Consider the following 57182-nt stretch of genomic DNA (forward strand, 5'->3'; position numbering starts at 1 on the left):
ATCATGACGCTGATCTTCGCCTTCGGCATCTGCTTCCAGCTGCCGGTCATTCTCACCCTTCTGGCGCAGATCGGGGTGGTGACGTCTGACCAGCTGAAGAAGGCGCGGCGCTACGCCATTGTCGGCGTGTTCGTCGCTGCGGCGGTGCTGACCCCGCCCGACGTGGTTAGCCAGTTCGCCCTCGCCATCCCGACGCTGCTTCTCTACGAGGTCTCGGTCCTGCTGGTGCGCATGGTCGAGAAGAAGAAGCGCGCGGCGGAAGCCGCCGCCGACGCCGCCGTCTGAGGCGGCGGAGGCGTCATCCCGGAGCGGCCGGCAGGCCGTATCCGGGATCGTGTGACATACAGGCGGACGATCCCGGCTCTCGCTTTGCTCGGCCGGGATGACATCCGTGTGTGATGGCCAATCGTCCGCACGCGCTTTAACAGGCGCCGCACTTGTCCCCGCCTTCCTGATTGGCTACGTCCCTGCAGTCCCGGCGCGAGGCCGGGAGCGGCGCGTTTGAAGGCGAGACTGCCATGCACGACATCAAGTGGATCCGCGAGGAGCCCAATGGGCTCATCAACGCGCTGGTGCGGCGCGGGACGTCCTCGGAGGAGGCGACGGCGCTGGTCGACGGGCTGATCGCCCTCGACGAGACCCGCCGCGCCGGCATCGCCGAGCTGGAAGTGTTGCAAGCCCGCCGCAACGCCGCCTCGAAGGAGATCGGCGCCGCCAAGAAAGCGGGCGAGAACGACCGGGCCGAGGCGCTGATGGCCGAGGTCGGGGCGCTGAAGACGGACATTCCCGCGCTGGAAGAGCAGGTGAAGGCGGCCGAAGGCGAGCTGCACAACCGCCTCGCCGCCATTCCCAACGTGCCGCTGCCCGAGGTGCCGGAAGGCGCCGACGAGCACGGCAATGTTGAGATCGCGCTGGTCGGCCAGAAGATCGGCTTTCCCTTTGTCGCCAAGCAGCATTTCGAGATCGGCGAAGGCCTCGGCCAGATGGATTTCGAGGCCGCCGCCAAGCTGTCCGGCGCCCGCTTCGTGGTGCTGAAGAACAAGCTGGCGCGTCTGGAACGCGCTATCGGCCAGTTCTTCATCGACACCCACACCGAAGAACACGGCTACACGGAAGTCGCGCCGCCCATTCTGGTGAACGACGCCGCCATGTTCGGCACGGCGCAGCTGCCGAAGTTTCGGGATGATCAGTTCACGGCGATACGTCAGACGTCGCTTCAAGAACAGGTCAAGGTGGGCCTAGAGCGCGCTGAAGCTCGGCTCCATGATCAAGGCATTACGGGAGTTGCGTTCCGTCAGGCTTTTGACGGCTACTTCCTTGAGGAGGCGAACAAGGCTCAAACGGATGCGCTCTGGCTCATCCCCACCGCCGAAGTTCCGCTGACCAATCTCGTCGCCCAGTCCATCCTGTCCGAGGAAGAGCTGCCGCTGCGCTTCACCGCGCTCACCCCCTGCTTCCGCGCCGAGGCGGGGTCGGCGGGGCGCGATACGCGCGGTATGATCCGCCAGCACCAGTTCAACAAGGTGGAGATGGTCTCCATCACCACGCCGGAACAGTCGGGCGACGAGCATGAGCGCATGCTCGCCTGCGCGCAGGCGGTGCTGAAGAAGCTCGGCCTGCATTTCCGGGTGGTGACGCTCTGCACCGGCGACATGGGCTTCGCCTCGGCCAAGACCTATGACATCGAGGTCTGGCTGCCGGGGCAGAACGCCTTCCGCGAGATTTCCTCCTGCTCCACCTGCACCGATTTCCAGGCGCGGCGGATGAATGCGCGCTACCGCCCGGCGGGCGCCAAGGCGCCGCGCTACCTGCACACGCTCAACGGTTCGGGCGTCGCGGTCGGCCGCGCGATGGTGGCGATCCTGGAGAACTACCAGAACGCGGACGGCTCGGTCACGGTGCCTGACGTGCTGGTGCCCTATATGGGCGGGCTGACGCGGATCGAGAAGAACTGACGCGGCCCGGTGGCGTCATCCCGGACGCGCCGCCGGCGCGATCCGGGACCGCGTGAAGTCGGAGAGCGATCCCGGCTCTGCGGCTTCGCCTCCGGCCGGGATGACGTTGTATGAAAGGCGAGGGCCGAGATGCGTATTCTGGTGACGAATGACGACGGCATCCACGCGCCGGGGTTGGAGGCCTGCGCCCGCATCGCCCGGGCGCTCTCCGACGATGTGTGGGTGGTGGCCCCGGAAACCGACCAGTCCGGCGTCTCGCATTCGCTCTCGCTGTCCGACCCGCTGCGGCTGCGGCAGGTGGAGGAAAAGCGCTTCGCCCTGAAGGGCACGCCCACCGATTGCGTCATCATGGCGGTGCGGCACATCCTCGCCGACCACAAGCCCGACCTCGTGCTGTCCGGTGTCAATCGCGGCCAGAACGTCGCCGAGGATGTCGGCTATTCCGGCACGGTGGCCGGCGCCATGGAAGGCACGGTGCTCGGCATCCCCTCGGTGGCGCTGTCGCAGGCCTATGGCTTCGAGACCAAGAAGGCCCCGCCCTATGATGTCGCCGAGCACTGGGGCCCGCAGGTGATCCGCACCCTGCTGGAGGAGGGCATTCCGCCCGGCATCGTTGTCAATGTGAACTTCCCCAACCGCCCGGTGCACGAGGTGCGCGGCATCGCCGTGACGGCGCAGGGCCGGCGCGACCAGGACCTCTTGCGCATCGACGGGCGGGCCGACGGGCGCGGAAATCCCTATTACTGGATCGCCTTCGAGAAGCGTATCTTCGAGACGGTGAACGGTTCGGACCTGCATGCGCTCGACGAGGGCTGCATCTCCGTCACGCCGCTGCGTCTCGACATGACCGACGAGCCGATGATGACCCGGCTTGCCCAGGTTTTCGCGAAGCCTGTTGTCGCACACACGCCGCGCTGAGGCATGGGCCCGCCGTTCCGGACAGGGCAGGGAGGTCGCCGGTGAGCGGCGCCGAGAAGAGCGAGGATCTGCAGCGCGCCGAGCTGCTGCTGGCGCTGCGCAAGCGCGGGCTGCGCGAGCGGCAGGTGATGCGCGCCATGGAGCAGGTGCCGCGCGAGCGCTTCGTCGAGCCGGCCTTCCGTCCCATAGCCTGGCAGGATCTCGCTCTGCCGATCGATTGTGGCCAGACCATCAGCCAGCCGACCGTGGTGGCGCTGATGACCGAGGCGCTGGAACTCGGCCCCTCGCACAGCGTACTGGAGGTGGGCACCGGCTCGGGCTACCAGACCGCCATCCTCGCCAATATCGCCGGCCATGTGGTGACTCTGGAGCGCTTCCGCACGCTGGCGGAGTCCGCCGCGCGCCGGCTCGCCTCGCTGGGCATCGCCAATGTCGAGGTGCTGGTCGCCGACGGGCGGGAGGGCGCTCCCCAGCGCGCGCCGTTCGATCGCATCATCCTCACTGCTGCGGTGGAGGAGGTGCCGCCGGCGCTGTTCGAGCAGTTGGCCATGGGCGGCATTCTCGTCGCCCCGGTCGGCCCGCCCGACGGCACGCAGTTTCTCATGCGCTACCGGCGCGGATTGCAGGGGCTGGAGACGCGCGAACTCGGGCTGGTACGGTTCGTGCCGATGCTGCCCGGTGTCGCGGTAGTGCTCTGAGAATGCCGGGAATCCGCCATTTTTCCTGACGTGTCGGGTTCGGCTTAAGCGGCTGTTTACCTGTACGACGCATTAATCTCCCCGAGTCCAGCGTTCGGGTGGGGTGCGATGCGTAAATTTCTGACAGCGTCCGGTAACGGTCCCCTCATGCGGATTTCCTTCGTCGTCCTGACGGCGGGAGGAATGGCCGCGTGCAGTGCTGATTCCGCCCGGTTCAGCAGCAATCCCAACTCAAATCCCTTTGCGTCATCGCCGACCTATACCGGCTCGGTGGCCGCCGCCCCGACGGGCGCGGTGCAGAGCGCGCCGATGGCGGGCTCGTCGACGGGTGGCGTGCCTCTGGCGCCGATCGGCCAGCCGGTGGCCCAGGCCGCGCCCGCCCCCTACGGTGCCCCGGCTCCTTATGGCGCCCCCGCCCCCTATGGCACGCCGGTGGCGAACGCCCCCTATGGCGCCCCGACCCAGCTTTCCGCTGCCCCGACCTATGTGCCGCCGGCGGCCGCGCCGCAGCCGGCCTATGGTGGCACGCAGCCGCTCTATGGCAGCCAGCCGCAGCCGCTGCAGGCGCCGGTGGCCGCCGCCCCGGTACGCACGCCCGCCCCGCAGGTTGCGGCCAGCGGCGGTTCGCATGTGGTTGCGCCGGGCGAGACGCTGAGCTCGATCGCCCGCAATTACGGCCTGACGCGCACCGAGCTGGCCAATGCCAACGGCATCGACTTCAACACCATGGTGCGGATCGGCCAGAAGCTGACCATTCCGGGCGCCTCGGGCGGGGCGGTGATCGCCGCCGCGCCGAAGCCCGCCGCCACGCCGGCAACGCCGAAGCCGACGCCTGTTGTCGCCACCGCGCCCGCGAAGCCCGCTGTCGCGCCGGTCGCCCAGGCGTCGGCCGGGCCGAAGCCGCAGACCATCGCCGCCGTCAAGCCGTCCGAGACGCCGGACGAGATCCGCACCGCCACGGCGGCCGGTCCGCAGTTCCGCTGGCCGGTGCGCGGCCGCGTTATCTCCGGCTTCGGGCCCAAGCCCGGTGGCCAGCAGAATGAGGGTATCAACATCTCGGTGCCGGAAGGCACTGCGGTGAAGGCGGCCGAGGACGGCGTCGTCGCCTATGCCGGCAGCGAGCTGAAGGGCTATGGCAATCTCGTCCTCATCAAGCACGCCGATGGCTGGGTCACGGCCTATGCCAATAACAGCGCGCTGGAAGTGAAGAAGGGCGACACCGTCAAGCGCGGCCAGGTGATCGCCAAGGCCGGCCAGACCGGCAATGTCACCTCGCCGCAGCTGCATTTCGAGATCCGCAAGGGCTCGCAGCCGGTCGACCCCTCGCAATATCTCGCCGGTCTCTGACCGCCGCATTCCCCTCGGGCGGACTCAATGCCCCTGCGGCGGAGCGATGCGCTCCGCCTCATCCATCCGGCGCGACGCTAGGACCTTGGCGCCGGTCAGCGCGGGGCGGCCGGCGGTTCGGACAAGGACACGCCCAGCCGCCCCGCGACATCCTGCACATATTGCCACGCCGTCCGGCCCGAACGCGCCCCGCGCGTGGTCGACCATTCCAGCGCTTCCTGCCGCAGCGTGTCCGGCGCAATGGGGATGGCGAAATGGGCGACGTAGCTGTCGATCATCGCGAGATAATCGTCCTGGCTGCATTTGTGGAAGCCGAGCCACAGGCCGAAGCGGTCGGAGAGCGAGACTTTTTCCTCCACCGCTTCGCCGGGATTGATCGCGGTCGAGCGCTCATTCTCCACCATCTCGCGCGCCAATATGTGGCGCCGGTTGGAGGTGGCGTAGAAGATCACATTCTCCGGGCGCCCCTCGATGCCGCCTTCCAGCACCGCCTTCAGCGATTTGTACGAGGTGTCGTCGGCGTCGAAGGACAGGTCGTCGCAGAAGATGACGAATCGGAACGGCGCCGGCCGCACCAGGCTCATCAGCGCCGGCAATGTCTCGATGTCCTCGCGGTGAATTTCCACCAGCTTGAGCGGCGGCTTGCCCTCGCGCGCCATCTCGGCGTTGACCGCGGCGTGAGCCGCCTTGACCAGCGAGCTCTTGCCCATGCCGCGCGCGCCCCACAGCAGGGCGTTGTTGGCCGGCAGGTCGCGGGCGAAGCGCAGCGTGTTGTCCATCAGCAGGTCGCGGGTGCGCTCGATTCCCTTGAGAAGCTCCATCTCGACCCGGCTGACTCGCGGCACCGCTTCAAGCCGGCGCTCGTCGGCGTGCCAGATGAAGGCGTCGGCCTGGGTGAAGTCGGCGGTGGCGGCGCGGGCGGGGGCAAGGCGTTCGAGCGCCTCGGCGATGCGGGTGAGAACGACGCCGAGATCGGCCGGTGTGTGGGTCATGATGGGCTCCTCCGCCTGCGGGAATAGCCATTGCGCCGGCGCACGACAAGCAGAACCGTAACGTCTGGTACGCCATAGCGCGCCTGTGACCCCGCTGCGGCCGACGGCGTTTGCATTCGGCGGGAGCGTCAGTATAGTCCGCGCCGCTTCGCCGGGCCTTTCGCCCGCCTTCGATCGACGGACAAGGAACCGACATGTTGATTACGCCCGCCTATGCGCAGGCCGCCCCCATGGGCGGCGGTACCGACATGCTGATGTCGCTGCTGCCTTTCGTGCTGATCTTCGTGATCATGTATTTCCTGATTCTGCGCCCGCAGCAGAAGAAGGTGAAGGCGCACCAGGAAATGGTGAAGAGCGTTCGTCGCGGCGACACCGTCGTCACCACGGGCGGGCTGATCGGCAAGGTCTCGCGGGTGATCGACGACAGCGAGATCGAGCTGCAGGTGTCGGAGGGCGTGAAGATCCGCCAGCTGCGCGGCATGATCTCCGAGGTTCGCGCCAAGGGCGAGCCGGCCAAGGAAGATACCGAGTCCTGAGCGCTGACCTCTTGCGGCCGTAACCGCTCGGGCGGCCGGAAGGAACCCCATGCTTTACTTCTCGAAATGGAAGGCGTTCGCGATCCTGGCGGTCTCGGCCATCATCTGCTTGATGGCCGTGCCCAGCCTGCTGTCGCAATCCGCCTATGACAGCCTGCCCAGCTTCCTCCAGCGCAAGATCGTGCTGGGCCTCGACCTTCAGGGCGGGTCCTACATCGTCCTGCAGGTCGACGCCCAGTCGGTGCGCAAGATCCGCCTAGAGCAACTGCGCGACGACGCGCGCCGCGTCCTGCGCGATGCCAAAATCGGCTATACCGGCCTTGCCATCCAGGGCGAGGCGGTCGAGGTGCGGATCCGCGAGGGTCAGGATGTCGAGGCGGCGCTGACCCAGCTGCGCACGCTGGCGCTGCCGATCGGCGGCGCGATGGCGACCGCCGGACAGCTCGACACCGATGTCTCGCGCGATGGCAACACCATCGAGCTGGCACCGACCTCGGCCGGCGTCCAGGCTCGCACCATCCAGGCGGTGTCGCAGTCGATCGAGATCATCCGCAAGCGCATCGATCAGCTCGGCACCACCGAGCCCTCGATCCAGCGCCAGGGCGCCGACCGCATCCAGGTGCAGGTGCCGGGCCTGCAGGACCCCTCGCGGCTGAAGGCCCTGCTCGGCCAGACCGCGCAGCTGACCTTCCGCCTCGTCGACAACACGATGAGCCCGCAGCAGGCGCTGCAGGGCCGCGCCCCGGCCGGGACGGAAGTCCTCACCTCGCAGGACAACCCGCCGGTTCCCTATCTGATCGAGCAGCGCGTGCTGGTCGCCGGCGAGGACCTCACCGACGCGCAGCCGGGTTTCGACCCAACGACGCGCGAGCCGGTCGTCACCTTCCGCTTCAACACCAATGGCGCCCGCCGCTTCGCCGAGGCGACGCAGGCCAATGTCGGGCGGCCCTTCGCCATCATCCTCGACAACCGCGTTATCTCCGCGCCGGTGATCCGCGAGCCGATCCTCGGTGGCTCCGGCCAGATCAGCGGCAATTTCACCGTGCAGGAAGCGAACGACCTCGCCATCCTGCTGCGCGCCGGCGCCCTGCCGGTGCCGCTCCAGGTGGTGGAGGAGCGCACGGTCGGTCCGGGCCTCGGCGCGGATTCGATCCGGGCCGGCCTCATCGCCTCCATCGTCGGTGCGACGCTGGTCGCGCTGTTCATGGTGGCGACCTATGGCCTGTTCGGCGTCATCGCCAACATCGCGGTCGCGATCAATGTCGGTATGATCTTCGGCGTGCTGGCCATGCTCGGGGCGACGCTGACCCTGCCCGGCATTGCCGGCGTGGTGCTCACCGTGGGCATCGCGGTGGATTCCAACGTGCTGATCTATGAGCGCATCCGCGAGGAGGCGAGGGCGGGGCGTTCGGCGATTTCGGCCATTGATGCCGGCTTCTCCCGCGCGCTGGCGACCATCCTCGATTCGAACATCACCACCTTCATCGCGGCGGCGGTGCTGTTCTATGTCGGCTCCGGCCCGGTGCGTGGCTTCGCCATCACCTTCGGCATCGGCATCATGACCACCGTCTTCACCGCCTTCACGCTGACCCGCCTTATGGTGGCGCTGTGGGTGCGCTGGCAGCGCCCCCAGCGCGTGCCGATCTAAGAAAGGCGAGCATTTCCATGCGTCTGCTCCGCATCGTTCCGGACGACACGACTTTCGACTTCATCCGCTTCCGGCGGATCAGTTTCCCGATCTCGGCCCTGCTGTCGATCGTGGCGCTGGTGGCGTTCTTCACCATGGGTCTGAACTTCGGCATCGACTTCAAGGGCGGCACGCTGCTTGAAGTGCGCTACGCCAACAACACGCTGAACATCGCCGATGTCCGCTCGCGCCTGGAGACGCTCGATCTGGGCGAGGTGCAAATCCAGGAGATCGGCGGCGATGGCGAGGTGCTGATCCGCGTCGCCCAGCAGCCGGGCGGCGAGCAGGCGCAGCAGGTGGTGGTCGGCAAGGTGCGGGCCGCTCTCGGCGAGGGGGTCGAGTATCGCCGCATCGAGGTGGTGGGCCCGCGCGTGTCGCAGGAACTGCTCAGCTACGGCATTGTCGGGCTGATGATGGCGGTGTTCTGCATCCTCATCTATCTGTGGTTCCGCTTCGAGTGGCAGTTCGCGCTCGGCGCCTCGATCGCCAATTTCCACGACATCGTGCTCACCATCGGGTTCATGGCGATCTTCCAGATCGACTTCGACCTGACCAGCGTCGCCGCCCTGCTCACCATTCTGGGCTACTCGCTGAACGACACCATCGTCATCTATGACCGCATCCGCGAAATGCTGCGGCGCTACAAGAAGATGCCGACGGAAGAGCTGCTCAACGCCTCGATCAACTCCACCCTGTCGCGCTCGGTCATCACCCATGTGACGGTGACGCTGGCGCTGCTGGCGCTGGTGCTTTTCGGCGGCCGGGCGATCCACTCCTTCTCGGTGACGATGATGTTCGGCGTGGTGCTGGTCGGCACCTACACCTCCATCTTCATCGCCTCGCCGCTGCTGATCTATCTCGGCGTCTCGACCCGGGCGATGGCGGAGAAGGCGGAGAAGGAAGCCAAGAGCGGCCACGCCAAGGCGGAACGCCTCGCGCCGTGAGCGCGGGCGGACCTAAGCGGGGGATGGGCTGATGGCGACGCCCGATGCCCATCTGCCCTACCAGGTGCCGATCGACGGCTATGGCCGGGGCGCGTTCCACTTCGCCGGCATGGCGTCGGCGGGCTCGATCCTGGCGCTGCCGTCCGGCATCCACGCCTGGGCGCCGCGTGTGCCTGATGAGATCGATGCGGACGCGCTGGCGCGCGTTCTCGCCGAGGCCGCCGGCATCGAACTCCTGCTGATCGGCACCGGGGTGGACCCCTGGCCGCTTCCCGATGCCCTGCGCTGGCAACTGCGCGATGCCGGTCTTTCGGTCGATACCCTGCCTACACGCTCGGCCGCCTCGACCTATAATGTGCTTCTGGCGGAAGGCCGTGCGGTTGCCGCCGCGCTCCTCGCGCTGCCCTGAGCCACCGCGCCGTCCCTCGCCAATTTCCGGACCGAAGACATGAGCCGGCCGAGCCTGACCACGGACACGGACTATTGCGCGGCGCTGGTGCGCGATCTCGACCGCGACCGCTATGTCGCCGACCTCTTCGCGCCGGCCGAGCGGCGTGGCGCGCTGTTCGCGCTCCATGCCTTCAATGTCGAGGTCTCGCGGGTGCGCGAGGCGATCACCAACCCGCTGGCCGGGGAGGTGCGCCTGCACTGGTGGCGCGAGGCGCTGGCCGGCGGGGCGCGCGGCGATGTGCAGGCCAACCCGGTGGCGGCGGCGCTGCTCGCGGCGATCGAAACACACCGCCTGCCGCGCGCGAGCCTGGAGGCGCTGCTGGAGGCCCGGCAGTTCGACCTCTATGACGACCCGATGCCGACGGTGAACGATCTCGAAGGCTATGCCGGCGAAACCTCCTCGGCCCTGATCCGCCTTGCCGCGCTGGTGCTGGCGCCGGCGGCAGGCGCGGCCTCCGCCGAGGCGGCCGGCCATGCCGGGGTGGCCTATGCGGTGACGGGGCTGCTGCGGGCCTTTCCGGTGCATGCGCGGCGCGGCCAGTGCTATCTGCCGCTCGATCTGCTGACCGCGCACGGGCTGACGCGCGAGGATGCCGTGTCGGGGCAGGTGAGTCCGGCGCTTCATCAGGTACTGAGCGCGCTGCGGGCGCTGGCGCGCCGGCACCATCAAGCCGCGATGAAGGCGCTGGCCGGCGTCGACCCGGCCGAATTGCCGGCCTTCCTGCCGCTAACGTTGGTGCCGGGCGATCTTGATCGCATGGAACGCCCGCACGATCCGTTCATGGCCGTCCCGGCGGCGCCCGCGCTCTCCCGCCTGTGGCGGCTCTGGCGCGGCGCCGCGGCGCTCAGGAAGGCCGTGAAGGCCCCCTGACGCGGCGTTGGCTCAAGCGGCACGGTCCTTGGCGATGCGGTCGAACGCCTGGAGGCGGGCGACAAGGGCCTCGAACTGGTTCAGCGGCACCATGTTGGGGCCGTCGGACGGCGCCTTGTCCGGATCGGGATGGGTCTCGATGAACACGCCGGCGACGCCGACCGCCACCGCCGCCCGCGCCAGCACCGGCACGAATTCGCGCTGACCGCCGGAGGAGGTGCCCTGCCCGCCGGGCTGCTGCACCGAATGGGTGGCGTCGAAAATGACCGGGGCGCCTGTGGTCTCGGCCATGATCGGCAGCGCCCGCATGTCGGTAACGAGGGTGTTGTAGCCGAAGGACACGCCGCGCTCGGTCACGAGCACGTTCGGATTGCCGCCCTCGATGAGCTTGGCGACGACGTTCTTCATGTCCCAGGGCGCCAGGAACTGCCCCTTCTTCACATTGACCACCCGGCCGGTGGCGGCGGCGGCGATGAGCAGGTCGGTCTGGCGGCAGAGAAAGGCGGGAATCTGCAGGACGTCGACCACTTCGCCGACCGGCGCGCACTGGTCGTTCTCATGCACGTCGGTCAGCACCGGCATGCCGTAGCGCTCGCGAATCTCGGCGAAGACCGGCAGGGCGGCGGAAAGGCCCATGCCGCGCGCGCCCTTGATCGAGGTGCGATTCGCCTTGTCGAACGAGGCCTTGAACACCACGCCGACATTGAGCCGGGTGGCGATCTCCTTGATCGCGGCGGCGCATTCGAGCGCGTGGTCGCGGCTCTCCATCTGGCAGGGGCCGGCGATCAGCGCCAGCGGCAGGTCATTGCCGAAGCGCACATCGCCGATGGAAACCACGGAATTGGCGCCTGAGCCGCTCATGAGATGTTCCTCGGGTAGGGCGCGGGGGTCAGACGACGCCGGCGCGCAGAATGTCGTGAATGTGGAGGATGCCGACCGGCTTGCCCTCCGTCACCGCGAAGACGACGGTGATCGGGACCGGCCGCCGGTTCATCAGGCCAAGCGCGGCGCTGGCGAGTTCCAGCGGATCGACCACGAAGGGCGAGGAAGTCATCACCTTCTCCACCGGCGTCACCAGAAGCTCGCCGCTCATATGGCGGCGCAGGTCGCCATCGGTGACGATGCCGGAAAGGCGGCCGGCGCCATCGACCACGCCGCAGCAGCCGAAGCGCTTGCCGGTGATCTCGATCAGCACCTCGCTCATCGGCGTGCCGAGCCGCACCAGCGGCATTTCCGCCTCCTGATGCATGATGTCGGCGACCTTCAACAGCCGCGCACCGAGCTTGCCGCCGGGGTGGAACACGCGGAAGTCGGAGGCCGAAAAGCCCCGGCGTTCGAGCAGCGCCACGGCGAGCGCATCGCCGATGGCGAGCTGCATCAGGGTGGAAGTGGTGGGGGCGAGCCCGTTCGGGCAGGCTTCCTCGACGCGCGGCAGCACCAGCGCCACATTGGCGGCGCGGCCGAGCGTGCTTTCGGCGCTGGAGGTGATGGCCACCAGCGGTACGGCGAAGCGACGCGCATAATGCACGATGTCGCCGAGCTCGGCGGTCTCGCCCGACCAGGAGATGGCCAACAGCACGTCGTCCGGCGTCACCATGCCGAGGTCGCCATGGCTGGCCTCGGCGGCGTGGAGAAAGAGGGCCGGGGTCCCGGTGGAGGCGAGGGTGGCGGCGAGCTTGCGCCCGATATGGCCGCTCTTGCCCATGCCGGTGACGATGACACGGCCGCGCGCGCCCTCGATCAGTCCGATCGCGGCTTCCACCGCGTCTCCAAGTTCCACCTCGATCGCGGCGCTCAGCGCCGCCAGGCCCTTGGCCTCGATGGTGAGGGTGCGCAGCACCCGCTCGCGCAATCGGTCATCCCGCGCGGGCGCGGCTGCGGCTGAGTGTGTCTGAGGCTGGGCGGTGCCCAAGGTAGGTCTCCCTTGCTCATGGCGACCGGGCACGTTGCGCCCGGACACCCGTCAGCGCCACGCAGCGCGTCAATAAGCGCCAAACGCCCGCGATGCAATGGAGCGACCCGCCGATGGACGAGCGGCGACCTACGGAACCGGCCATACCTCCCGCACGTTGGGGGGCGCGGACGGCCGCGGCGAAAGGTCTGGACAATGAATATGGGGCGCGACGGGGCCAACGGGACGGGGGCTCCCGCGGGGGTGACGCTGACGGAAAAGCGCAGCGAGTGGCTGTGGCGGCGGCTCTCACAGGTTGCCATGATCGCCATCGCCGTGGTGGTGGTCGGGGCGGCCTTGGTTGCGGCGCGCCCGGTGCTGGTTCCCATTGTCGCCGCCGTCATCATCGGCAGCGTCATCGGCCCGGCGATCGAGGGCCTGTCGCGCCGGGGCGTGCCGACCTGGCTCGGTTCCATGCTCATGGTCGTCGGCATTGCCGGGCTGGTCTATGCCCTGGCGGCGGCGCTGGCCGGGCCGCTCGCCGATTGGACGGCGCGGGCGCCGGAGATCGGCGAGACGCTGCGCGAACGTTTCGCCTCGCTCAAGCCCGCCATCCGAACCGTCGCCTCGGTGTTCGAATCGATCCAGTCGATCGGCCGGGTGGCCGCGCCGCCCATGGTGGTGGAGGTGGCCGATTCGCAGATGCTGGGCAGCATGGTGGCGCTGGTGACGCCGGTGATCGGCCAGTTCATCCTCTTTCTCGGCTCGCTGCTGTTCTTCCTTGCCGGCCGGGTGCAGATCAAACGCCGGGTGGTGCAGGTGATGACCCCGCGCAAGACGCGGCTGGCGGCGCTGCGGGTCTTCCGCGAGATCGAGGAAAGGCTCGGCGCCTATCTCCTCACGGCCACCTTCATCAATATCGGCCTCGGCATCGCAACCGGCCTGATGACCTGGGCGCTCGGCCTGCCCAATCCGCCGCTCTGGGGCGTGCTGGCCGGCGTGCTGAACTATGTTCCCTATGTCGGGCCGGCGGTGACGACGCTGATTCTGGCCATGGCAGGCGTCGTCTCCTTTCCCGGCCTGCTGCCGGGCCTGCTGCCGGCGGCGGCGTTTCTGGTCATCACCAGCATCGAGGGACAGTTCCTGACCCCGCTGATCATTGGCCGCCGTGTGTCGCTCAATCCCTTTGCCGTCTTCCTGTCCATGGCCTTGTGGACCTGGCTGTGGGGGCCGGCGGGAACCTTCCTCTCCGTGCCACTGCTCATTGCCACTATGGCGCTTGGCGATAGCCTGCTGTCCAAAAGCCGGCCGCAGCTGCCGGGCTGAGACTATTCACAGGCTGTTCACAGGCCGGGCGCTCCCGCGCTTGACACCTGCGAGAGCGTGCCTTAACACCCGGCCACTCGCTGCGGGGCCCGGTGCTTCCGACCCGCGCAGGGGGGTGTAGCTCAGTTGGTTAGAGCGCCGGCCTGTCACGCCGGAGGTCGCGGGTTCGAGCCCCGTCACTCCCGCCATCCCTTGCGATGGACCTGCCGGACGAGATTGAATTCCCGGCTTTATTTCCTTTTCTTCGAAACTCCGTCGACGCCTGATCTCTGATGATCTTCTGCCGCAGGGCCGCGCCATGCAGGCGTGTTTCGGCGCCGCGCCGGCTTTTATGCGCGCGGATGGCCTGATAGATTCACGCGAGGCGTTGCGAGCGAGGTAGGGCGCATGATGAAAGCATTCCCGTCGGCCAGCCTTCTGGCCTCCGTGCTGCTGTTGGCCGGCGCTGGCGTGCCGGCGTTCGCCCAGGACACCATGACCCCGCCGCCGGGGCAGGCCTCGCCCAGCCCCTTCATCAACAGCGTCGGCCCGGATGCGCCGCAGCCGCAGACCGGCGAGCTGGTGCCGCTGCCCGGTCCGCCGCCCGAGGGCAAGGCGGCCGAGATCAAGCTGCCCGATTGCGCGCCACCTAATTGCGGCACGCCGCAGATCATGGAATAGGCCCGGCAACCTCGCGACATGCCGGCTGACGCCCGGGCGCGGGGAGGGGATCGCGGCCCGGCCCCGCTTGCTTTGCCTGGGCTATCCCGCAGGAGAGCCCGTGCCGGCCGGGCGCGGCCATGCCCTGAGCGGCTCGCTGAATGGCGCTTTCCGGACTCCGTCGCCCATGCGGTGGGGCAAGGCCCCATTGCCGCGTGGAGGTGCGCCAGCGCCGTTGCGAGCCAACGTCCTGCCTAAAAAATCACAGCGTCAGGAGGCGATTGTCTGTGTGACAATGACATGACCGCTCGTGTAGCGTGGTAGCGGCATACTCGGTGCGGATGGTGATTCAAGAGGCGGCCATGGATTCGATCATCGATTTTCTGAACACCATCTTCTGGGGCTATGTGCTGATCTATGGCCTGCTGGCAGTGGGGGTCTATTTCACCATCCGGCTCAAATTCCTGCAGATCGTGCATTTCCCCGAGATGATCCGTTCGGTCCTGGGGTCGAGTGAAACCGATCATGCCGGCATCACGCCGTTCCAGGCGCTCTGCACCAGCCTCGCCTCGCGCGTCGGCACCGGCAATATCGCCGGCGTGGCGGTGGCGCTTTATCTCGGCGGGCCGGGAGCGATCTTCTGGATGTGGGTGGTCGCCTCGCTCGGCATGGCCACGGCCTTCGCCGAAAGCACGCTGGCCCAGCTCTACAAGATCAAGGACGCGGACGGCCATTATCGCGGCGGTCCCGCCTTCTACATGGCCAAGGGCCTCAAGGCGCCGTGGGCCGGGTCGATCTTCTCTGTGTGCCTGATCCTCTCCTTCGGCCTCATTTTCAATGCGGTGCAGGCCAATTCGATCGCCGACGCGATGGAAGGCGCCTTTGGCGCGCCCAAGCTCGCCACCGGGCTGGTCATCGCGGTTCTCACCGGCGCCATCATCTTCGGCGGCATCGCCGCCATCGCCCGGGTGGCCGAGATCGTCGTGCCGTTCATGGCGGCGGGCTATCTCGGCATGGCGCTGTTCGCCGTGGCGATGAACGTCAGCGAAGTGCCGGCCATGTTCTCGCTGATCATCGCCAGCGCCTTCGGCTTCGCGCCGGCGGCCGGCGGCGTTGCCGGCTCGGTCGCGGCGGCGATGCTCAACGGGGTGAAGCGCGGCCTGTTCTCCAACGAGGCGGGCATGGGCTCGGCGCCGAACATCGCCGCCGTCGCCACGCCTGATCCGCATCACCCGGTGAGCCAGGGCTTCGTGCAGGCGCTGGGCGTGTTCATCGACACCATCCTCATCTGCACCGCGACCGCGTTCCTGATCCTGCTGTCGGGCCTGCTGGAGCCGGGCTCCGGCCTCACCGGCACCCAGCTCACCCAGGCGGCGATGACGCATCATATCGGCTGGGCGGGGAGCTATTTCGTCGCCGTGGCGATCTTCTTCTTCGCCTTCACCTCGATCATCGGCAACTACTCCTATGCCGAGGGGGCGCTGGTCTATCTCGGCATTGGCAGCCATGCCGGGCTGGCGGTGCTGCGGCTGGCGGTGATGGTGATGGTGGTGTGGGGCGCGCACGAATCGGTGGCGACGGTGTTCAACGCCGCCGACGCCTCGATGGGGCTGATGGCGACGGTCAACCTCATCGCCATTGTCCTGCTCTCGGGACTCGTGTCGCGGCTGACCCGCGATTATCTGGAGCAGCGGCGGGCCGGCAAGAAGCCGCGCTTCACCGCCGCCTCCATGCCCGAACTCACCGGCCAGATCGACGCCGACATCTGGAACCGACCCTGAGCCGACGGCGCACGCCACAGCGCCTGCCGCAGCGGCTTGCGCCGCCGGCAGGCGCTTGCGCTTATCAAAGTGGGCGAATTGTCCCACCTGCGCCGGCAGAGGGGCGATGACCGGCGCGCCGGACGCCTCGCTTCCGGTCGCCAAGCGCCGGGCGGGGCTCTGTCCGCCCCCGGCCGGCCACTGGCCCTGCAGCCATGCGTATCAAGCTACCGAAGCCCTCCAGGCCTTCCGCCGCGTTGTATCTACGGGCGCCTTCGCGCGGCGCCGCCGATTGAGCGGCAAATCCTGTTGTTTGGCGCTATTTTACGGGCGCTTTCGGGAGGATGCGCTGGCGCGCGGCCGCCGTCCGCGCAAGGTGTGAATTCTGTATACCAGACCTGCGCGATTGCCAGCGGATGCCCTTGCCTCGGTCCGGGCGGTGCGTTAAGCCTGCCGCGTGCTTTGAATATTTCGCAACTGCGATTGCACGACCGATGACCTATCCTGGCCCGGGAGGATCCCATCCATGAGCAACCTGCTTCAGGATTATCTGCCCGTCGTGATCTTTATTGGCGTGTCGGGATTCATCGGCATCGCCCTTCTGGTTGCGCCGTTCCTGGTCGCCTTCAGCCGGCCCGACCCGGAGAAGATGTCGGCCTATGAATGTGGCTTCAATGCGTTCGACGATGCGCGCATGAAGTTCGACGTACGGTTCTACCTGGTCGCCATTCTCTTCATCATCTTCGATCTGGAAGTCGCCTTCCTGTTTCCCTGGGCGATCACATTCGGGGAGCTCGGCAATTTTGGCTTCTGGTCCATGATGGTGTTCCTCTTCGTACTCACCATCGGTTTTGTCTACGAGTGGAAGAAGGGAGCGCTCGAATGGGATTGAGCGCGCATAGCCCTCTCGTCGCCCCGGCGGCCAAGGGTATCATCGACCCCAATACCGGCCGCCCGGTGGGCGCCACCGATCCGTTCTTCGTCGAGGTCAATGCGGAGCTCGCCGACAAGGGCTTCCTCGTGACCGCGACGGATGACCTCATCAACTGGGCCCGTACCGGCTCGCTGATGTGGATGACCTTCGGCCTCGCCTGCTGCGCGGTCGAGATGATGCAGACCTCGATGCCGCGCTACGACGTGGAGCGGTTCGGCTTCGCGCCGCGCGCCTCGCCGCGCCAGTCCGACGTCATGATCGTCGCCGGCACGCTGACCAACAAGATGGCGCCGGCGCTGCGCAAGGTCTACGACCAGATGCCGGAGCCGCGCTACGTCATCTCCATGGGCTCCTGCGCCAATGGCGGCGGCTACTACCACTATTCCTATTCGGTCGTGCGCGGCTGCGACCGCATCGTGCCGGTGGACATCTACATTCCCGGCTGCCCGCCGACCGCAGAGGCCCTGCTGTACGGCGTGCTGCTGCTGCAGAAGAAGATCCGCCGCACCGGGACGATCGAGCGCTGAGGGTTCGAGGCGATATGGACGAGACGCTGAAAGAGCTGGGCGTGCATGTGAAGGAATCGCTTCCCGACGCGGTCGAGGAAGTGATTGTGTCCTATGGCGAGCTGACGCTGGTGGCGTCGGCTCCCGAGGTCATCAAGGTGCTGACCTTCCTGCGCGACGACCCGTCCTGCCGCTTCGTGAGCTTCATCGACATTTGCGGTGTCGACTGGCCGCAGCGCGAGAAGCGCTTCGACGTGGTCTATCACCTGCTGTCGCCGACGCTGAATGCCCGCATCCGCATCAAGGTCGAGACCGACGAGACGACGCCGGTCGCCTCGGCCACCTCCGTCTTCGCCGGCGCCTTCTGGTTCGAGCGCGAGGCGTTCGACATGTACGGCATCCTGTTCTCCGGCCATCCCGAACTGCGCCGCATCCTCACCGATTACGGCTTTGACGGCTATCCGCTGCGCAAGGACTTCCCGACCACCGGCCTCGTCGAGGTGCGCTATGACGACGAGCGCAAGCGCGTGGTCTATGAGCCGGTGAAGCTGGCGCAGGAATTCCGCAGCTTCGACTTTCTCTCGCCATGGGAGGGGCCGGACTACGTGCTCCCCGGCGACGAGAAGGCAACCACCCCGAAGGCGGGCTGAGGTGAGGTCCGAGCGATGAACGCACCCGGCAAGATCGACCCCAACGTCCGCAACTTCCAGATCAATTTCGGCCCGCAGCACCCTGCGGCGCACGGCGTTCTGCGCCTCATTCTCGAACTCGACGGCGAAATCGTCGAGCGCGTCGACCCGCATATCGGCCTTCTCCATCGCGGCACCGAGAAGCTGATCGAGGCCAAGACCTATCTGCAGGCGGTGCCCTATTTCGACCGGCTCGACTATGTCGCGCCGATGAACCAGGAGCACGCCTTCTGCCTGGCGATCGAGCGCATGCTCGACATCACCGTGCCCAAGCGCGGCCAGCTGATCCGCGTGCTCTATTCCGAGATCGGCCGCATCCTCTCCCACATGCTGAACGTGACCACGCAGGCGCTCGACGTCGGCGCGCTCACCCCGCCGCTGTGGGGCTTCGAGGAACGCGAGAAGCTGATGATGTTCTATGAGCGGGCCTCCGGCTCGCGCATGCACGCGGCCTATTTCCGCCCCGGTGGCGTCCATCAGGACCTGCCGCGCGCGCTGGTCGAGGACATCCTCGCCTGGACCAAGACCTTCCCCGGCTTCATGGACGATCTGGAAGGCCTGCTCACCGACAACCGCATCTTCAAGCAGCGCAATGTCGATATCGGCATTGTCAGCCTGGAAGACGCCTGGGCGTGGGGCTTCTCCGGGGTGATGGTGCGCGGCTCGGGCGCGGCCTGGGATCTGCGCAAGTCGCAGCCCTATGAGTGCTATGACGAGCTGGAATTCGACATTCCGATCGGCAAGAACTGCGACAATTACGATCGCTACTGCATCCGCATGGAAGAGATGCGGCAGTCGGCGCAGATCATGCGCCAGTGCTGCGAGCGCCTGCTGAAGGAAGCCGGCCCGGTCTCGGCGGTCGACAACAAGATCGTGCCGCCCAAGCGCGGCGAGATGAAGCGCTCGATGGAAGCGCTCATCCACCATTTCAAGCTCTACACGGAAGGCTTCCACGTTCCCGCCGGCGAGGTCTACGCCGCAGTGGAAGCCCCCAAGGGTGAGTTCGGCGTCTATCTCGTCGCCGACGGCACCAACAAGCCCTATCGCTGCAAGATCCGCGCACCCGGCTTCGCGCATCTTCAGGCGATGGATTTCCTGTGCCGCGGCTACATGCTCGCGGACATTTCGGCGATCCTTGGATCGCTGGATATCGTGTTCGGTGAAGTGGACCGCTGATCCCTCGGGGACGCGGTTCGATCGGAAGGGTACGGCATGTCTGTCCGTAGGCTTGCTCCAAAAGAGGTTCAGCCCGAGAGCTTCGCGTTCACGGACGAGAATCTCGCCTGGGCCGAGAAGACCATCGCGAAATTTCCGCCCGGCCGGCAGGCCAGCGCGGTGATTCCGCTGCTCATGCGCGCGCAGGAGCAGGCGGGCGGCTGGGTCTCGGAGCCGGCGATGCGCTATGTCGGCGACATGCTCGGCATGGCGCCGATCCGCGTCTATGAGGTCGCCACCTTCTACACCCAGTTCCAGCTGCAGCCGGTCGGCAAGCGGGCCCATATCCAGGTGTGCGGCACCACGCCCTGCATGCTGCGCGGGGCCGGCGACCTGATCAAGGTCTGCAAGAGCCGGATCCATGAGGAGCCGTTCCATCTCTCCGCCAGCGGCGATCTGTCGTGGGAAGAGGTGGAATGCGCCGGCACCTGCGTCAACGCGCCGATGATCCAGGTGTGGAAGGACGTCTATGAAGACCTGACGCCGGAGGATCTGGAGAAGATCCTCGACGCCTTCGAGCGTGGCGAACATCCCGCGCCCGGTCCGCAGAATGGCCGCCACACCTCCGCGCCCGTCACCGGGCTGCGGGTGCTGACGGCGCCGGAACTGTTCGATGGCTCGATGGTCGGGCAGGGTGCCGGCCTTGCGCTCGCCCGCGAGGCGCTCGCCGCCAAGGCCAAGGGCGAGGCGGCTCCCGATGCCCCGCCGCCGGCCGCCGCGGCTGCCGCGCCGCCGCCGCCGCCCAAGAGCGACCCGGCTCCCGCCGCCGCCCCCGCCGCCAAGGCGGTCGAGGCCGCTGGCGAAGCCGACAAGGAGAAGCCGAAGAAGCCTGTTGCCCCGCCGCCCGGCAAGGCGACGGACCCGAAGGCGGAATGAGGAGCGAACCATGCTTGCCGACAAGGATCGCATCTTCACCAATATCTATGGCCACCATGACTGGGGGCTGCAGGGCGCGCTGAAGCGTGGCTCGTGGGACGGCACCAAGCTGTTCCTCGATGCCGGCCGCGATTTCATCATCGAGCATATGAAGGCCTCGGGCCTGCGCGGGCGCGGTGGCGCCGGCTTCCCGACCGGCCTCAAATGGTCGTTCATGCCCAAGAACAATGACGGGCGCCCGCACTATCTCGTCGTCAATGCCGACGAGTCCGAGCCGGGCACCTGCAAGGACCGCGAGATTCTGCGCCACGACCCGCATCATCTGGTCGAGGGCTGCCTGATCGCCGGCTTCGCCATGGGCGCGCACACAGCCTATATCTATGTGCGCGGCGAGTTCATCCAGGAGCGCGAGCACCTGCAGGCGGCGGTCGACCAGGCTTATGAGGCGCGCCTCATCGGCAAGAACAACGTGCATGGCTGGGACATGGACATCTATGTCCACCATGGCGCCGGCGCCTATATCTGCGGCGAGGAAACCGCGCTGCTGGAGAGCCTTGAGGGCAAGAAGGGCCAGCCGCGGCTGAAGCCACCTTTCCCGGCCAATGTCGGCCTCTATGGCTGCCCGACGACGGTGAACAACGTCGAATCCATCGCGGTCGCCCCTACCATCCTGCGGCGCGGCGCGTCGTGGTTCTCCTCCATCGGCCGGCCGAACAATGTCGGCACCAAGCTGTTCGGCATTTCCGGCCATGTGAACACGCCCTGCATCGTCGAAGAGGCGATGAGCATCCCGTTCAAGGAACTGATCGAGAAGCATGGCGGCGGCGTGCGCGGCGGCTGGGACAATCTGCTGGCCATCATCCCCGGCGGCGCGTCGTGCCCGATCATCCCGGCCGACCAGTGCGAAGACCTGATCATGGACTTCGACGGCTGCCGCGCGGTGAAGTCGAGCTTCGGCACCGCCGGCGTGCTGGTGATGGACAAGTCCACCGACGTGGTGAAGGCCATCGCCCGCATCTCCTATTTCTTCCGGCACGAGAGCTGCGGCCAGTGCACCCCCTGCCGCGAGGGCACGGGCTGGATGTGGCGCGTGCTCGACCGCATGGTCGAGGGCCGGGCGCAGAAGCGTGAGATCGACCTGCTGCTGCAGGTCACGACCCAGGTCGAGGGCCACACCATCTGTGCGCTCGGCGACGCGGCGGCGTGGCCGGTGCAGGGCCTGATCCGGCATTTCCGTCCCGAGATCGAAAGGCGGATCGACCAGTATTCGGCGAACCCGCATTCCGACCCGGTGCCGGTGGCGGCGGAGTAAGAGAGCATCATGGCCAAGATCATCGTCGACGACATCGAGCTTGATGTTCCGCCGGAGTTCACGCTGCTCCAGGCTTGCGAGGCGGCGGGCGCGGAAATCCCGCGCTTCTGCTTCCATGAGCGGCTGTCCATCGCCGGCAATTGCCGCATGTGTCTGGTTGAGGTGAAGGGCGGCCCGCCCAAGCCCACCGCCAGCTGCGCGATGAATGTGCGCGACCTGCGCCCCGGCCCCAATGGCGAGCCCCCCGTCGTGCTCACCAAGAGCCCGATGGTGAAGAAGGCGCGCGAGGGGGTGATGGAGTTCCTGCTCATCAACCACCCGCTCGACTGCCCGATCTGCGACCAAGGCGGCGAGTGCGACCTGCAGGACCAGGCCATGGCCTATGGCGTGGACACGTCCCGCTATGCCGAGAACAAGCGCGCGGTCGAAGACAAATATATCGGCCCGCTGATCAAGACCTCGATGACCCGGTGCATCCAGTGCACCCGCTGCGTCCGCTTCACCACCGAAGTCGCGGGTGTGGCCGAGCTTGGCGCCATCGGGCGCGGCGAGGACATGGAGATCACCACCTATCTGGAGGCGGCGCTGTCCTCCGAGCTGCAGGGCAATGTCGCCGATCTCTGCCCGGTCGGCGCGCTGACCCAGCGCCCCTATGCCTATCACGCCCGCCCGTGGGAACTGTCAAAGACCGAATCCATCGACGTGATGGACGCGGTCGGCTCCAATATCCGCGTCGACACGCGCGGTCGCGAGGTCATGCGCGTCCTGCCGCGTCTCAATGAGGACGTGAACGAGGAGTGGATCTCCGACAAGACCCGCTACATCTGGGACGGTCTGAAGACCCAGCGCCTCGACCGCCCCTATGTGCGGGTCGGTGGCAAGCTGAAGGTCGCGAGCTGGCCGGAGGCCTTCGCCGCCATCGCCGCCCAGGTGAAGGGCGTGCCGGGCACCCGCATCGGCGGCCTGGTCGGCGACCTCGCCTCGGTGGAAGAAGCCTTCGCGCTGAAGGCGCTGCTCGCGGCGCTCGGCTCGTCCAGCATCGACTGCCGCCAGGACGGGGCGAAGCTCGACCCCGCGCTCGGCCGCGCCAGCTATCTGTTCAACGCCACCATTGCCGGCATCGAGCAGTCGGATGCGCTGCTGATCATCGGCTCCAACCCGCGCCTTGAGGCGAGCGTGCTCAATGCCCGCATCCGCAAGCGCTGGCTGCAGGGAGGCTTCCCGATCGGCCTGATCGGCGAGCCGGTCGACCTGACCTATCCCTATGACTATCTCGGCGCCGGCTCCGACACGCTGGCCGACCTTCTCGCCAGCGGCAGCTTCGCCGAGACGCTGAAGGGCGCCAAGCGGCCGCTGATCCTGATCGGGCAGGGCGCTCTCGCCCGTGCCGATGGCGCGGCGGTGCTGGCGCTGGCCGCCCGCGTGGCGGAGGCGGTCGGCGCGGTGACGGAAGGCTGGAACGGCTTCTCCGTGCTGCACACGGCGGCCTCCCGCGTCGGCGCGCTCGATATCGGCGCGGTGCCGGGCGAGGGCGGGCTGGACGCGGTGGCGATGACCAATGCCGGCGGGGTCGACGTGCTGTTCGCGCTCGGCGCCGACGAGATCGACATCGCCCCGGGGGCCTTCGTGGTCTATCTCGGCACCCATGGTGATCGCGGCGCCCATCGCGCCGACGTCATCCTGCCAGGCGCCGCCTATACCGAGAAGTCGGGCACCTATGTGAACACGGAAGGGCGGGCGCAGATCGCCAACCGCGCCGCCTTCCCGCCCGGCGAGGCGCGCGAGGACTGGGCTGTGCTGCGCGCCCTGTCCGACGTCGTCGGCCATCGCCTGCCTTTCGACACGCTGGCGCAGCTGCGCGCGGCGCTCTATGCGGCGCATCCGCATCTGGCCCGGATCGACCATGTGACGCCGGCGGACCCGGCGGCCGTGGCCGCGCTGGCCGCGTCCGGCGGCACGCCGGCGAGCGGGCCGTTCCGCGGTGTCGTCACCGATTTCTATCTCACCAATCCGATCGCACGCGCGTCCGCCGTGATGGCCGAATGCTCCGCGCTCGCGTCCAGCCGCCACGCGGCGGCGGCCGAGTGAGGGGAGGGAGCACATGACCGAAACAAGCTGGTTCGACACGCTGATCCAGGTGCTCATCATCGTCGCCCAGAGCCTCGCGCTGCTGGTCGGCCTGCTGATCATCGTCGCCTATGTGCTGCTGGCCGACCGCAAGATCTGGGCGGCGGTGCAGCTGCGTCGCGGCCCCAACGTGGTCGGGCCGTTCGGCCTGTTCCAGTCCTTCGCCGACCTGCTGAAGTTCGTGCTCAAGGAACCGGTGATCCCGGACGGTGCCAATAAGGGCGTGTTCCTGCTGGCGCCCTTCGTCACCTGCCTGCTGGCGCTGGCCGCCTGGGCGGTGGTGCCGATCGATGCCGGCTGGGTGGTGGCCGACATCAATGTCGGCGTGCTCTACATCTTCGCGATTTCCTCGCTCGGCGTGTACGGCACCATCATGGCCGGCTGGGCGTCGAACTCGAAATACCCGTTCCTGTCGGCGCTGCGCGCGGCGGCGCAGATGGTGTCCTACGAGGTCTCGATCGGCTTCGTCATCGTCACCGTGCTGCTCTGCGCCGGCTCGCTGAACCTGACCGCCATCGTCGAGGCGCAGAACACGTCATGGGGCATCCTCGGCTGGTACTGGCTGCCGCTGTTCCCGATGTTCGTGATCTTCTTCATCTCGGCGCTGGCCGAGACCAACCGCCCGCCCTTCGATCTGGGCGAAGCGGAATCGGAGCTGGTGGCCGGCTTCATGGTGGAGTACGGCTCCACCCCGTACATGATGTTCATGCTCGGCGAGTATGTGGCGATCATGACCATGTGCGCGCTGACCACCATCCTGTTCATGGGCGGCTGGCTGCCGCCTGTGCCGGTGGCGCCCTTCACCTGGGTGCCGGGAATCATCTGGTTCCTGCTCAAGGTCCTGCTGGTGTTCTTCATGTTCGCCATGGTGAAGGCGATGGTCCCGCGCTACCGCTATGACCAGCTCATGCGCCTCGGCTGGAAGGTGTTCCTGCCGATCTCGCTGGCGATGGTGGTGATCGTGGCCTCCGTTCTGCACTTCAGCGGCCTGTCGGCTGCGGGGGGATGAGATGGATGAGGGCACGCTCCAGGCCCTGATGGAAGCGTCCGCCGTCGGTTGGGCGGGCGCGGCTGCGGGTGCGGTCTTCGGCGCACTCGAATGGTTCATTCTGCCGGGGGTCGTCGAGACGTCGATCCGCGGTTCCAAAGAGGCCCGCAAGCTGAATCCTGACCAGCTGGCGGGAGTGATTTCGTGGTGGAAGACCGTTATCCGCGTCTTCGCCGTTTCGATGCCGCTGGTGGGCTTCGGCCTTGCCGCGGCCATGGCCGATTGAGGAGAGCGACATGAGATTGGACCTGGCCGCACGCCAGCTGCTGCTCACCGAGTTCGTCTCGGCGTTCTTCCTGGCGATGCGCTATTTCTTCAAGCCGAAGGCGACGATCAACTATCCCTTCGAGAAGAACCCGGTGTCGCCGCGCTTCCGTGGCGAGCATGCGCTGCGCCGCTATCCCAACGGGGAAGAGCGCTGCATCGCCTGCAAGCTGTGCGAGGCGATCTGCCCGGCGCAGGCCATCACCATCGAGGCCGGCCCGCGCCGCAATGACGGCACCCGCCGCACCACCCGTTACGACATCGACATGGTGAAGTGCATCTATTGCGGCTTCTGCCAGGAGGCCTGCCCGGTCGATGCCATCGTCGAGGGGCCGAATTTCGAATTCGCCACCGAGACGCGCGAAGAACTGTACTACGACAAGGCCAAGCTGCTCGCGAATGGCGACCGCTGGGAGCGCGAGATCGCGCGCAACATGGCGCTGGACGCGCCGTACCGTTGAGCGCGCAGGGGGCTGGGAACGTGAAGACCGAAACGATACGGGCCGCCAAGGCCCTTCGCGCCGCGACCGCCGGGATGGCGGGCGCCGGTATGACTGGGGGGTGCCGGGCATGAGCCTCGCCGCGCTGTTCTTCTATCTCTTCGCCGGGGTCGCCGTGGCCTCGGCCTTCATGGTCATCGCGTCGCGGAACCCGGTCCATTCGGTGCTGTTCCTGATCCTGACCTTCGTCAACGCCTCGGGCCTGTTCATCCTGATCGGCGCCGAGTACATCGCGATGCTGCTCATCGTGGTCTATGTCGGCGCGGTGGCGGTGCTGTTCCTGTTCGTGGTGATGATGCTCGACGTCGATTTCGTCGAGCTGCGCCAGGGCTTCCTGCAATATCTGCCGGTCGGCGTGCTGGTCGGGTTTATCTTCCTCGCCGAACTGGTGCTGGTGGTCGGTTCCTGGACCTTCGGCGCCGGCGTCACCGGCGCCGTCACCTCGGCCGCGCCTGAAGTGTCGAACGCGGTGGCGATCGGCCGGGTGCTGTACACGGACTATGTCTATTTCTTCCAGGCGGCGGGCTTCATCCTGCTGGTCGCCATGATCGGTGCCATCGTGCTGACGCTTCGCCACAAGGAGAACGTCAAGCGCCAGAGCATCCCGGTCCAGAACGCGCGCACCAAGGCGATGGCGATCGACGTCGTCAAGGTGCCTTCCGGCAAGGGGCTCTGAGCCATGGCGATCGGCCTTCCGCACTATCTGACCGTCGCGGCGATCCTGTTCACGCTCGGCACGCTCGGCATCTTCCTCAACCGGAAGAACGTCATCGTCATACTGATGTCGGTGGAACTCATCCTGCTGGCGGTGAACATCAACCTCGTCGCCTTCTCGATCTTCCTCGGCAACATCGTCGGACAGGTCTTTGCCCTGTTCGTGCTGACGGTCGCCGCCGCCGAGGCCGCCATCGGTCTCGCCATCCTCGTGGTGTTCTACCGCAATCGCGGGTCGATCGCCGTCGAGGACATCAACACCATGAAGGGCTGAGCGGGCATTCATGTACCAGGCGATCGTATTTCTCCCCCTTGTCGGCTTCCTCATCGCCGGCCTGTTCGGCCGGCTGATCGGCGCACGCGCCTCGGAGCTGGTCACGACCGGGCTGCTCGTCATCTCCGCCTTCTTCGCGTGGATCGTGTTCTTCCAGACCGCCTTTGGCGGCCAGTCGGGCACTGTCGAGCTGTTCACCTGGATGGCGTCGGGTAAGCTCGACGTCACCTGGGCGATCCGTGTCGACACGCTCACCGCCGTGATGCTGATCCTCGTCACCACGGTGTCCTCGCTGGTGCACCTGTACTCCATGGGGTACATGCACGAGGACCCGAGCCGGCCGCGCTTCTTCGCCTATCTCTCGCTCTTCACCTTCGCCATGCTGATGCTGGTGACGAGCGACAACCTCGTGCAGCTGTTCTTCGGCTGGGAGGGGGTGGGCCTGGCCTCCTATCTGCTGATCGGCTTCTGGTATGACAAGCCGTCGGCCTGCGCCGCGGCGATGAAGGCCTTCATCGTCAACCGCGTCGGCGATTTCGGCTTCGCGCTCGGCATCTTCGCCATCTACCTGATGACCGGCTCGGTCGCCTTCGAGCAGGTGTTCGCTGCCGCGCCGTCGCTGATGGACAAGAACATCCTGTTCCTCGGCCATGAGTGGCACGCGCCGACGGTGATCTGCCTGCTGCTGTTCATCGGCGCCATGGGCAAGTCGGCGCAGCTCGGCCTGCACACCTGGCTGCCGGACGCGATGGAAGGCCCGACCCCGGTCTCCGCCCTCATTCACGCCGCGACCATGGTGACGGCCGGCGTGTTCATGGTGGCGCGCATGTCGCCGCTGTTCGAACTGTCCCCGATCGCGCTCAACGTCGTGCTGTTCGTCGGCGCCTCCACCGCCTTCTTCGCGGCGACGATCGGCTGCGTGCAGAACGACATCAAGCGGGTGATCGCCTATTCCACCTGCTCGCAGCTCGGCTACATGTTCACCGCGCTCGGCACCGGCGCCTATTCGGTCGGCGTGTTCCACCTGCTCACGCATGGCTTCTTCAAGGCGCTGCTGTTCCTTGCCGCCGGCTCGGTCATCCACGCGATGCACCATGAGCAGGACATGCGCCACATGGGCGGCCTGTGGCGGAAGATCCCGTTCACCTACGCCACCATGCTGATCGGTGGCCTGGCGCTGACCGGCTTCCCCTTCACGGCCGGCTATTTCTCCAAGGACGCGATCATCGAGACCGCCTTTGTCAGCCACAGCCCCTTCGCCACCTATGCCTGGGTGATGACGGTGGCGGCGGCGGCGCTTACCGCCTTCTACACCTGGCGGCAGATGTTCATGACCTTCCACGGCAAGACGCGCGCGGACCACCACACCTTCGACCACGCGCATGAATCGCCGCTGACCATGCTGATCCCGCTCGGGGTGCTCTCGCTCGGCGCGCTGTTCGCCGGCATGATCCTCTACCCGTACTTCGTCGGGCACGATGTGGATCACTTCTTCCGCGAGTCGATCTTCATGGCCTCGGACAACAAGATCCTCGAGGAGATGCACCACATTCCCGCCTGGGCGAAATGGGCCCCGACGGTGATGATGGCGATCGGCTTCGCCGTCGCCTACTGGATGTACATCGCCAACACGGCCGTTCCGAAGGCGCTCGCCAAGCAGAACGACGTGCTGTACCGCTTCCTGCTCAACAAGTGGTACTTCGACGAGATCTACGACTTCCTGTTCGTGCGCCCGACCATGTGGCTCGGCAACTTCCTGTGGAAGCAGGGCGACGTGCGGGTCATTGACGGCTACGGCCCGAACGGCGTCTCGGCCCGCGTCATCGACGTGACCAACCGCGTCGTGCGCCTGCAGACCGGCTATCTCTACCACTATGCCTTCGTGATGCTGGTGGGTGTCGCGGCCTTCATTACCTGGTTCATGTTCGGGGGCGCGCACTGATGTATGAGTGGCCCATTCTCTCCGTCGTCACCTTCCTGCCGCTGGTCGGTGCGCTGCTGATCGTTCTGATGATCCGCGGCGACGATGAGGTTGCCAAGCGCAACGCCCGCTGGGTGGCGCTGTGGGCGACCCTTGTCACCTTCGTCATCTCGCTGCTGCTGCTGTTCGGCTTTGACCCGTCGAACCCGGACTTCCAGTTCGTCGAGTACCAGGCCTGGCTCGGCGATGTCGCCGCCTACCGGATGGGCGTCGACGGCATTTCGCTGCCCTTCGTGCTGCTGACGACGCTGTTGATGCCCATGTGCATTCTCGCGAGCTGGGACGCGATCCAGCACCGCGTGAAGGAGTACATGATCTGCTTCCTGGTGCTCGAAACGCTGATGATCGGCACCTTCTCCGTCCTCGACCTGCTGCTGTTCTACTTCTTCTTCGAGGGCGGCCTGATCCCGATGTTCCTCATCATCGGCATCTGGGGGCATGGGCGTAAGGTCTACGCGGCGTTCAAGTTCTTCCTCTACACGCTGGCCGGCTCGGTGCTGATGATGCTCGCCATCATGGCCATCTACTGGCAGGCGGGCACCACCGACATTGCCGTGCTGCTGAAGCACGATTTCCCGGAGGGCATGCAGTACTGGCTCTGGATCGCCTTCTTCGCCTCTTTCGCGGTGAAGATGCCGATGTGGCCGGTGCATACCTGGCTTCCCGACGCGCATGTCGAGGCGCCGACGGCGGGTTCGGTGATCCTGGCGGCGATCATGCTGAAGATGGGCGGCTACGGCCTGCTGCGCTTCTCGCTGCCGATGTTCCCGGACGCCTCGGCCTATTTCGCGCCCTTCGTCTTCACCCTCTCGGTGATCGCGATCATCTACACCTCGCTGGTCGCCCTGCGGCAGGAGGACATGAAGAAGCTGATCGCCTACTCCTCCATCGCCCATATGGGCTATGTGACGATGGGCATCTTCACCCTGACCCAGGAAGGCATCCAGGGCGCGGTGTTCCAGATGGTCAGCCACGGCTTCGTCTCGGGAGCGCTGTTCCTGTGCGTCGGCGTGCTCTATGACCGCATGCACACCCGCGAGATCGCGGCCTATGGCGGCCTCGTCTTCCGCATGCCGGTCTACGCCACGCTGTTCATGGTGTTCACCATGGCCAATGTCGGCCTGCCGGGCACGTCGGGCTTCATCGGCGAGTTCCTGACCCTGCTCGCCGCCTTCGGGCGCAACACCTGGGTGGCCTTCCTCGCCACGACGGGCGTCATCCTTTCCGCCGCCTATGCGCTCTGGCTCTATCGCCGGGTCGTGTTCGGCGCGCTGGAGAAGGAAAGCCTGAAGAACATCCGGGACGTGAACCCGCGCGAGCTGGCCACGCTGGTTCCGCTGCTGTTCTTCACCATCCTGTTCGGCGTCTGGCCGCAGCCGATCCTCGACGCCTGCAATGTCGCGGTGAACGCGATCGTCGCGCGCGCCGATGTTGCCGCCGGCGCCATCAAGGCCGCCGCGCTGGTGCTGCCTTGATCCGACACATGACCATCGCGGAGCCCGTCCAATGACCCTCACCCTCGCCGCGCTCGGCCCCGCGCTGCCCGAACTGCTGCTGGCCTTCTCCGCCCTGGCGCTGCTGATGTTCGGTGCCTTCGCCGGCCCGAAATCGACCGATACGGTGAACGGGCTGGCGCTGGCCGCCCTGTTCGCGGCGCTGGTGCTGGTCCTGCTGGGCCCCACCGATGCGACGCTGTTCAACGGCGCGTTTCATGTCGACGCCTTCGGCCGGTTCATGAAGGTGCTGGCGCTGCTCGGCGCGGGCGGCACGCTGGCCATGTCGGTGGACTGGCTGAAGGCCGAGAAGCAGGACCGCTTCGAATACGCGATCCTGGTGCTGCTCTCGACCCTCGGCATGATGATGCTGATCTCGGCCGGCGACCTGATCGCGCTCTATATGGGCCTCGAACTGATGAGCTTGGCGCTCTATGTGATCGCGGCCAACAACCGCGATTCCGTGCGCTCCACCGAGGCCGGCCTGAAGTACTTCGTGCTCGGCGCGCTGTCCTCCGGCATGCTGCTCTACGGCGCCTCGCTGATCTATGGCTTCACCGGCTCGGTGAATTTCGCCCAGATCGCACAGGCCGCCCGCGAGCCCTCGCTCGGCCTGATCTTCGGCATCGTCTTCATGTTCGCCGGCCTGTGCTTCAAGGTCTCTGCGGTGCCGTTCCACATGTGGACGCCCGACGTCTATGAAGGCGCGCCCGCGCCCGTGACGGCGTTCTTCGCCTCGGCGCCGAAGGTGGCGGCGATGGCGGTGTTCGTGCGCTTCGCCATGGAGGCGCTGCCCAACGTCACCCACCAGTGGCAGCAGATCATCGTCTTCGTCTCCATCGCCTCGATGGCGCTGGGTTCGTTCGGCGCCATCGGCCAGCGCAACTTCAAGCGCCTGATGGCCTATTCCTCGATCGGCCATATGGGCTTCGCGCTGGTCGGCCTCGCCGCCGGCACCGAGCAGGGCGTGCAGGGCGTGCTGGTCTACATGGCCATCTACATGGCGATGACGCTCGGCGCCTTCGCCTGCATCCTGTCGATGCGGCGCAAGGACGGCATGGTCGAAACCTATGACGAACTTGCCGGCCTTGCCCACACCAGCCCGGTGAAGGCGTTCATGCTGGCGGTGCTGATGTTCTCGCTCGCCGGCATTCCGCCGCTGGCCGGCTTCCTCGCCAAGTACTACGTGTTCCTGGCGGCCATCGAATCCGGCCTCTACGCGCTCGCCGTCATCGGCGTGCTCACCAGCGTCGTCGGCGCCTTCTACTATCTGCGCATCGTCAAGATCATGTATTTCGACGAGCCGGCGGCGCCCTTCGAGCCGATGCGTTCAGAGCCGCGGGTGGTTCTCGCCGTGTCGGGCACCTTCACCCTGCTGTTCTTCGTGTATCCGGCCCCGCTGATCGCGGCGGCGGGCGTGGCGGCACGGGCGCTCTTCTGAGAATGGCGCCCACGCCGGTTGCTACGCCGGTCGTCCGTTTCGATACGGTCGGTTCGACCAATGAAGTCGCCCTTGCCCGGGCGGGCGGCGTGGCCCCGTGCTGGTTCGTCGCCGAGCGGCAGACCGGCGGGCGCGGCCGGCGCGGCCGGCCCTGGGCCTCGGAGCCGGGCAATCTCTACGCCTCGCTGCTGCTGGTGGATGCCGGCCCGGTGCCCCGCCAGCCCGAGCTGTGCTTTGTCGCCGCGCTGGCACTTTATGATGCCGTGCGCGCCGTTACCGGCATCGACCCCTTGCGCATTGGCCTGAAATGGCCGAACGACGTGATGATCGACGGTGCGAAGCTCGCCGGCATCCTGCTTGAGGGGGCCGTGCCGCCGGGTGGCCGGGCGGCGACGGTGATTGGCTTTGGCGTCAATTGCGCGCACCATCCGGCCAACACGCCCTATCCGACGACGGATCTTGCCGCTTCCGGCTATCCGACCGACCCGCCCGCTTTGCTCGCCGCGCTCGACGCGGCGATGGGTGAGCGGCTTGCCGAATGGGAGCGCGGCGCGGGATTTGCCCGCACCCGCGAGGCCTGGCTGCGCCGGGCAAGCGGCCTTGGCAAGGCCGTGACCGCGAGGCTTGGCAGCCGCGAGGTCGAGGGAGTATTCGAGGCGCTCGATTTTTCGGGTGCCATGGTGCTGCGCCGTACCGACGGCGTGCGCGAGACGATCAGCGCCGGCGACGTGTTTCCCACGTCCGCCGCGCCAGTGTGAAAGGCAGGAATGTGAGCAAGTGGCCGGACGAACTGGTCTTCGCTCCCCTTGGTGGGGTCGGCGAGATCGGGATGAATCTCGGACTTTACGGTCTGGGGCCACGCAACCGGCGCAAATGGCTCGCGGTCGATCTCGGCATCTCCTTCGCGCCGCCGGAAGTGCCGGGCATCGATCTGATCATGCCGGATGTCGCCTTCCTCGAACGCGAGGCGGAAGCGGGCAATCTGGTCGGTCTGGTCATCACCCACGGGCATGAAGACCATATCGGGGCGCTGGTCGACCTGTGGCCGCGCCTTGGCTGCACGGTCTACACCACGCCCTTTACCCACGCGCTCGCCGAGGCGCGGCGCCTGGGCGAGCCTGGGGCGCCCAAGATTCCCTTCCACATCGTGCCCACCGGCGGGCGCACCAGCATCGGCCCGTTCGATGTCGAGTTCGTGCCGGTGGCGCATTCGATTCCCGACAGCCACGCGCTCGCCATCCGCACCTCGCTGGGCATGGTGGTGCATACGGGCGACTGGAAGATCGACCCGACCCCGGTGGTCGGCAATGTGACCGATCCCGTGCGCTTCTCGGCGCTGGGCGATGAGGGCGTGCGCGCGGTCATCTGCGATTCCACCAACGCCATTCGCGACGGCATCTCGCCGTCGGAAGTCGATGTGCAGAAGGTGCTCACCGAGATGATCGGCGCCGCGCCGAACCGGGTGGCGGTGACGACCTTCGCCTCCAATGTGGCGCGCATCCGTTCCATCGCCGAGGCGGCGATGAAGAACGGCCGCGAGGTCGTGCTGGTCGGCCGGGCGATGGAACGGGTGATCGGGGTGGCACGCGAGCAGCACATGCTCGACGGCCTGCCGCCGTTCCGTTCCGCCGACGCCTATGGCTTCCTGCCGCGCGACAAGGTGGTGGCCATCCTCACCGGCAGCCAGGGCGAGCCGCGCGCGGCGCTGGCGCGCATCGCCGATGACGATCATCCCGAGATCGCGCTGTCGCCGGGCGATCATGTGATCTTCTCCTCGCGCACCATCCCCGGCAATGAGCGGCCGGTGAACCGCATCATCAACGCGCTGATCCTGCAGGGGGTGAAGGTCATCACCGACCGCGACGGGCTCGTGCACGTCTCCGGCCATCCGCGTCGCGGCGAGATGGAGCAGATGTACCAATGGCTTCGCCCGCAGGTTTCGGTGCCGGTGCATGGCGAGCCGCTGCACCTGCACGAGCATGCCGAGCTGGCCCGCCGCATGGGCGTGCGCGAGGTGATCCGGCTGGTGGACGGCGATGTGGTGCGCCTGATCAGCGCCGATCCCTCGCAGGGTGCCGAGGTGATCGAGGAGATCCATTCCGGCAAGCTCTATAAGGACGGCCAGGTGCTGGTCGGCGCCGACGACCCGGCGATTGCCGAGCGCCGGCGCCTGTCCTTCAGCGGGTTGGTCTCGGTCGCCATCGCCATGTCGTCCAAGGGCGAGGTGGTGGGAGATCCGATGATCGACCTCTCCGGCCTGCCGCGCCTCGGCCTCGGTGGCACGCCGCTCGACGAGGTGGTCGAGGACGCGGTGCTGAACTGCCTCGACGGCCTGCCCAAGGGCCGCCGGCGCGACCCGGACGCGGTGGCGGAATCGGTGACGCGAGCAGTGCGCGGCCAGATCAACGCCGCCTGGGGCAAGAAGCCGCTCTGCCATGTGCTCGTCATCACGGTATGAAGACCCGGCCGGGAGCCCGCATGCGCGGCCAGTGAGCGACTGACGCGCGCTGTGCGTACTCCCTCAGTACCGCAGCCTCACGCCTCGGGAGAGCGCTCCCGGGGCAGGCTGAACGGGGAGGGGACTTGCATGATCGGCCGTCTGAACCACGTCGCCATCGCCGTGCCGGATCTCGATGCGGCGATCGCCACCTATCGCGACACGCTGGGGGGCGAGGTGTCCGCCATTGAGCCGCAGGCCGAGCATGGCGTGAACACGGTCTTCGTCACGCTCCCCAATACCAAGATCGAATTGCTCGGCGCGCTGGGCGAGAACTCGCCGATCGCGAAGTTCCTCGAGCGCAATCCCGAGGGCGGCATTCACCATCTGTGCTACGAGGTCGAGGACATCCTCGCCGCCCGCGACCGTCTGCTGGCGGCGGGCGCGCGGGTGCTGGGCTCGGGCGAGCCGCGCCTCGGCGCGCATGGCAAGCCGGTGCTCTTCCTGCACCCGAAGGATTTTCTCGGCACGCTGGTCGAGCTGGAACAGGCGTGAGGCAGCACCATGGGCGTCGGTACCTATATCGCGATCTATTTCATTGTCTGGTGGGTGGTGATCTTCGCCGTGCTGCCCTTCGGCGTGCGCTCCCAGCATGAGGACGGCACCGTCATCGACGGCACCGAGCCCGGCGCCCCGCAGCGCCCGCTGCTGCTGCGCAAGGCGCTGGTGACCACGGTGGTGGCGGCGGTCATCGTGCTGCTGTTCGCCTGGCTGGTGGAAACCGAGCGGCTGCGCCTCGACATGTTTCCGATGCCGTTCAACCTCTATGAGCTGAAATAGCCGGCGCGCCGCCCGTCTTTCCGGAATCGAGGCAAAAAAAGAGGCGGGACCGAGGTCCCGCCTTCCTTGTCTGGCCGCCCGCACCTGATTCCGCGCCGTTTCGACGTCTGCCAGGGGGCTTTCTTAGCCGTCATTCCTCCCGAGACCTGGACCGATCTGCACGCTTTGGAAGCGTTCAGCGGACCTCTTTCTAGAGGCCGGCACCATAAAGCAGAAAATACGGCCTTGTCATCCTTGCGTCGCAATAGAGCCATGGTGCATTGCAACAGAATTGGGCGCGCCAGCCCGCCAACGCCCGAAACGCAGGCAGTTCGCGCCGCTGCGGTGCGCGAGGCATGCGCTAGGGCTTGTCTTTTGTTGGACGATCCGGTTTCACTCCGCCATCGCCGCCGCGCTGCCGATCCCGGCCGAATCGTGAGTTTCCGCTGATGCGCCTGTCCCGCTACTTCCTTCCCATCCTCCGCGAAGTCCCGAAGGAAGCGGAAATCGTCTCGCACCGCCTCATGCTGCGTGCCGGCATGGTGCGCCAGGAGGGCGCCGGCATCTATGCGTGGCTGCCGCTGGGCAAGCGCGTGCTGGACAAGATCTGCAACGTCATCCGCGAGGAGCAGAACCGTTCCGGCGCCATCGAGATCATGATGCCGACCATCCAGTCGGCCGATCTCTGGCGCGAGAGCGGCCGCTATGACGACTATGGCAAGGAGATGCTGCGCATCAAGGACCGGCACGAGCGCGACATGCTGTTCGGGCCGACCAATGAGGAGATGCTCACCGAGATCGTCCGGGCCTATGTGAAGTCCTACAAGGATTTGCCGCTGAACCTCTACCACATCCAGTGGAAGTTCCGCGACGAGGTGCGCCCGCGCTTCGGCGTCATGCGCTCGCGCGAATTCCTGATGAAGGATGCCTATTCGATCGACCTCGATTTCGAGAGCGCGGTCGTCGCCTATAACCGCATGTTCGTCGCCTATCTGCGCACCTTCGCCCGGCTCGGGCTGAAGGCGATCCCGATGGTGGCCGATACCGGCCCGATCGGCGGCAATCACAGCCATGAATTCATCATCCTCGCCTCGACCGGCGAGAGCCAGGTGTTCTGCCATTCCGACTATCTCGGCATGGACACGCCGGAAGAGGGCGTGGACTTCCAGGACCCGGCGGCTCTGCAAGAGATCGTGAACCGCTGGACCAGCCTTTATGCGGCCACGGAAGAGAAGCATGACGAAGCTGCCTTCGCGGCGATTCCCGACGCGCAGCAGGTGTCGGCGCGCGGCATCGAGGTGGGTCACATCTTCTATTTCGGCACCAAATATTCCGAGCCGATGGGCGCCAAGGTGACGGGCCCCGATGGCGTGGAGACGCCCGTGCACATGGGCTCCTACGGCATCGGCCCCTCGCGTCTCGTCGCCGCCATCATCGAGGCGTCGCATGACGAGAACGGCATCATCTGGCCGGAGGCGATCGCGCCGTTCCGTGTCGGCCTCTTGAACCTCAAGGTGGGCGATGCGGCGACGGACGAGGCCTGCGAGGCGATCTATGCCGAGCTGACCGCGCGCAATGTCGACGTTCTGTACGACGACACGGCGGAGCGGCCCGGCTCGAAATTCGCCACCGCCGACCTGATCGGCCTTCCCTGGCAGATCATCGTCGGCCCCAAGGGGCTGGCGGCCGGCACGGTGGAACTCAAGCGGCGGGCGGATGGCACGCGCGAGACGCTGACCATCGCGGCGGCGCTGGAGCGCATTATCGGTTGATCTCGGGACGCGCGCGGCCGATCAGGGCCGGGCGAGGGGCGGAGCAGGCATGGCAGCCAAGAGCGCAGCGCGTCGGGTAAAGGCAGCAAAAACAAAGTCCGCGACGGCGCAGGCCGGCGACGAGCCGACAGGCTCGAAGCCGTTCAGCGCCTTCGAGTGGATGCTGTCGCTGCGCTATCTCCGGGCGCGCCGCAAGGAAGGCTTCATCTCGGTCATTGCCGGCTTCTCCTTTCTCGGCATCATGCTCGGCGTGGCCACGCTCATCATCGTCATGGCTGTGATGAACGGCTTCCGCACCGAGCTTCTGTCGAAGATCCTCGGCCTGAACGGCCACATGCTGGTGCAGCCGATCGACGGCCCGCTGACCGATTACGACGCCGTGGCCAAGCGCATTGCCGGCGTGCCGGGCGTGACGCTGGCGGTGCCGCTGGTGGAAGGGCAGGCGCTGGCCTCCTCCGCCTTCAATGCTGGCGGCGTGCTGGTGCGCGGCCTCTCCGAGGCCAGCCTGCGGGCGCTCCCGGCCATCGGCGCCAATATCCGTGCCGGCACGCTGGAGGGCTTTGACGAGGGTTCCGGCATCGCCATCGGCAAGCGGCTGGCCGACCAGCTCTCGCTGCAGGCGGGCGACAACCTGACGCTCGTTGCCCCGCGCGGCGCGGTGACGCCGATGGGCACGACGCCGCGGATCAAGGTCTACAAGATCGCGGCGGTGTTCGAGATCGGCATGTCGGAATATGACAGCGCCTTCGTCTTCATGCCGCTGGCGGAGAGCCAGGCCTATTTCAACAAGGATGGCGACGTCACCGCGATCGAGGTCTATGTCGACAATCCCGACGATGTCGAGCGCTACCGCCCCTTGGTGCAGGCAGCGGCGGAGCGGCCGATCTACATCGTCGACTGGCGCCAGAGAAACGCCACCTTCTTCAACGCGCTTCAGGTGGAACGGAACGTGATGTTCCTGATCCTGACGCTGATCGTGGTGGTGGCCGCCTTCAACATCGTGTCGGGCCTCAACATGCTGGTGAAGGACAAAGGCCGCGATATCGGCATCCTTCGCACCATGGGGGCGACGCGCGGGGCGATCATGCGGGTCTTCCTCGTCACCGGCGCCGCCATCGGCGTCGTCGGCACGCTGGCCGGCTTCCTGCTGGGCCTTGTCGTGTGCCTGAATGTCGAGGAAATCCGCCAGTTCATTTCGTGGATCACCGCGACCGAGCTGTTCTCGCCGGAGCTCTATTATCTCAGCCGCCTGCCGGCCGAGCTGAATGCCGGCGAAACCGCGACCGTCGTGCTCATGGCTCTCGTTCTGTCCCTTCTCGCTCCGCTCTACCCGTCCTGGCGTGCCGCGCGCCTCGATCCGGTGGAAGCGCTGCGCTACGAATAGGAAGGCGCGCCATGGCAACCTCACCGTCGACCCTTCCCCCGCGCGCCGCTCTCCACCTCGAAGGCGTCGAGCGCCGCTATGTCCAGGGCGAAGGCACGCTGGAGATCCTGCGTGGTGCCGACTTCACCGTGCTGGAAGGTCAGTCGGTGGCGCTGGTGGCGCCATCCGGCACCGGCAAGTCGACGCTGCTGCACATTGCCGGCCTGCTGGAGCACCAGGACGCCGGCGAGGTGTTCATCGGCGGCACCGCCACCGCCGGGCTGTCCGATGCCGAGCGCACGCGCATCCGCCGCACCGGGGTCGGCTTCGTCTACCAGTTCCATCATCTGCTGCCGGAATTCTCGGCGCAGGAAAATGTCATGCTGCCGCAGATGATCCGCGGCCTGTCCCGCCGCGAGTCGGCGTCGCGGGCGAAGGAACTGCTCAGCTATCTCGGCCTCGCCAAGCGGCTTGAGCATCGCCCCGGCGAACTCTCCGGCGGCGAGCAGCAGCGCGTCGCCATCGCCCGCGCGGTCGCCAACGCCCCGCGCGTGCTGCTGGCCGATGAGCCCACAGGCAATCTCGACCCCCACACCGCCGACCATGTGTTCCACGCCCTGTCGCAGCTGGTGGAGGCCACCGGGCTGGCGGCTGTTATCGCCACCCATAATCTTGAACTCGCCTCCCGCATGCACCGGCGCGTCACCCTGCGGGAGGGGCAGGTCGTCGAACTCGCCTGAGCGCGGGGCGGGGCCGGGCGGCTGGCGCGGGGCGTTTGCGATTCGGCGCGGACGGCACTGGGACTGTTTTCGTTTCGTCAACCATGAACTGGAACGAAAGAAGAACACGGGTTGATTGCGGGGATAAGCGGGGTAATGTTCTCTCTATGTTCTAGGGAGGTCGACATGATCCGTGTTCTTGTCCAGGAAACCGCCGCTCTCGCGTCCATCGCTCTGTTCGTCGCCATGATCGGCCTGTGGGCCGGGGTCATCACCGGCGTCTGAAGGCTCCACGCTTGGGGTCTGAGGCATGAAGGCCAAAGGCCTTCAGCCTGACGCATGAAGGTCTCCGACCTTCAGCCTGTGGCATGAAGGCAGAGGCCGTCAGCCTGAGGCGCGAAGGCCAAAGGCCTTCAACCTGAGGACAGCGGGGAGGAAGACCCCGCAAGGGTGGACGCCGCCCGGATGGGCGCCCACCATGTCACCCTTCGAGTCGCGGGAGGATCAGAGATGGCGCAGGCGGATGTCGGTTTCGTGCATCTCCACGTCCATTCCTCCTTCTCCCTGCTGGAGGGCGCGCTCAGCATCGGCAAGCTGGCCGATCTCGCCAAGAAGGACCGCCAGCCGGCGATCGCGCTGACCGACACCGGCAATCTGTTCGGCGCGCTGGAATTCTCCGAGAAGATGGCCGGCGCCGGCATCCAGCCGATTCTCGGCTGCGCCGTGGCGGTGGATTTCCCCGGCACCGCGCCGCGCGGCCCCGCCGGGCAGGAGCGCCCGCGCATCGTCCTCCTCGCCGCCAGCGAGGAGGGATGGAAGAACCTGATGGAGCTGGTGTCGCGCTCCTTCCTCGACACCGCCTCCGACGGCGCCCCCCACATCAAGGCCGACTGGCTGGACGGGCGCGCCTCCGGTCTGATCGCTCTGACTGGCGGTCCCTTCGGTCCGATCGACCGGGCGCTGGCGGCCGGCAGCGCCGACCATGCCGAGCAGCGGCTCGTCGCGCTCCGGGACCTGTTCGGCGACCGGCTTTACGTGGAGATTCAACGCCATGGCGTCGCCGAGGAACGCCGGGTCGAGCCGGCGCTGATCGAGCTCGCCTACCGGCTCGACCTGCCTCTGGTCGCCACCAACGAACCCTTCTTCGCCGCGCAAGATGATTACGAAGCCCACGACGCCCTGATTTGCATCGCCGAAGGCCGCCTCGTCGCCGAGGCCGACCGCCGGCAGCTCACGCCCGATCACCGTTTCCGCACCCGCGCCGAGATGGCCGAGCTGTTTTCGGACTTACCGGAAGCCCTTGCCAATACGGTGGAAATCGCCCAGCGCTGCGCCTACCGCCCGCGCACCGTCAAGCCGATCCTGCCGCGCTTCACCCGCGACCGCGACGAGGCGGAGGAATTGCGGTTGCAGGCGGAGGAGGGGCTGCGCAACCGGCTGGCGGTCCATGGCACCACGCCCGGCTTGAGCGAGAAGGACTATGAGGACCGGCTGGCGTTCGAGCTCAGCATCATCGAGAAGATGAAGTTTCCCGGTTACTTCCTCATCGTGTCGGACTTCATCAAATGGGCGAAGGCACAGGGGATTCCGGTAGGTCCGGGCCGTGGTTCGGGCGCCGGCTCGCTCGTCGCCTATTCGCTCACCATCACCGATCTCGACCCGCTGCGCTTCGGCCTTCTGTTCGAGCGCTTCCTGAATCCTGAGCGCGTGTCGATGCCGGACTTCGACATCGACTTCTGCCAGGAGCGCCGCGACGAGGTGATCCGCTACGTGCAGCAGCGCTATGGGCGCGACCAGGTGGCGCAGATCATCACTTTCGGCACGCTGCAGGCGCGCGGCGTGCTGCGCGATGTCGGCCGGGTGCTGGAAATGCCCTACGGCCAGGTCGACAAGCTCTGCAAGCTGGTGCCGCAGAACCCGGCCAATCCGGTGACGCTCAAGCAGGCGATCACCGACGAGCCGCGCCTGCAGGGCGAGAGCGACGCCAACCCGGTGGTGAAGCGCGCCTTCGACATCGCCACCCGGCTGGAAGGGCTCAACCGCCACGCCTCGACCCACGCCGCCGGCATCGTCATCGGCGACCGGCCGCTGTCGCAGCTGGTGCCTCTCTACCGAGACCCGCGCTCGGACATGCCGGTCACCCAGTACAATATGAAATGGGTCGAGCAGGCGGGGCTGGTCAAGTTCGACTTCCTCGGCCTGAAAACCCTCACCGTCCTGCAGACGGCCGTGCGCCTCGTCGCCCAGCGTGGAATCAGGCTCGACCTGTCGACCATCCCGCTGGACGATAAGAAGACCTACGACATGCTGACCCGCGGCGAGACGGTCGGTGTGTTTCAGGTGGAAAGCGCCGGCATGCGGCGCGCGCTGGTCGACATGAAGCCGGACCGGCTGGAGGACATCATCGCGCTCGTCGCCCTGTACCGTCCGGGCCCGATGGCGAACATCCCGGTCTATTGCGCGGTCAAGAACGGGCAGGAGAAGGCCGCCTACGCCCACCCGGCGTTGGAAGCCAGCCTGAAGGAGACCTACGGCGTCATCATCTACCAGGAACAGGTGATGCAGATCGCCCAGACCCTGTCCGGCTATTCGCTCGGCGAAGCCGACATGCTGCGGCGCGCCATGGGCAAGAAGATTCGCGCCGAGATGGACCAGCAGCGCGCCCGCTTCGTCGATGGCGCGGTGGAACGCGGGGTGCCCAAGGCCAAGGCCTCCGAGATCTTCGACCTGCTCGCCAAGTTCGCCGATTACGGCTTCAACAAGAGCCACGCGGCGGCCTATGCGCTGGTCTCCTACCAGACCGCCTATATGAAGGCGAACTATCCCACCGAGTTCATGGCCGCCTCCATGACGCTGGACATGGGCAACACCGACAAGCTGGCCGAATTCCGCCAGGAATCGCAACGTCTCGGCATCGAGGTGGTCCCGCCTTCAGTGAACCTCTCGGGGCGCGAGTTTGCGGTGAAGGATGGGCGCATCCTCTACGCCCTTGCCGCCATCAAGGGCGTTGGCGGTCACTCGGTGGAGGCGATCGTCGAGGCGCGCGGCGAGCGGCCGTTCGCCAGCCTTGCCGACTTCGCCTCGCGCATCAACGCCAAGGCGTTGAACAAGCGGACGATGGAGAGCTTGGTCAGCGCCGGTGCCTTCGATGCGGTGGAGAGGAATCGCGCCCGGGCGCAGGCGGCGATCGATTTCATCCTCGCCCATGCCGCATCTGTCGGGGCGGAGGCGGCGTCGGGGCAGGGCAACATGTTTGGTGGACCGTCGGTTGCGGCGGATCTGCCGATCCCCAATGCCGCGCCCTGGCTTCCGGCGGAGAAGCTGCAGCGCGAATATGACGCCATCGGCTTCTTCCTCACGGGCCACCCGCTCGACGATTACGGCAAGGCGCTGGATAGGCTGCGGGTGCAGCGCTGGACCGACTTCACCCGATCGGTCCGCGCCGGTTCCATGGCGGGTCGCCTTGCGGCCACGGTGGTGAGCCGGCAGGAGCGGCGCACCAAGAGCGGCAACAAGATGGGCATCGTCGGTCTGTCGGACCCGTCCGGCCAGTTCGAGGCGGTGCTGTTCTCCGAAGCGCTGGCGCAGTACCGCGAATTGCTGGAGCCGGGCAAGGCGCTGCTGCTGCAGGTCTCGGCCGAACTGCAGGGCGAGGATGTGAGGGCGCGCATCCAGACGGTGGAGCCACTCGACCAGGCCGCGTCGAAGATGCAGAAGGGCATGCGCGTCTTTCTGCGCTCGCCCGAACCGCTGGAAAGCGTGGCCACCCGGCTTGGTTCGCTTGGCGGTGGGCGCGGCGATGGCGAGGTGTCGCTGGTGCTGCTGCTCGGCGAGCGTGGCGATACCGAGGTCGAGGTGAAACTGCCCGGCCGCTTCAGCCTCTCCCCGCAGATCGCCGGTGCGCTGAAGGCGGTTCCCGGCGTCGAGATGGTGGAGATGGCGTAGCGTTCGGCCCGGTTTCGCCGGACACTGAGCGCGAGGCCCGCTGGCGCGGCTATGCGCGCGGACGTCTTCGCATCGCCGGAGCCATCGAGGCGGCGCGCTCCACTCTCAAGAGTACATCCCGCCGTTTAGCCCGGCGGTGCCGCGAACAGGATTCGCGCCGCGTTCATCGGCCGCTGACATCCGCGCCCGCGCGGCATGGGGCTCGATCGACCCTCCCGGCCGCCTGCCGGGCCCGCTTGCCGCCAGACTTCATGCTCGAACGGCGCTTCGACGGCGGGCTGGGCCTGCGGGTGCGCGACCGGGGAACCCCAGGCTCCCATTCGGCGATACCCATCGGAGAAGGCCGATCAACTAAGAATTGAAAATGGGTGAGTTAAGTATGTCGGGGGCTGCAATTTGTGTCCCGCTATTTCCCGATTATTTCTATATGGTTTCATGATGCCTTTTTCGTGATTTTTGCTTGATCTTTGTAGGGAATGCCGTTGTTTGCCGCCAGAGGGACATGAGGGACAATCAGGACGGTGGTGTTCAAGGGATCTGAAACACGGCGGGCAATTCTAATTCTGGGCATGCACAGGAGTGGCACGTCGGCGCTGACGCGGACGGTCAATCTTCTTGGGGCCGCCACGCCGCAGACATTGATGGGCGCGACCTCGGGAAACCTGCGCGGTCACTGGGAATCGAAGCCGATCGTCGATTTGAACGACGAGATTCTCGCCGCGTGCGGGCACAGGTGGTACTCGCGCGGCCGGATCGTCGAGTCGCCGAGCAAGGTAGTGCGCGCCAATGGCATGTGGCAGCGGCTGCGTGACACGCTGGACAGCGAATTCGGCGGCGCTTCGACGGTCGTGTTGAAGGACCCCCGCGTCAGCCGGCTGGTTCCACTCTACCGCGAGGCGCTGACAGAAGCTGGCTATGCAGTGGAAGCCGTCCTTACGCTGCGCAACCCGCTGGAAGTTGCCCAGTCGCTGGCGCGTCGCGACGCCATGGAGCCCCGCCGGGCACTTGCTCTATGGATGCGCTACACGCTGGATGCGGAACGCGGCACGCGCGGCCTGCCCCGGGCTCTGGTCGTCTACGACGCTCTGCTTGAGGATTGGCGGGGTACGACTGGCCGGATGAAGCAGCAGCTTGGCGGCTACTGGCCCGAGGTGACGCCGGAGGTCGCCGCCGCAATCGACGAGTTCCTTAGCCCGACCCTCCGCCATCACGTTATCGCGGTGCCTGGGGCCGGACTCGGGCGTTCGGCTATCGCGGGTCTGCTGTATCGCGACATGGCCCGTGCCCTGATCGATGCCCCGTCTTCCACGCCGGGCTTTCTTGCCTCCGCCTTGGCTGAGTGGAGCCTGCGCGCCAGTCGCTCGTCTGCCCGTCGGGTGTAGGCGCGACGCGGACTTGCCACGGAGACCGCACTCCCCTATAAGCCGCGCCATTCCGCACGCGGACTCGCGGCCGGACGCCCATTGTCACGACGTGATGCGGGCTCCAGTGCCGCTCCGGTGCCGTAAGCCGAATTCCTCGGCACGGCCATGTCCGCGGAGGCCCAACCGGACGAGAGACGACAATGGCGCTCCCTGACTACACCATGCGCCAGCTCCTGGAAGCTGGCGTGCACTTCGGGCATCAGTCCCACCGCTGGAACCCGAAGATGGCCCCGTTCATTTTCGGCACCCGCAACAACATTCACATTCTCGACCTGGCCCAGACCGTGCCGGCGCTTCACCGCGCCCTGCAGGCTGTCTCCGACACCGTGGCCCGTGGTGGTCGCGTGCTGTTCGTCGGCACCAAGCGCCAGGCCGCCGATGCCGTGGCGGATGCCGCCAAGCGCTCGGCCCAGTACTATGTGAACTCCCGCTGGCTCGGCGGCATGCTGACCAACTGGAAGACCATTTCCCACTCCATCGCCCGCCTGAAGAAGCTCGAAGAGCTGCTCGCGGCCGGCGAGGGCGTCGGCTACACCAAGAAGGAGCGCCTGACGCTCCAGCGCGAGAAGGAAAAGCTCGATCGCGCGCTCGGTGGTATCCGCGACATGGGCGGCATTCCCGACCTGCTGTTCGTCATCGACACCAACAAGGAAGACCTCGCGGTCGCCGAGGCCCGTCGCCTTGGCATTCCGGTCGCGGCGATCCTCGACACCAATTGCGATCCGGACGGCATCGCCTTCCCGGTTCCCGGCAATGATGACGCTGGCCGCGCGATCAACCTCTATTGCGACCTCGTCGCCCGCGCCGCCATTGACGGCATCGGCCGCTCGCATGGCGATCTCGGCATCGACATCGGCGCCTCCGAGGCTCCGATGGTTGAAGACCTGCCGGCCGAGACCGCCTGGACGAGCCTCGAATCGCTCTCGGGTCCGCGCGGAATCGCCGACGACCTGAAGAAGCTGACCGGCGTGTCGCCCGCGATCGAGAAGCAGCTGACCGACCTCGGGATCTTCCATTTCTGGCAGATCGCCGCGCTCAACGCCGACGACGCTCACCGTCTTGGCGAAGAAGTCGGCCTGCCGGGCCGTGTCGATGGCTGGGTGGCGCAGGCCAAGGAGTTGACCGCCGAGGTCGAGTGACCCCGGCGTCCGCTTCGCGACGGCGTCACATTTCGGCGCCAAGCATTGTATCGCACGGCCGGCCCGGATTCCCTCCGGCCGGCCGTGTCGTCGATTGACACAGAGATCGTTGAGGAACGGAACATGGCCAACATCACCGCGGGCATGGTGAAGGAGCTGCGCGAGAAGACCGGCGCCGGCATGATGGACTGCAAGGCCGCGCTGACCGAGGTGGACGGCGACATCGAGGCCGCCATCGACTGGCTTCGCAAGAAGGGCCTCGCCAAGGCCGCCAAGAAGGCTGGCCGCGTCGCCGCCGAGGGCCTTATCGGCCTCGCCGTGTCGGGAACGACGGGCGTTGTCGTCGAAGTGAATTCCGAGACCGACTTCGTCGCCCGCAACGAGCAGTTCCAGCAGCTGGTGCGCGATATCTCCACCGTCGCGCTCGGCGCCGAGGACGATGTCGAGGCGCTGAAGGCGGCGGCCTACCCGGCCGGTGCCACCGTTGCCGACGCCATCAACACCGCCGTCGCCACCATTGGCGAGCATATGAACCTGCGCCGCTCCAAGAAGCTCTCGGTTTCGGCTGGCGTCATCGGTTCCTATGTCCATGGGTCGGTCGGCGAAGGCCTCGGCAAGATCGGCGTTCTGGTCGCGCTCGAGTCGGAAGGCAAGGCGGATGAACTCGCCGCCCTCGGTCGCCAGATCGCGATGCATGTCGCGGCGGCCAACCCGCAGGCGCTCGACTCCTCCAGCATCGCCGAAGACGTGATCGCGCGCGAGAAGGGCGTGCTTGCGGAGAAGGCCAAGGCTTCCGGCAAGCCCGATAACGTGGTCGAGAAGATCGTCGAGAGCGGGCTGAAGACCTATTTCAAGGAAGTCACGCTGGTCGAGCAGGCCTTCATCCATGACCCGTCCAAGACGGTCGCCCAGGCGGTGAAGGAAAGCGAAGGCAAGGTCGGCGCGCCGATCAAGCTGGTCGGCTTCGTCCGCTTCGGCCTCGGCGAGGGCGTCGAGAAGCAGGAAAGCGACTTCGCCGCCGAAGTCGCCGCTGCCGCCGGCGTCTGAGCGCGATCTCACGTTGATAAGTCACGCCGGGCCGCCCACGGGCAGTCCGGCGTGTTTTACTGTGCGCGCCGTCGCGAGTCGCGCCAAGCCAGAGGTGCCCCATGTCGATCCCTGAGCCGCACGGCGCCCTTTATGGGCGTGTCTTGGTCAAGGTGTCCGGTGAGGCGCTGATGGGGAACGAAGCTTTCGGGCTGCACTGGCCGACCATCGAGAACATCGCGCAGGATCTCGTCGAGGCGCGTTCGACGGGTTGCGAGATCGCCGTGGTCGTCGGCGGCGGCAATATCCTGCGTGGCGCCAGCGTGGCCGGGCAGGGGCTCGACCGTGCCACTGCCGACCATATGGGCATGCTGGCGACCGTGATGAACGCGCTGGCGCTGGAGAAGGCGGTCGAGAAGGCCGGCGTTCCCGCCCGTACCCTCTCCGCCATTCCCATGCCGACCATCTGCGAGCCCTATGCCCGCCAGACCGCCTCGCGCCATCTGGCGCGCGGGCGTGTCGTGCTTCTGGCCGGCGGTACCGGCAACCCCTATTTCACCACCGATACCGGCGCCGTGCTGCGCGCCGCCGAGCTTGAATGCGACGCGGTGATGAAGGCGACCAATGTCGATGGCGTCTATACCGCCGATCCCAAGCGGGACCCCTCGGCGCGGCGCTATGAGCGACTCACCCATGATGAGGCGCTGGCGAAGGACCTCAAGGTGATGGATGCTGCCGCCTTCGCCCTGGCGCGGGAGGCGAAGCTGCCGATCGTCGTCTTCTCGATCCGAGAGCCTGGGGCGATTGCTGCCGCCATCCGTGGCGAGGGACGCGCGACGACGGTGGCGCCCTAGCGTTCGTGCGAAGCGGCCCGGCGTCCCCATGCGCCGGGCGCGGTTGTCGCGTAAGGCTTGCCATGGGCGCCGTTAGGTTGGATAAGCCGCCAACCGGCGCCCGTCGGCCTCGGGCCGGCTGATGAATGAATGAGGTTCGTGATGAGCACTGGTCCGATCGACATTGCCGATATCAAGCGCCGCATGACGGGCGCGATCTCCGTTCTCAAAACCGAGCTTTCGGGCCTGCGGACTGGGCGTGCATCGGCCAGCCTGCTGGAGCCGATCCAGGTCAATGCCTATGGCAGCAACATGCCGCTCAACCAGGTTGCCTCGGTGAACGTGCCGGAGCCGCGTCTGCTGTCGGTGCAGGTGTGGGACCGCGGCATGGTGGCGGCGGTCGAGAAGGCCATCCGCGATTCCAATCTGGGCCTCAACCCTCAGACCGAAGGGCAGGTTCTGCGCGTGCGTATTCCCGAGCTGACGCAGGATCGCCGCCAGGAACTGGTCAAGGTCGCGCATAAATACGCCGAGGCCGCGCGCGTTTCCGTGCGCCATGTGCGTCGCGACGGCCTCGACACCATCAAGAAGGCCGAAAAGGACGGCGAGATGAGTTCCGACGACCTGGACCGGCTCGCCGATCAGGTTCAGAAGGCGACGGACCAGTTCATTGCCGAAATCGACCAGGTCGTCGCCGCGAAGGAAAAGGAAATCCTCGCGGTCTAGTCGGCGGGCGCCAGGGAGGCTCCGTGAACATTGCAAGGCGTGGCGAGGCCTCAGGTGCCGCCATCGAGACCATCGGGGGTGAGGCGACCTCGCCCTGCCCGGTGCCGCGCCACGTCGCCATCATCATGGACGGCAACGGCCGCTGGGCGAAAAGCCAGGGCCTGCCGCGCTTCGAGGGGCACCGGCGCGGGGCAGAGGCGGTGCGCCGCATCGTCGCCGACGCCAGGGATCTCGGTATCGAGGCGCTGACGCTCTACAGCTTCTCCAGCGAGAACTGGTCGCGTCCGGAGCGGGAGATCGGCGAGCTGATGGGGCTGCTCAAGCGCTTCATCCGCTCGGACCTCAAGGAGCTTCACGCCAAGAATGTCCGCCTGCGCATCATCGGCGAAGGTCATCCCACAGATAGCGAAGTCCAGACCCTGTTCGACGAGGCGCAAGCGCTGACCCGCGACAATACGGGTGTGCGGCTCACCGTGGCGTTCAATTACGGCTCGCGCGGCGAGATCGCCCGTGCGGCGCAGGCTCTCGCGCGGCAGGTCGCAGCGGGCGAGATTCGCGCCGAGGACATCACTACCGAGCGTTTCGCCGAGGCACTGGACACGGCCGGTCTGCCGCCGCTCGACCTGATGATACGCACCAGTGGCGAGCAGCGCCTGTCGAATTTCCTGCTGTGGCAGGCCGCCTATGCCGAGTTGGTGTTCCTGCCGGTCTATTGGCCGGACTTCAACCGGAGCTGGCTGGAGCGGGCGCTGGGCGAATATCGCCGGCGCGAACGGCGCTTCGGCGGCGTCGATGCCGGGGAAAGCTGAGCCGTTGCGGATCGGAGAGGATTTTCTGCCGCGCCTAGGCTCGGCGCTCGTGCTCGGGCCGTTTGTCATGCTGGTGGCGGTGGTCGGCGGCTGGGCGTTCAGCACGCTGGTTGCGCTCTCTGCCGTGATCCTGCTGTGGGAATGGCTGCGGATGATCGGCGCCAAGCCGCGCACGCCGCTGCTGGTCATTGGCGGCGCCGCTCTGGTCGGGGCGATCCTGTTGCTCGCCATCCGTCCACCTCCGGCCGCCATCGGCATGGTGGTGCTGGGCGCGATTACTGCGGCGCTCGTGGCCCGCTCGAATCGGGAGCGGCGGACCTGGGCGCCGTTCGGCGTGCTCTATGCCGGTGCGCTGGCGTTGCCGACCCTCGTCCTGCGCGACGATGGCTCTTTCGGGCTTGTCAGCCTCGTGTGGCTGCTCGCTGTCGTCTGGTCGACGGATATTGCCGCTTATTTCTGCGGCCGCCTCATCGGCGGCCCCAAGCTTTGGCCGCGGGTCAGCCCCAACAAGACCTGGGCCGGCTCGCTCGGCGGAGCGTTCTTCGGCATGCTCGCGGGCATGGCAACGCTGCATCTGGCCGGCGTGGAGACCGCCTTGCTGGCCGCGCCTATCGCGCTACTGGCGAGCTTTGCCAGTCAGGGCGGCGACCTGTTCGAATCGGCGATGAAGCGGCGTTTCCAGGTGAAGGATTCCAGCCGACTGATCCCCGGCCATGGCGGGCTGATGGACCGGCTCGACGGCTTCATCGCGGCGGCGGCGCTGGCGCTGCTGATCGGACTGATCCGCGCGCCGGACGCTCCGGCCCGCGGGTTTCTGCTGTGGTGATGCGCACCTTCGAGGCCCGGGAAGCGGCGGCGTATATTGGCGCCGCAATTTCGGGGCTCGTGCCGCATTTTGCTCACCTTCGCCTTAAACGCTGCTTATGGAACAAGAGGCGCGCCCGTCGGCGTGCGTGTCTGGGAAATCGCTGATGGAACTTCTTGCCTCGATGGGCGGCACTGCGAGCTGGCTGCTCGGCTATGTCGTGCCGTTTCTGTTCGTGCTGACGATCGTGGTGTTCTTCCACGAACTGGGCCATTTCTGGGTGGCGCGGCGGGCCGGGGTGAAGGTGGTGGCGTTCTCGATCGGGTTCGGCCCCGAGATCGTCGGCTTCAATGACCGGCACGGCACGCGCTGGAAGCTCTCGGCCATTCCGCTGGGCGGCTACGTCAAGTTCCTCGGCGATGAGAACGCGGCCAGTGCCCCCGACCGTGGCGCCATCGCCCATATGAGCGAGAGCGACCGCCGCGAGAGCTTCTTCCACAAATCGGTCGGCGCCCGGGCGGCGATCGTGGCGGCGGGGCCGATCGCCAATTTCATTCTCGCGATTGTCATCTTTGCCGGGCTGTTCATGACGGTGGGCCGGCAGGTGACGACGCCGCAGGTCGACGCCGTGCAGGCCGGCAGTGCCGCCGAGCGCGCCGGCTTCCAGCCCAGCGACGTCATCCTGACCATCAATGGCGATCCCATCGATTCGTTCGGCGACATGCAGCGCATCGTCAGTGCCAATGCCGGCGAGCCGCTCGCCATCGAGGTCGAGCGGGGCGGGCAGCGACTCACCCTTGAAGCCACGCCGGACCTGCGCGAGGTCACCGACACCTTCGGCAATGTCCATCGGATCGGTGTGCTCGGCATCTCCCGCGATACCGGGGGAGGGCAGGTCCGCACCGAGCGATTCGGCCCGATCGAGGCCGTGACCCAGGCGACGACGGAAGTGTGGTTCATCGTCGACCGCACCTTCAGCTATCTCGGCGGCGTGGTGACGGGCCGTGAGCGGGCGGACCAGCTGGGTGGCCCCATCCGCATCGCCCAGGTTTCCGGGCAGGTCGCGACCTTCGGAATCGCCGCCTTACTGCAACTTGCCGCCGTTCTGTCGGTATCGATCGGACTTCTTAACCTCTTTCCGGTACCGCTTCTGGATGGCGGACACCTGCTTTTCTACGGCATCGAGGCGCTGCGCGGCCGACCGCTCAGCGAACGGGCCCAGGAGGTGGGTTTCCGCATCGGTCTGGCGCTAGTCCTGATGCTGATGCTGTTTGCGACGTGGAACGATATTCTCAATATATCAAAATCTTGAGCTGGATTCGGGATGGCGTTGCCGAGGCGCCACGCCGTCCGGAAAAGGCACTGAAAACGGCAGGTCCGGTTTGCAGGCTCTGGAAAAGTCTGTATCAAACGGAGTGCAGGGTGAGGAGTGTCGCCGGGTGCGCGCCTAGAGGTGTGCAGTCGGACGTCTCCCAGAACAACGGTAAGGTTGCGCACCAAATGGCTCGTTCCCGGTTCGTGAGTAGATTGGCCTCGGTTGTCGGCTTTGCCCTTCTGGTGGCGGTCGGCAGTGTTTCGGGTGCCGTCATGGCGCCCGGGGTGGCCATGGCTCAGTCGGCGAATTCGATCGTCGTCGAGGGGAATCAGCGCGTCGATGCCGATACCATCCGCTCTTATTTCCAGCCCGCTCCCGGTCAGTCACTGACGCCCGCCAAGATCGACGAGGCGCTTAAGTCGCTCTATGCCACGGGGCTTTTCTCCGACGTCACGATCAGCAACCGCGGTGGGCGGATGGTCGTCACGGTCGTCGAGAACCAGGTGATCAACCGCGTGGCGTTCGAGGGCAACAAGAAGGTCAAGGACGACCAGCTGGCGCTCGAAGTTCAGTCCAAGGCCCGCAGCCCGCTGTCCAAGACGACGGTGCAGGCCGACACCCAGCGCATCATCGACGTATATCATCGTGGCGGCCGCTACGACGTGCGCGTCGAGCCGAAGATCATCGAGCGCGGCCAGGGTCGTGTCGATCTGGTGTTCGAGATCACCGAGGGCGACAAGTTGGGCGTGGCCGAGATCAAGTTCGTCGGCAACAAGGCCTATTCGGAATACAAGCTCAAGGAAGAGATCACGACCACGGAGACCAACTGGCTCTCCTGGCTGAAGAACACCGACATTTATGACGTCGACCGCATCAACACCGACCAGGAACTGCTGCGCCGCTTCTACCTCAAGCACGGCTACGCCGATTTCCGCATCATCTCGGTGACGGCCGATCTCGATCGTGCGCGCGACGGCTTCGTCCTCACCTATGTGATTGAGGAAGGTCCGCAGTATCGGATCGGCACGGTCGATGTCGTCACCGGCATCAAAGATGTCTCGATCAACGACCTACGCGCCGCCCTGCGGGTCGCGCCCGGTCAGGTCTATAATGCCGAGCTGGTCGAGAAGTCGGTCGAGAACGCCACGATCGAGGTCTCCAAGTCGGGCTATGCCTTCGCCCAGGTCCGTCCGCGCGGCGACCGCAATGTCGAAGCGCGCACCATCTCGCTGGTCTTCGCCGTTGAGGAAGGTCCGCGCGTCTATGTCGAGCGGATCGAGATCCGCGGCAACGTCCGTACCCGCGACTGGGTCATCCGTCGCGAGTTCGATTTCGCCGAAGGCGATGCCTATAACCGCGTGATGGTGGATCGTGCCGAGCGCCGCCTGCGCAATCTCGGCTACTTCAAGGACGTGAAGATCACCAATGAGCCGGGCACCGCGCCCGACCGCATCATCCTTGTGGTGACGGTCGAGGATCAGCCCACCGGCGAGTTCTCGGTCTCGGGCGGCTACTCGACCTCGGATGGCTTCATCGGCGAAGTGGCGATCTCGGAAAAGAACTTCCTCGGTCGCGGCCAGTATGTCCGTCTTGCCGGCCAGCTCGGCGAGAACGTGCAGGGCGCCGATTTCAGCTTCACCGAGCCGTATTTCCTCGATTACCGCATCGCCGCCGGCTTCGACCTGTTCTGGAAGACCACCAGCGCAACCAGCTACAGCCAGTACGACACGGAGACGGCGGGCGGCACGTTGCGCATCGCCCTGCCGCTGACCGACGAGCTGACGCTGGGCCTGCGCTACATGCTGTCGCAGAAGGAAATCTCGGTCAGCATTGAGGATGAGGTCTTCAACGACGTCTCCTGGGCGCTGCTCGAAATCAACAACCAGTCGATCATCACCTCGGCGGTCGGCTACACGCTGTCCTACAACATGCTCGACGATAACCGGAACCCGTCCAACGGCTACCTACTCGAGCTGAAGCAGGACTTCGCTGGTCTGGGCGGTGACACCACCTATATCCGCACCACCTTCGACTCTCGCTTCTACACCCCGATCGTCGGCGACTTCGTGCTGATGCTGCGCGGCCAGGTCGGCAATGTGGCCGGGTGGGGCAACGAGGATCTGCGCATCACCGACAACTTCTTCAAAGGTCCCGACCTCGTCCGCGGCTTCGCTCCGAACGGCATCGGCCCGCGCGACCTGGCCTCCGGCTATCTCGGCGAGGATACGGACGCGCTCGGCGGCACGATGTACTGGGGCACATCGGCGGAAATCCAGTTCCCGCTCTCCTTCCTGCCCAAGGATTTCGGCCTGAAGGCGGCCGTATTCGCCGATGCCGGCTCGCTCTGGGACTATCAGGGTAACACCTCGTTCCCCAACATCGCTGGCTTGCCTTCGGTGGATAATCCGAACTACACCGACTGTAGTGTCATTGCCGGCTCCTCCACCAAGGGTCTTGCAAATGTCTGCGTCGCCGACAGCGACAGCATTCGCTCCTCGGTCGGTGTCAGCCTGATCTGGTCCTCGCCCTTCGGTCCGCTGCGCTTCGACTATGCCTGGGCGCTGACCAAGGAATGGTATGACGAGGTGCAGCAGTTCCGCTTCAGCGGCGGCACCCGCTTCTGATAAGCTCCACCCCATTGTACAGCACGGCGGTCCGGTCATCCGGGCCGCTTGTGCGTTTGGGAAACGGCACGGCAGTCGACAGGCGGCGATGAACGATCCCTTCTTCTATTCCGCGCCGGTGCCGCTGACGCTGGCCGAGATCGCCGCGCTCCTCGGCGGTCCGCTCGGCGAGGCGGTCGCTAGCGCGCCGGCAGTGCGGATTTCCGGCGTGGCCTCGCTCGAAGAAGCCGGCCCCGCCGATATCGCCTTCATGGACGGCGCCCGCCATGTGCCGGCGCTGCGCGAGACACGGGCCGGCGCCTGCCTCGTCACCGAACGCTTCGCCGCGCATGTCCCGCACGGCACGGTCGCGCTCTGCGTGGCCAAGCCCCATGCGGCCTTCGTCACCATCGCCCGCAGGCTCTATGCCGGCAGCCTGCAGCCGGGCTCGATGTTCGGCCATGCCGGCATCGCCGCCGGTGCCGTGGTGCATCCGCAGGCGCGTCTCGAGGCGGAGGTGACGGTGGACCCGGGCGCGGTGATCGGCGCCGGCGCAGAAATCGGCAGTGGAACGGTGATCGCCGCCGGGGCGGTGATCGGTCCCGGCGTCCGCATCGGGCGGCAGTGCTCCGTCGGCGCCGGCGCGACGCTGCAGCACGCGCTGCTCGGCGACCGGGTCATCGTCCATCCCGGGGCGCGGATCGGGCAGGACGGTTTCGGCTATGTCGGCAGCGCGAAGGGGCATGCCAAGATTCCGCAGATCGCCCGGGTGATCCTGCAAGACGACGTGGAGATCGGCGCCTCGACGACGATCGACCGGGGCGGGCTACGCGACACGGTGATCGGCGAGGGCACCAAGATCGACAATCTGGTGCAGATCGCGCACAACGTGGTCATCGGGCGCCACTGCATCATCGTCTCACAGACCGGCATCGCCGGCAGTGCGACGCTGGGGGATTTCGTGATGCTGGGCGGGCAGGTCGGGGTCATCGGCCACGTCCGTATCGGCGACGGCGCTCGCATCGCCGCGTCCAGCAATGTGAAGGACGACGTGCCGCCTGGTGTCGAATGGGGCGGCTCACCCGCCAAGCCGATGCGCGAGTGGTTCCGCGAGGTGATGGCACTGCAGCGTCTGGGGCGCGGCGAAGGAACAGGTTCTGGACGGCGCTGCGTCGCCGGCGAACAACAGGGACAGTAGGGGATGGACGTGCAGGAGCAGGCCACAGTTGAACCCACGGCGCTGGGTGCCGCCGATATTCAGCGCATCCTGGCGACGCTTCCGCACCGCTACCCGTTCCTCATGGTCGACCGGATCGTCGGCATTGAGGGCGACAGGAAGGCGGTCGGGATCAAGAATGTCTCGGCCAATGAACCGCATTTCCAGGGCCATTTCCCGGACAATCCGGTCATGCCCGGCGTGCTCATCCTTGAAGGCATGGCGCAGACGGCCGGCACCATCTGCCTGCTGAACCGCCCGGAGGAGGGCGCGCCCTCGCTCGTCTATTTCATGACCATCGATAAGGCCAAGTTCCGCAAGCCGGTTCTGCCGGGGGATGTGCTTGAGTATCACATGACCCAGATGACCAAGCGGCGGAACATGTGGTGGTTCCGTGGCGAGGCCAAGGTGGACGGACAGATCGTCGCCGAGGCGGAAGTGGGCGCGATGATCGCCCGCGGGGAGCGTAAATGAGCGAAACCGAGGCGAGGATCGACCCGCTGGCGCGTATTGAGGCGGGTGCCGTTCTGGGCGCCGGCGTCGAGATCGGACCCTTCTGCACGGTGGGGCCGAATGTGGTGCTCGGGGCGGGTGTGAGGCTGATCTCGCATGTCGCGATAAGCGGTCACACGACCATTGGCGAGGGGTCGACGATCTATCCCTTCGCCTCGCTCGGCTTCGCGCCGCAGTCGCTCGGCTATAAGGGCGAGCCGACACGGCTGGTGATCGGCCGCAACTGCACCGTCCGCGAGCATGTGACGATGAACACCGGCACCGCTGGCGGTCATCAGGAGACGGTCGTTGGCGATAATTGCCTGTTCATGGTGAACAGCCATGTCGCGCATGACTGCATCGTCGGCAACAACGTGATCTTCGCCAACAACGCGACCCTTGCCGGCCATGTGAGCGTGGGCAACAACGTGTTTCTCGGCGGCATGGCGGCGATCCATCAGTTCGTCCGCATCGGCGACAACGCCATTGTCGGCGGCCTGTGCGGGCTGCAGCACGATCTCATTCCGTTCGGCGCCATGATCTATGGCCGCAGCGGACTCGGCGGGCTGAACATTATCGGCATGAAGCGCCGGGGCCTCGGCCGGCCGCAGATTCATGCGCTGCGCGCCGCCTATCGCGAGCTGTTCTACTCCGCCGGCACGCTGGGTGAGCGCGCCGCGCGGGTCGCCGAGCGCTATGCCGACGACGCCAATGTCATGCATGTCGTCGATTTCGTCCGCAATGGCGGCAAGCGCCGTCTGACCGTGCCCGACGATACGGCCGACCATGTCGCCGAACCCGACGCCGCCTGAGGCGCGGTCCTCGTCGGGGGAGGGTGGGTCTATGGGCGCGCCGCTGGCCATCATCTGCGGCGGCGGGGCCTTTCCCCTCGCCGTGGCCGAGGGCGCCCGGCGGGCGGGGCGCGAGGTGGTGCTGTTTCCGGTGCGCGGCTTTGCCGATGCCGCGTTCGAGGCCTGGCCGCATGTCTGGATCTCGCTCGGCCGCTTCGGCTTCCTGAAGAGCGAACTGCGCCGCCGGGGCTGCCGGGACGTCGTCTTCATCGGCAATGTGCTGCGCCCGCGCATCCGCGACCTGCGGCTCGACTGGGCGACCGTCCAGCTGCTGCCGCGTGCCTTTGCCCTACTGCGCGGCGGAGACGATTATCTGCTCACCGGCCTGGGCCGGTTGATGGAGGAGTCGGGGTTCCGTCTCGTCGGCGCGCATGAAGTGGCGCCGGAAATTCTCATGCCCGCCGGCCAGCTCGGCGCCGTGGCGCCCGATGCCGCCGCGCGCGAGGACATTGCCCGCGGGCGCGACGCACTGGCAGTGATGGGACCGCTGGACATCGGCCAGGGGCTGGTGGTGATGAACCGCCATGTCGTCGCGGTCGAAGCGGCCGAGGGCACCGATCTCATGTTGGCCCGGGTCGCCGAGTTGCGGGGCAATGGGCGCATCAAGATGCCGGCGCGCTGCGGGGTGCTGGTGAAGCGACCCAAAACGGGGCAGGATTTGCGGATCGACCTGCCGTCCTTCGGTGCCCGCACGGTAGAAGGCGCGGTGCGGGCCGGACTGGCGGGCATCGCGCTCGAAGCCGGTGGCGTCATCGTCGCCGACAGTGCGGCGCTGCTCCGGCTCGCCGACCAGGCGGGCCTGTTCATCCTTGGTTTCGAGCGCGAGGGGGCGCAGGGTTCATGAGCGGCCCCGCTCCGCTCGACGTGTTCATCGTTGCCGGCGAAGAATCGGGCGATGTGCTGGGCGCCGGGCTGATGGCGGAGCTGACAGCGCTCCATGCCGGCGCGGTACGCTTTCGCGGCGTCGGCGGCGCCCGCATGCAGGCGCAGGGCCTGGTGCCGCTCTTCCCCATGGAGGACATCACCGCCATGGGCTTCGCCCAGGTGATCGGCGGCCTGCCGCGCATCCTGCGGCGCATGGGCGAAACGGCGCGGGCCATCGTCGCCCAGCCGCCGGATATTCTGGTGATGGTCGACGCGCCTGATTTCACCCATCGCGTCGCTCGCAAGGTGCGGGCACGCCTGCCGAAGCTGCCGATCGTCAAATATGTCGCGCCAACCGTCTGGGTCTGGCGTCCGGGCCGCGCCAAGGCGATGGCGCCGGATTTCGATCGCGTGCTGGCGCTGCTGCCCTTCGAGCCCGAGGCAATGCACGCGCTCGGCGGGCCGCCGACCACCTATGTCGGCCACCCGCTGCTGGGTGAGCTGACCACGCTGAGGCCGAGCGCCGAAGAGGCGGCGCGGCGTGCGTCGCCACCGCCGGTGCTGCTGGTACTGCCCGGCAGTCGCCGTGCCGAACTGGCACGCCTCGGCGCGACCTTTGGTGAGGTGCTGGCACGG

53 protein-coding genes and 1 tRNA gene (2 of these 54 cut by a window edge) are annotated in these 57182 nt (G+C 66.7%); 51 read left to right on the top strand and 3 right to left on the bottom strand.

Annotation, left to right across the window (positions count from 1 at the left end; translation table 11 throughout):
• The 5 genes from tatC to BLO63_RS03090 all read left to right on the top strand — a co-directional run.
• Positions 1-285 carry the final stretch of a twin-arginine translocase subunit TatC gene (gene tatC, locus BLO63_RS03070; protein ID WP_091436618.1) on the top strand. Its footprint begins 507 nt before the window's first position, so 285 of the gene's 792 nt are visible here — the last part of the coding sequence; its start codon lies beyond the left edge, outside the window; it ends in the stop codon at positions 283-285.
• Positions 286-518: 233 nt separating this feature from the next.
• Positions 519-1955, top strand: coding sequence for a serine--tRNA ligase (serS, locus tag BLO63_RS03075; RefSeq protein WP_091436619.1), 1437 nt, complete (start codon positions 519-521; stop codon positions 1953-1955).
• Positions 1956-2084: 129 nt separating this feature from the next.
• On the top strand, positions 2085-2873 hold the full coding sequence (surE, locus tag BLO63_RS03080; protein WP_091436621.1) for a 5'/3'-nucleotidase SurE: 789 nt from the start codon (positions 2085-2087) through the stop codon (positions 2871-2873).
• Between the two features lie 41 nt (positions 2874-2914).
• On the top strand, positions 2915-3571 hold the full coding sequence (locus BLO63_RS03085; RefSeq protein WP_091436622.1) for a protein-L-isoaspartate(D-aspartate) O-methyltransferase: 657 nt from the start codon (positions 2915-2917) through the stop codon (positions 3569-3571).
• A 183-nt stretch (positions 3572-3754) separates the two neighbouring features.
• Positions 3755-4918, top strand: coding sequence for a M23 family metallopeptidase (locus BLO63_RS03090; RefSeq protein WP_091436624.1), 1164 nt, complete (start codon positions 3755-3757; stop codon positions 4916-4918).
• Positions 4919-5013: 95 nt separating this feature from the next.
• Here BLO63_RS03090 and BLO63_RS03095 read toward each other — a convergent pair whose 3' ends face one another.
• Positions 5014-5910: an ATP-binding protein gene (locus tag BLO63_RS03095; RefSeq protein WP_091436625.1), complete on the bottom strand. Its 897-nt coding sequence runs from the start codon at positions 5908-5910 to the stop codon at positions 5014-5016.
• 194 nt (positions 5911-6104) lie between these two features.
• On the opposite strand from BLO63_RS03095, the gene yajC reads away from it, so the two are divergent.
• The 5 genes from yajC to BLO63_RS03120 are packed head-to-tail and all read left to right on the top strand — an operon-like array spanning position 6105 to position 10398.
• Complete coding sequence (gene yajC, locus BLO63_RS03100) at positions 6105-6446, top strand: preprotein translocase subunit YajC (RefSeq protein WP_091436627.1); 342 nt, start codon at positions 6105-6107, stop codon at positions 6444-6446.
• A gap of 49 nt (positions 6447-6495) precedes the next feature.
• Positions 6496-8094, top strand: coding sequence for a protein translocase subunit SecD (gene secD, locus BLO63_RS03105; protein WP_091436629.1), 1599 nt, complete (start codon positions 6496-6498; stop codon positions 8092-8094).
• Between the two features lie 17 nt (positions 8095-8111).
• Positions 8112-9077, top strand: coding sequence for a protein translocase subunit SecF (gene secF, locus BLO63_RS03110; protein WP_091436631.1), 966 nt, complete (start codon positions 8112-8114; stop codon positions 9075-9077).
• A 31-nt stretch (positions 9078-9108) separates the two neighbouring features.
• Positions 9109-9486, top strand: coding sequence for an Mth938-like domain-containing protein (locus BLO63_RS03115; protein ID WP_091436632.1), 378 nt, complete (start codon positions 9109-9111; stop codon positions 9484-9486).
• Between the two features lie 39 nt (positions 9487-9525).
• Positions 9526-10398: a phytoene/squalene synthase family protein gene (locus tag BLO63_RS03120; RefSeq protein WP_091436684.1), complete on the top strand. Its 873-nt coding sequence runs from the start codon at positions 9526-9528 to the stop codon at positions 10396-10398.
• 12 nt (positions 10399-10410) lie between these two features.
• Here BLO63_RS03120 and kdsA read toward each other — a convergent pair whose 3' ends face one another.
• The gene (gene kdsA / locus BLO63_RS03125; RefSeq protein WP_091436686.1) at positions 10411-11259 is read right to left on the bottom strand and encodes a 3-deoxy-8-phosphooctulonate synthase; all 849 of its coding nucleotides are present in this window, start codon (positions 11257-11259) and stop codon (positions 10411-10413) included.
• A 28-nt stretch (positions 11260-11287) separates the two neighbouring features.
• Positions 11288-12310, bottom strand: a complete 1023-nt coding sequence (locus BLO63_RS03130) for a KpsF/GutQ family sugar-phosphate isomerase (protein ID WP_091436687.1) — start codon at positions 12308-12310, stop codon at positions 11288-11290.
• Positions 12311-12553: 243 nt separating this feature from the next.
• Here BLO63_RS03130 and BLO63_RS03135 point away from each other — a divergent pair, with 243 nt between their 5' ends.
• The 41 genes from BLO63_RS03135 to lpxB all read left to right on the top strand — a co-directional run.
• Positions 12554-13615 (top strand): AI-2E family transporter, encoded by a 1062-nt coding sequence (locus BLO63_RS03135; protein WP_244517576.1) that lies wholly within the window; start codon positions 12554-12556, stop codon positions 13613-13615.
• 111 nt (positions 13616-13726) lie between these two features.
• A tRNA-Asp gene (locus BLO63_RS03140) sits at positions 13727-13803 on the top strand.
• 199 nt (positions 13804-14002) lie between these two features.
• The gene (locus BLO63_RS03145; protein WP_091436691.1) at positions 14003-14275 is read left to right on the top strand and encodes a hypothetical protein; all 273 of its coding nucleotides are present in this window, start codon (positions 14003-14005) and stop codon (positions 14273-14275) included.
• Between the two features lie 341 nt (positions 14276-14616).
• On the top strand, positions 14617-16035 hold the full coding sequence (locus tag BLO63_RS03150; protein ID WP_091437256.1) for an alanine/glycine:cation symporter family protein: 1419 nt from the start codon (positions 14617-14619) through the stop codon (positions 16033-16035).
• Between the two features lie 505 nt (positions 16036-16540).
• Positions 16541-16906, top strand: a complete 366-nt coding sequence (locus BLO63_RS03155) for an NADH-quinone oxidoreductase subunit A (protein WP_091436692.1) — start codon at positions 16541-16543, stop codon at positions 16904-16906.
• Positions 16897-17475, top strand: a complete 579-nt coding sequence (locus tag BLO63_RS03160; protein ID WP_018963954.1) for a NuoB/complex I 20 kDa subunit family protein — start codon at positions 16897-16899, stop codon at positions 17473-17475. Before BLO63_RS03155 ends, BLO63_RS03160 begins: the two co-directional genes overlap by 10 nt.
• Positions 17476-17489: 14 nt before the next feature.
• Positions 17490-18104: an NADH-quinone oxidoreductase subunit C gene (locus BLO63_RS03165; RefSeq protein ID WP_091436693.1), complete on the top strand. Its 615-nt coding sequence runs from the start codon at positions 17490-17492 to the stop codon at positions 18102-18104.
• A 15-nt stretch (positions 18105-18119) separates the two neighbouring features.
• The gene (locus BLO63_RS03170; protein WP_091436694.1) at positions 18120-19319 is read left to right on the top strand and encodes an NADH-quinone oxidoreductase subunit D; all 1200 of its coding nucleotides are present in this window, start codon (positions 18120-18122) and stop codon (positions 19317-19319) included.
• 36 nt (positions 19320-19355) lie between these two features.
• The gene (gene nuoE, locus BLO63_RS03175; protein ID WP_091436696.1) at positions 19356-20234 is read left to right on the top strand and encodes an NADH-quinone oxidoreductase subunit NuoE; all 879 of its coding nucleotides are present in this window, start codon (positions 19356-19358) and stop codon (positions 20232-20234) included.
• Positions 20235-20244: 10 nt separating this feature from the next.
• Positions 20245-21546, top strand: coding sequence for an NADH-quinone oxidoreductase subunit NuoF (gene nuoF / locus BLO63_RS03180; RefSeq protein ID WP_091436698.1), 1302 nt, complete (start codon positions 20245-20247; stop codon positions 21544-21546).
• Positions 21547-21555: 9 nt separating this feature from the next.
• A complete protein-coding gene (gene nuoG, locus BLO63_RS03185) occupies positions 21556-23634 on the top strand; it encodes an NADH-quinone oxidoreductase subunit NuoG (RefSeq protein WP_091436699.1) in 2079 nt (692 codons plus the stop codon).
• Between the two features lie 13 nt (positions 23635-23647).
• Positions 23648-24682 carry an NADH-quinone oxidoreductase subunit NuoH gene (nuoH, locus tag BLO63_RS03190; protein WP_091436701.1) on the top strand — a complete coding sequence of 345 codons (1035 nt, stop codon included), beginning with the start codon at positions 23648-23650 and terminating at the stop codon, positions 24680-24682.
• 1 nt (position 24683) lies between these two features.
• A complete protein-coding gene (locus tag BLO63_RS03195; protein ID WP_091436703.1) occupies positions 24684-24947 on the top strand; it encodes a hypothetical protein in 264 nt (87 codons plus the stop codon).
• A 10-nt stretch (positions 24948-24957) separates the two neighbouring features.
• Positions 24958-25446 carry an NADH-quinone oxidoreductase subunit NuoI gene (gene nuoI, locus BLO63_RS03200; RefSeq protein WP_018963955.1) on the top strand — a complete coding sequence of 163 codons (489 nt, stop codon included), beginning with the start codon at positions 24958-24960 and terminating at the stop codon, positions 25444-25446.
• Between the two features lie 109 nt (positions 25447-25555).
• Positions 25556-26161 carry an NADH-quinone oxidoreductase subunit J gene (locus tag BLO63_RS03205; RefSeq protein ID WP_091436704.1) on the top strand — a complete coding sequence of 202 codons (606 nt, stop codon included), beginning with the start codon at positions 25556-25558 and terminating at the stop codon, positions 26159-26161.
• Positions 26162-26164: 3 nt separating this feature from the next.
• On the top strand, positions 26165-26473 hold the full coding sequence (gene nuoK, locus BLO63_RS03210) for an NADH-quinone oxidoreductase subunit NuoK (protein ID WP_018391212.1): 309 nt from the start codon (positions 26165-26167) through the stop codon (positions 26471-26473).
• A 10-nt stretch (positions 26474-26483) separates the two neighbouring features.
• On the top strand, positions 26484-28415 hold the full coding sequence (gene nuoL, locus BLO63_RS03215; protein ID WP_091436706.1) for an NADH-quinone oxidoreductase subunit L: 1932 nt from the start codon (positions 26484-26486) through the stop codon (positions 28413-28415).
• On the top strand, positions 28415-29929 hold the full coding sequence (locus BLO63_RS03220; protein WP_091436707.1) for an NADH-quinone oxidoreductase subunit M: 1515 nt from the start codon (positions 28415-28417) through the stop codon (positions 29927-29929). The genes nuoL and BLO63_RS03220 overlap by 1 nt, the downstream gene beginning before the upstream one ends.
• A 31-nt stretch (positions 29930-29960) precedes the next feature.
• Entirely contained in the window at positions 29961-31388 is a 1428-nt protein-coding gene (nuoN, locus tag BLO63_RS03225; RefSeq protein ID WP_091436709.1) for an NADH-quinone oxidoreductase subunit NuoN, read from the top strand.
• Between the two features lie 2 nt (positions 31389-31390).
• Entirely contained in the window at positions 31391-32146 is a 756-nt protein-coding gene (locus tag BLO63_RS03230) for a biotin--[acetyl-CoA-carboxylase] ligase (protein ID WP_091436710.1), read from the top strand.
• A 71-nt stretch (positions 32147-32217) separates the two neighbouring features.
• Positions 32218-33846: a ribonuclease J gene (locus tag BLO63_RS03235; protein WP_425284317.1), complete on the top strand. Its 1629-nt coding sequence runs from the start codon at positions 32218-32220 to the stop codon at positions 33844-33846.
• A gap of 129 nt (positions 33847-33975) precedes the next feature.
• Positions 33976-34380: a methylmalonyl-CoA epimerase gene (gene mce, locus BLO63_RS03240; RefSeq protein ID WP_091436714.1), complete on the top strand. Its 405-nt coding sequence runs from the start codon at positions 33976-33978 to the stop codon at positions 34378-34380.
• Positions 34381-34389: 9 nt separating this feature from the next.
• On the top strand, positions 34390-34665 hold the full coding sequence (locus BLO63_RS03245) for a DUF1467 family protein (protein ID WP_091436716.1): 276 nt from the start codon (positions 34390-34392) through the stop codon (positions 34663-34665).
• A gap of 428 nt (positions 34666-35093) precedes the next feature.
• Positions 35094-36416, top strand: a complete 1323-nt coding sequence (gene proS / locus BLO63_RS03250; protein WP_091436717.1) for a proline--tRNA ligase — start codon at positions 35094-35096, stop codon at positions 36414-36416.
• A gap of 160 nt (positions 36417-36576) precedes the next feature.
• Complete coding sequence (locus BLO63_RS03255; protein WP_091437258.1) at positions 36577-37800, top strand: lipoprotein-releasing ABC transporter permease subunit; 1224 nt, start codon at positions 36577-36579, stop codon at positions 37798-37800.
• An 11-nt stretch (positions 37801-37811) separates the two neighbouring features.
• Positions 37812-38519 carry an ABC transporter ATP-binding protein gene (locus BLO63_RS03260; protein WP_091436718.1) on the top strand — a complete coding sequence of 236 codons (708 nt, stop codon included), beginning with the start codon at positions 37812-37814 and terminating at the stop codon, positions 38517-38519.
• Positions 38520-39008: 489 nt separating this feature from the next.
• Positions 39009-42443: a DNA polymerase III subunit alpha gene (gene dnaE / locus BLO63_RS03265; RefSeq protein ID WP_205409242.1), complete on the top strand. Its 3435-nt coding sequence runs from the start codon at positions 39009-39011 to the stop codon at positions 42441-42443.
• A gap of 521 nt (positions 42444-42964) precedes the next feature.
• Positions 42965-43825, top strand: a complete 861-nt coding sequence (locus BLO63_RS03270) for a sulfotransferase family protein (protein ID WP_244517578.1) — start codon at positions 42965-42967, stop codon at positions 43823-43825.
• Positions 43826-44007: 182 nt separating this feature from the next.
• On the top strand, positions 44008-45006 hold the full coding sequence (locus tag BLO63_RS03275) for a 30S ribosomal protein S2 (RefSeq protein ID WP_091436721.1): 999 nt from the start codon (positions 44008-44010) through the stop codon (positions 45004-45006).
• Positions 45007-45129: 123 nt separating this feature from the next.
• Positions 45130-46053, top strand: coding sequence for a translation elongation factor Ts (gene tsf, locus BLO63_RS03280; RefSeq protein ID WP_091436723.1), 924 nt, complete (start codon positions 45130-45132; stop codon positions 46051-46053).
• A gap of 101 nt (positions 46054-46154) precedes the next feature.
• Positions 46155-46886, top strand: a complete 732-nt coding sequence (gene pyrH / locus BLO63_RS03285; RefSeq protein WP_091436724.1) for a UMP kinase — start codon at positions 46155-46157, stop codon at positions 46884-46886.
• 141 nt (positions 46887-47027) lie between these two features.
• Positions 47028-47591 (top strand): ribosome recycling factor, encoded by a 564-nt coding sequence (gene frr, locus BLO63_RS03290; protein WP_091436726.1) that lies wholly within the window; start codon positions 47028-47030, stop codon positions 47589-47591.
• 101 nt (positions 47592-47692) lie between these two features.
• On the top strand, positions 47693-48400 hold the full coding sequence (locus BLO63_RS03295; protein WP_091437262.1) for an isoprenyl transferase: 708 nt from the start codon (positions 47693-47695) through the stop codon (positions 48398-48400).
• Positions 48384-49226 carry a phosphatidate cytidylyltransferase gene (locus tag BLO63_RS03300; protein WP_244517580.1) on the top strand — a complete coding sequence of 281 codons (843 nt, stop codon included), beginning with the start codon at positions 48384-48386 and terminating at the stop codon, positions 49224-49226. Before BLO63_RS03295 ends, BLO63_RS03300 begins: the two co-directional genes overlap by 17 nt.
• A 145-nt stretch (positions 49227-49371) precedes the next feature.
• Positions 49372-50517 carry an RIP metalloprotease RseP gene (rseP, locus tag BLO63_RS03305; protein WP_091436729.1) on the top strand — a complete coding sequence of 382 codons (1146 nt, stop codon included), beginning with the start codon at positions 49372-49374 and terminating at the stop codon, positions 50515-50517.
• Positions 50518-50705: 188 nt separating this feature from the next.
• The gene (bamA, locus tag BLO63_RS03310) at positions 50706-53144 is read left to right on the top strand and encodes an outer membrane protein assembly factor BamA (RefSeq protein WP_091436730.1); all 2439 of its coding nucleotides are present in this window, start codon (positions 50706-50708) and stop codon (positions 53142-53144) included.
• A gap of 88 nt (positions 53145-53232) precedes the next feature.
• Positions 53233-54321 (top strand): UDP-3-O-(3-hydroxymyristoyl)glucosamine N-acyltransferase, encoded by a 1089-nt coding sequence (gene lpxD, locus BLO63_RS03315; RefSeq protein ID WP_091436732.1) that lies wholly within the window; start codon positions 53233-53235, stop codon positions 54319-54321.
• 3 nt (positions 54322-54324) lie between these two features.
• Positions 54325-54813, top strand: a complete 489-nt coding sequence (gene fabZ, locus BLO63_RS03320) for a 3-hydroxyacyl-ACP dehydratase FabZ (protein WP_091436734.1) — start codon at positions 54325-54327, stop codon at positions 54811-54813.
• Positions 54810-55643 (top strand): acyl-ACP--UDP-N-acetylglucosamine O-acyltransferase, encoded by an 834-nt coding sequence (lpxA, locus tag BLO63_RS03325; protein ID WP_091436735.1) that lies wholly within the window; start codon positions 54810-54812, stop codon positions 55641-55643. The genes fabZ and lpxA overlap by 4 nt, the downstream gene beginning before the upstream one ends.
• Positions 55644-55674: 31 nt before the next feature.
• On the top strand, positions 55675-56526 hold the full coding sequence (locus BLO63_RS03330; RefSeq protein ID WP_244517582.1) for an LpxI family protein: 852 nt from the start codon (positions 55675-55677) through the stop codon (positions 56524-56526).
• Positions 56523-57182, top strand: the 5' portion of a protein-coding gene (gene lpxB, locus BLO63_RS03335) for a lipid-A-disaccharide synthase (RefSeq protein ID WP_091436738.1). 516 nt of this gene lie beyond the right edge of the window; only the first 660 of its 1176 coding nucleotides appear in the window; it begins with the start codon at positions 56523-56525; the stop codon falls past the right edge of the window. Before BLO63_RS03330 ends, lpxB begins: the two co-directional genes overlap by 4 nt.

Origin of the sequence: Ancylobacter rudongensis (genome assembly GCF_900100155.1) — a bacterium.
GTDB lineage: Bacteria > Pseudomonadota > Alphaproteobacteria > Rhizobiales > Xanthobacteraceae > Ancylobacter > Ancylobacter rudongensis.

What these genes read in the sequence shown, in the direction of transcription:
- BLO63_RS03300 (WP_244517580.1), top strand. Translation starts at nt 48,384, where the DNA reads ATGCCGGGGAAAGCTGAGCCGTTGCGGATCGGAGAGGATTTTCTGCCG.
- nuoH (WP_091436701.1), top strand. Translation starts at nt 23,648, where the DNA reads ATGACCGAAACAAGCTGGTTCGACACGCTGATCCAGGTGCTCATCATC.
- BLO63_RS03195 (WP_091436703.1), top strand. Translation starts at nt 24,684, where the DNA reads ATGGATGAGGGCACGCTCCAGGCCCTGATGGAAGCGTCCGCCGTCGGT.
- BLO63_RS03220 (WP_091436707.1), top strand. Translation starts at nt 28,415, where the DNA reads ATGTATGAGTGGCCCATTCTCTCCGTCGTCACCTTCCTGCCGCTGGTC.
- secF (WP_091436631.1), top strand. Translation starts at nt 8,112, where the DNA reads ATGCGTCTGCTCCGCATCGTTCCGGACGACACGACTTTCGACTTCATC.
- pyrH (WP_091436724.1), top strand. Translation starts at nt 46,155, where the DNA reads ATGTCGATCCCTGAGCCGCACGGCGCCCTTTATGGGCGTGTCTTGGTC.
- BLO63_RS03230 (WP_091436710.1), top strand. Translation starts at nt 31,391, where the DNA reads ATGGCGCCCACGCCGGTTGCTACGCCGGTCGTCCGTTTCGATACGGTC.
- BLO63_RS03245 (WP_091436716.1), top strand. Translation starts at nt 34,390, where the DNA reads ATGGGCGTCGGTACCTATATCGCGATCTATTTCATTGTCTGGTGGGTG.
- nuoN (WP_091436709.1), top strand. Translation starts at nt 29,961, where the DNA reads ATGACCCTCACCCTCGCCGCGCTCGGCCCCGCGCTGCCCGAACTGCTG.
- kdsA (WP_091436686.1), bottom strand. Translation starts at nt 11,259, where the DNA reads ATGAGCGGCTCAGGCGCCAATTCCGTGGTTTCCATCGGCGATGTGCGC.
- BLO63_RS03115 (WP_091436632.1), top strand. Translation starts at nt 9,109, where the DNA reads ATGGCGACGCCCGATGCCCATCTGCCCTACCAGGTGCCGATCGACGGC.
- lpxA (WP_091436735.1), top strand. Translation starts at nt 54,810, where the DNA reads ATGAGCGAAACCGAGGCGAGGATCGACCCGCTGGCGCGTATTGAGGCG.
- BLO63_RS03170 (WP_091436694.1), top strand. Translation starts at nt 18,120, where the DNA reads ATGAACGCACCCGGCAAGATCGACCCCAACGTCCGCAACTTCCAGATC.
- BLO63_RS03165 (WP_091436693.1), top strand. Translation starts at nt 17,490, where the DNA reads ATGGACGAGACGCTGAAAGAGCTGGGCGTGCATGTGAAGGAATCGCTT.
- surE (WP_091436621.1), top strand. Translation starts at nt 2,085, where the DNA reads ATGCGTATTCTGGTGACGAATGACGACGGCATCCACGCGCCGGGGTTG.
- BLO63_RS03150 (WP_091437256.1), top strand. Translation starts at nt 14,617, where the DNA reads ATGGATTCGATCATCGATTTTCTGAACACCATCTTCTGGGGCTATGTG.
- BLO63_RS03260 (WP_091436718.1), top strand. Translation starts at nt 37,812, where the DNA reads ATGGCAACCTCACCGTCGACCCTTCCCCCGCGCGCCGCTCTCCACCTC.
- BLO63_RS03330 (WP_244517582.1), top strand. Translation starts at nt 55,675, where the DNA reads ATGGGCGCGCCGCTGGCCATCATCTGCGGCGGCGGGGCCTTTCCCCTC.
- frr (WP_091436726.1), top strand. Translation starts at nt 47,028, where the DNA reads ATGAGCACTGGTCCGATCGACATTGCCGATATCAAGCGCCGCATGACG.
- mce (WP_091436714.1), top strand. Translation starts at nt 33,976, where the DNA reads ATGATCGGCCGTCTGAACCACGTCGCCATCGCCGTGCCGGATCTCGAT.
- tsf (WP_091436723.1), top strand. Translation starts at nt 45,130, where the DNA reads ATGGCCAACATCACCGCGGGCATGGTGAAGGAGCTGCGCGAGAAGACC.
- nuoI (WP_018963955.1), top strand. Translation starts at nt 24,958, where the DNA reads ATGAGATTGGACCTGGCCGCACGCCAGCTGCTGCTCACCGAGTTCGTC.
- BLO63_RS03155 (WP_091436692.1), top strand. Translation starts at nt 16,541, where the DNA reads ATGAGCAACCTGCTTCAGGATTATCTGCCCGTCGTGATCTTTATTGGC.
- lpxD (WP_091436732.1), top strand. Translation starts at nt 53,233, where the DNA reads ATGAACGATCCCTTCTTCTATTCCGCGCCGGTGCCGCTGACGCTGGCC.
- serS (WP_091436619.1), top strand. Translation starts at nt 519, where the DNA reads ATGCACGACATCAAGTGGATCCGCGAGGAGCCCAATGGGCTCATCAAC.
- BLO63_RS03275 (WP_091436721.1), top strand. Translation starts at nt 44,008, where the DNA reads ATGGCGCTCCCTGACTACACCATGCGCCAGCTCCTGGAAGCTGGCGTG.
- rseP (WP_091436729.1), top strand. Translation starts at nt 49,372, where the DNA reads ATGGAACTTCTTGCCTCGATGGGCGGCACTGCGAGCTGGCTGCTCGGC.
- fabZ (WP_091436734.1), top strand. Translation starts at nt 54,325, where the DNA reads ATGGACGTGCAGGAGCAGGCCACAGTTGAACCCACGGCGCTGGGTGCC.
- secD (WP_091436629.1), top strand. Translation starts at nt 6,496, where the DNA reads ATGCTTTACTTCTCGAAATGGAAGGCGTTCGCGATCCTGGCGGTCTCG.
- BLO63_RS03145 (WP_091436691.1), top strand. Translation starts at nt 14,003, where the DNA reads ATGATGAAAGCATTCCCGTCGGCCAGCCTTCTGGCCTCCGTGCTGCTG.
- dnaE (WP_205409242.1), top strand. Translation starts at nt 39,009, where the DNA reads ATGGCGCAGGCGGATGTCGGTTTCGTGCATCTCCACGTCCATTCCTCC.
- BLO63_RS03235 (WP_425284317.1), top strand. Translation starts at nt 32,218, where the DNA reads ATGAATCTCGGACTTTACGGTCTGGGGCCACGCAACCGGCGCAAATGG.
- BLO63_RS03160 (WP_018963954.1), top strand. Translation starts at nt 16,897, where the DNA reads ATGGGATTGAGCGCGCATAGCCCTCTCGTCGCCCCGGCGGCCAAGGGT.
- BLO63_RS03255 (WP_091437258.1), top strand. Translation starts at nt 36,577, where the DNA reads ATGCTGTCGCTGCGCTATCTCCGGGCGCGCCGCAAGGAAGGCTTCATC.
- BLO63_RS03095 (WP_091436625.1), bottom strand. Translation starts at nt 5,910, where the DNA reads ATGACCCACACACCGGCCGATCTCGGCGTCGTTCTCACCCGCATCGCC.
- yajC (WP_091436627.1), top strand. Translation starts at nt 6,105, where the DNA reads ATGTTGATTACGCCCGCCTATGCGCAGGCCGCCCCCATGGGCGGCGGT.
- nuoG (WP_091436699.1), top strand. Translation starts at nt 21,556, where the DNA reads ATGGCCAAGATCATCGTCGACGACATCGAGCTTGATGTTCCGCCGGAG.
- BLO63_RS03120 (WP_091436684.1), top strand. Translation starts at nt 9,526, where the DNA reads ATGAGCCGGCCGAGCCTGACCACGGACACGGACTATTGCGCGGCGCTG.
- bamA (WP_091436730.1), top strand. Translation starts at nt 50,706, where the DNA reads ATGGCTCGTTCCCGGTTCGTGAGTAGATTGGCCTCGGTTGTCGGCTTT.
- BLO63_RS03205 (WP_091436704.1), top strand. Translation starts at nt 25,556, where the DNA reads ATGAGCCTCGCCGCGCTGTTCTTCTATCTCTTCGCCGGGGTCGCCGTG.
- nuoL (WP_091436706.1), top strand. Translation starts at nt 26,484, where the DNA reads ATGTACCAGGCGATCGTATTTCTCCCCCTTGTCGGCTTCCTCATCGCC.
- BLO63_RS03090 (WP_091436624.1), top strand. Translation starts at nt 3,755, where the DNA reads ATGGCCGCGTGCAGTGCTGATTCCGCCCGGTTCAGCAGCAATCCCAAC.
- nuoK (WP_018391212.1), top strand. Translation starts at nt 26,165, where the DNA reads ATGGCGATCGGCCTTCCGCACTATCTGACCGTCGCGGCGATCCTGTTC.
- nuoE (WP_091436696.1), top strand. Translation starts at nt 19,356, where the DNA reads ATGTCTGTCCGTAGGCTTGCTCCAAAAGAGGTTCAGCCCGAGAGCTTC.
- nuoF (WP_091436698.1), top strand. Translation starts at nt 20,245, where the DNA reads ATGCTTGCCGACAAGGATCGCATCTTCACCAATATCTATGGCCACCAT.
- proS (WP_091436717.1), top strand. Translation starts at nt 35,094, where the DNA reads ATGCGCCTGTCCCGCTACTTCCTTCCCATCCTCCGCGAAGTCCCGAAG.